Here is a 57,671-nt window from a genome sequence, read left to right on the forward strand (position 1 = left end):
GAAACCGTGGGCGGCAAAGATAACTTCGCTAATACTTGGCTTTCTCCAAGATAGACAGTATCAATTCCCCTATGGCCCGGACCGTATTCCATTCCCATTTCTTTAAAGGTTTCATAACATTGGCTAGACGAAAATAGACTCCGATTACACCGGGTTTTCCATGCTTCAATATCTACGTCTGGAGTTTCCGTACCAGAAATCAGCACAGCATTCCCTTTACTATACACTTCAGCTTCGTTATAAATTTCATAGGTAATTTCCCCATTGGGTTCGGGATAAAGTCCAATATGTATCTTGGCTGCTTGTGCTTCTACGAAGATAGGGCGCATCCACACCATATTGGTAAGCCGTACCCTTGTCTTTTCTTCTTTTCCTCCTCCGGCAGCCTGTTCCACGGCTACCCGGGCCATTTCAATATAGGCGGCTCCAGGTAAAACTTTTTTCCCTTTCACTACATGATCTTTCAAAAAAAATTCTTGTCCTGTAAAGGTTGAACTAAACCGTTGTTCGGATAAATCGGAAGTATTTCTCTGCACCAGCGGATGAATGGGCATAAAAGCTCCTGCACTTTCTACCCTACTATGGTCGGTAGAGGTAACGTCAGGTATCCAATAATGTTCCCGGGCAAAGGGATATGTCGGTAATGGAACACATTGCCTCCTATCAAACAAATTAGCCCAATTTAGAGTATATCCGCTAATGTACAATTCTGACAGAACCGATAATTTTTCTTTATATGTCTCTGCATTTATGCTCCCATTTTCCCGCAGTTCTACAATCAGCTGCTCTCCATAATCTTTTAACCCTTTTACTTCCTCTCGAAAACTAAATTCTGCTAAGCCGCTTTTAGCAACTGCTATGAGTTGTTGTTGCAATTCATAGAGATCTTCTGCAATAAATATACATCTAGCTGAGAAATGACTGCGCCCAGCCAATAGCGTATAAGAAATTTCCTCAGTCCGCTCATTTTGTACTTTTTCTTCAAACCAATGAATCATATCTGCAATTTTACGCTCTAACGAATCTTTTGTTTTTGCTGAGAATGGAAATAAATAACAAGGTTTCGCATTACCGGATGTACGTTTTCTTATTGGCGCTTCCTCAATAATCGCATGACAATTCGTTCCACTAAAACCAAATGCACTGACTCCCGCCCGCAAAGGACCTCCGTCCCTGCTTTTCCATTCTCTAAGCTCCCGGTTTATAAAAAACGGACTTTTATTTAGATCGATATGCTCATTTACTTCTGTTATATTAATTTGTGGAGGAAGTTTCCTATATTTCATTGCCATCAGAACTTTGAGGACACCAGCGATTCCAGCTGACATGATTGCATGTCCGAAATTTGGCTTATGAGACCCAATGGCACAAAATTGACTTTTATTTGTAAACATTTGAAAGGCTTCCGTCAATGCTTTCACTTCAATTGGATCGCCCAATTTAGTGCCTGTTCCATGTGTTTCTATAAAACTTACTGTTTCAGGATGTATTGCTGCATTTTTATATGCATCATATAGTAAAGCTTTTTGGGAAAGCATACTTGGCGCAGTAATCCCCTTTGTCTTTCCATCCTGGTTGATTGAGGAACCTTTTATCACTCCGTAAATATAATCTCCATCCGCAACAGCTTGTTCCAGTTTTTTCATTAGCAAAACCCCAACACCTTCGCCTAATGCAATGCCGTTTGCACGATTGTCAAAGGTTTTACATTGTCCATCAGGTGACAACATTTCTGTTTTTGATGCCATTACATAAAATTCCGGAGAACTTAAAACAAACACTCCACCCGCTAAAGCCATTTCCGACCGCCCGCTATGAATACTTTCACAAGCTAGATGGATGGCCACCAACGAAGAAGAACATGCAGTATCTATTGCTATATTAGGTCCTTTTAAATTTAAGAAATAGGAAATCCGCGCAGCTAAAATTGACATATCATTTCCTAAAAAAGTTTGCGAATTACGCTCCTGTGTTAATAATGTTTTTTCTTTGTAATCCGAGGTTCGCCCTCCAACAAAGACCCCCACTTTTCTCCCCGACAATTCTTCAGCAGAATATCCTGCATCTTCAAACACCCTATATGCTTCTTGTAACAACAACCGTTGCTGGGGATCCATCCGTTCTGCCTCAAGCGGTGAAATATTAAAAAATAAAGCATCAAATTCTTCTATATTGTTTATTAATCCCCCCCATTTACTAACGGCTCGATCCACTTGTCCGGGGTCAGGGCTATAATATTTGCTTTCATCCCAGCCTTTGCGATTAATCTCCTCTATGCAATTATCTCCAGCTTGCAAATGATTCCAAAATTCTTCAACATTTTCCGCTCCAGCAAACCTGCCGGAAATTCCAATTATCGCTATATCAGAACCACGCTCACCTACAGAAATACTACTTTCTTTTTTTTCAGGAACCGCTTTTGGGTCATGAGAAACTTGATATTGTTCCGGTTCAATAACCCTCAACTTGTCCATCGTCGGAAAGTCTTCCAGCAGGCATTCAGCATTCTCCATACAGTTTAAGTTATTTTCCCTAAAGCCTTCTTCCGTATCTCCAACCATGCTGATTCGCTTGTAGCAGTGACCTATCCGAAATTGGTCAAAAATGTATCCTGCTAACTCGTTTATATTCGTATAATCAAACACTGCGTCAATCCCTAATTTTAGACCTAATTTTTGATTAATTGACTCTACTAACTCTACAGACTGAATTGAATTAATGCCTATTTCCAAAAAGCTTTTCTCTGCATCAAGAAAATCATTTGAACATTTCAGTAAATCCATAAGGATCTCTTTTATCCCCATTTTTATATTATCTACATTAATATCCATTCCTCCGCCTCCTATGATAATTTCTCACCAACAGCCATATATAGCTGCCGCAGAATAGCGTGTTTTTTACTCTTAAACATGTTTCTCCAACCAACAGAAATATTAGCTAAAACCTTACTAGACAAAAAGCCATCACATACCAGTTTTGCCGGAATGCTCATTCCTTCCGATTTTAAAAATATTTCCTCCCCCACTATTTCGCTATGGGCGCTGATGACTTCAAAATCCACTTTTGAAAATCCGCCTTCCTTTAATATGCCAGGCAGTTCCCTGCCTATGCGGGGATTGCCCCCTTCAGCAAAACGGGATTGGCAATAAGCATCATAAAGTTCGCTCAACTCTGGCACATGCGGATGCGTCATGATATGCATATTAAAATCATTGTCAACAAATACAGCTCTGCCTCCAGGTTTCAATATTCTGTATACTTCACGAACAGCATTAACTGGATCAGGTAAATGTTCTAAAACCAAACGGATAATTGCAAAATCAAACATATTTTCAGCTAAACCCGTCTCCATTATGGATTTTTCAAGTACTTCATACCGATTCTTGTTCTTTTTGGATAAATAATTTTGGGCATATTCAACCAAAAATGGGTCAATTTCTACAGCGGTAATATATGCTTCAGGCAATTTATCCAAAACCTTTTCAGTAATAAATCCGGGACCTGAACCAAGCTCTACAATGCGTATTCCATCCCTTAGGCCGTATTCAATATAATGCTTCAATTCTTTGTCCCAGAATAAGTCCACCTGCGCTTTCAAACGCTTTATTTCTGTTTCTACATGACTTGTAATGGTCTTGATTTGATAAGATCCCTGTTGATCCATTCTTTTTCCCTCTCTCTACATTCGGGTATTTCTTTACCCAAAAAACTGACTATCTGATCCGCGACTATCTTCCAATTAGGATCTAACATCATGTCATGGCTCATATTGGAAAAAACAACAGGCGTTGTGCTATATGCACAGCCAATAGAAATAGCTCTTTTTTCCGAAAAAACACCATCTGTTTTTGAACCAATCACTAAAGTAGGAATCGAAGCAGTTATTGACTTAGGAACAATTCTGCCGCGTAACTCCTTACGGGCTTTAATTGATTCTTCTTGCAAACATTTCATAAACTCCTCTTTTTCTTCATCTAGTAATTGATTAGAAAAAAACAATTTTGCCAAAAAGTTTGTATTGCTGTTGCGATCAAGCATCCTCTTTAGTGTCATCTGCAATGACTCTTTTAGCATACCCTTAGGCGGAACAGATGCCATTAAAACCGCTGCTCTTATTTTTTCCGGATGCAAATGCAAGATTTTTTGAACTAACGCCCCTCCCATCGAATGCCCTATCAAAACCGGCTTTCTTTTAAAAAGCAACATGGTTTTCAGTATATCTTCAACATAATCGCTTAATGAACTGGTATGAAGCTGTTCATAGCCTTGGCTTTTACCATGTCCCCGGAGACTAAGAGCATAAGAAGAAAATCCTCTTGAAGAAAAATAAGGAAGGAAATATTTCTCCCAGCACCAAGCCCCATGATAGGCTCCATGTATGAACAGCAGTGGTGGTATTTTATCGTTTATCTCTTTCGCTAAGCATTCTAAAACTTCTAATTTCACGCCATACTCACATCCTTTGAATATGAAATAAAAAATTCTTCTTAAATTCATTCTAATTCTAAGTAATTTCCTTTAACTAACCAATTTCGCATTTCGTTAACAGCAATTTTGCCGCTGCTAGTTTTCAAAAACGAATGTACAATAAATATTTTTTTAGGAAGCTTAAATTTTGAAATTTTCTTAGATAACCTTGTCAGCAATTCCTTGCGGGAAAGATTTTTCCCATCATTCCAGCTAACCGCCGCACAAACTATATGCCCCCAATATGAATCAGGCAATCCAAAAACACAACATTCACTGATTTCCGGCAAACTGTAGAAAGCGGATTCAACTTCGACAGGATAAATATTTAACCCCCCTGAAATAATAACTTGATTGCGACGGGAAATAATATAAATATAACCTCGGCTGTCCCGGTAACCTTGATCTTCTACTGTTGCCCATCCATTTTTCAAATGAAAACCAACACCATCTCCACCAGAATAATAACCATGAATAACAAACTTACTTCTAACCCATAAAGTCCCTATTTCTCCAACACCAACAGGACGGTCATTATCATCTCTAAATTCCACTTCAACACCATAAAAAGGTCTTCCGACCGAATCAGCAGGCTGCGGGGAAAAAACATCGTGCACAGTCACAAAGCTTAATTCTGAGGCACCATAATACTCATATAGTTTTGCATTAGGAAATATAACACGAATTTCATGTAACATAGATGATTCCAGTTTTGACCCAGATGTAATAATTTTTTTGACCTCTGGAAAATTCTCTTTATTCAGAAGAGCTTTTGTTATTTTTTTTAACATCGTCGGTACAAGAATAAGGGTTGAAATATTCTCGTTTCTCAAATAATAAACCACAGCCGACATTTCAAAATTCTCTAATAAAAAAATACTAGCTCCCAGTCTTAGCCCTTCCAATACGCTATATAATGTTAAACCATGACATAAAGCCCCCGGTGCCAAAATATGTTCTGCAGCACTGATTTTAAACTCATGACCGCTGGCGATCAAACTTTCCAACCAAGTTTGATGCTTCCTCATAAACGCCTTTGGAAAAGAAGTAGTCCCAGAAGTAAAGCCAATAAATAAATCAGGGTTATCAATTACAGAGTGTCCTAAATCTAAGTCTACTTCCTCACAATACAATTGCTTGCAATTATTGGCTAGATCAATTTTGATACTATTTGTCAAACTAATATCTTCTAAGTCTTTTGGATCATCCACAACTAAAACATCTATTTGATGCCACTCAACAACATCTTCTATTTGTTTACAAGTCCACTTTTTATCCAATATTACTGCTGTACAGCCGGCAATAGAAGCAGCAAGAAAAAGTTCTACAAACTCACACCTATTCTTTAATAACAACCCTAGTAATAATGGTCTATTATCGCTTCTTCTTTTTTTTCTTGATAGGCTGACCAGTTTTGTTGCAATCAGTAAGGCGTTTTTTACTAATTGACCAAACGTTCTTTTATTTGCCTTACTAGTTAGCGCGATCTTATCGGGATGACAGTCAGCATACATGATAATAGCATCTGTAATTCGCATACCGAAATCTCCTCGCTTATCTTTTGTTATAACAGCTTGCTTCACTACATATCTGCACATATGTTTCGCAAATGACACAGATATTTTTATCATTACCCACCGCTACAATGTGATTTTATAAAAAACAACGCAACATGCGCTTTAACATGGTGCGTATTATATCATTAAATTTACTTCTTCATATGGCCTATACAATCACACTGATAACTCCCAAACGAGTTCCAAAAATAACTCCGGACAACAGCACAAACACCATCTGTAAAGGAATAGGCATAACCCCAACAGGGATAAAAATGTATGAGCCAATCGCAAGGAGTCGGCAATAATTCCAGTTAACATCATGCCGCGTATTGCCATTATGACCAGTCTCTTCCCTATCACTAAAAATATGCAGCACCACTTATGTTACTCATAACATTATCATCACTGGTAACTTCTTCTACTGATTTTTTAAGAATTTCCAGCATGCAAACTATATCTTCTATACTACTGGATAAAGGCGGCATAAATACTACTACATCACCTACCGGTCGGATAAAAAGACCATATTGCCGCGCTTTCATGCAAACCGCCCCGCCCATCGTCTGCTCCCAAGAATATGGTATTTTATTGTCCTTATCTTTTACAAGTTCGATCCCGGCGATCATACCGCACTGCCTTGTATCACCAACATGCTTCATTTGCTGTATATCCAGCAGTTTATCTTCAATCGACTTTACTTTAATAGCAAGTCCATCAATTACATTTTCATCACGAAATATTTTTAAATTAGCCAAGGCCGCCGCACAAGCTAACTGATTTCCTGTATAGGAATGCCCATGATAGAAAGTCTTTTTTTCATGAAGTTCACCCAGAAATTGATCATAGATTTCATTGGTAGTAAGTGTTACTGCTAACGGTAAATATCCGCCAGTAATGCCTTTGGACAAGATCATAATATCCGGATTAACATTCTCATGTTCGCATGCAAACATTTTCCCGGTGCGCCCCCAGCCTGTCGCAACTTCATCAACAATGAGAAGCACATTATATTTTTTCGTCAGTTCACGCACTTTAGACAGATAACCTGGCGGTGATACGAGTATACCCGCCGTAGCCTGAACCATTGGTTCTAAAATAACAGCAGCAATTTCTTCATTGTTTTCCTGCAAGACTTTTTCTAGAGCTTCTACACAAGCCATACCGCACGTATCCGACCCGACAGACAACGTACAATGATAACATGAGGGCGAAGGTATTTGAATTGGTTCAAAAAGTAAAGGTTTAAAAACACGATGAAACAAATCAATTCCACCAACACTTACTGTACCAATTGTATCACCATGATAAGCCTGGTTAAGTGAAACAAACCGGTTTTTTTTCGATAAGCCGCAATGCTGCCAATACTGAAATGCAATTTTAATGGCTACCTCTACAGCAGTCGAACCATCATCGGAATAAAACACCTTATTTAAACCAGAAGGGGTAATTTCCACTAATTTTTCTGCCAACTGTGTTGCGGGAATATTGGCCAAACCGATCATTGTGCTATGGGCAACTTTGCCAAGCTGCTCAATAATTGCTTGGTCAATTTCGGCCTTACGATGGCCATGGATATTCACCCACAAAGAAGATACACCATCAAAATACTCCTTACCTTCCGTATCAATGATTTTGTTACCCTTAGCCTCCGCTATCACCGTTTGCTCATTATTTACCCAGCTCTTCATTTGAGTAAAAGGATGCCAAACATATTTTTTATTTTGCAGTTCGATTTCATTCATTCCCATTGCTCCCTTCTATACTATGAATGATACGTTCCATATTCAAATTCAACTTTGCCAACTCAGCCAGGCTTTCCGTTTGTCCCATGGAGACACTCACGGAATCTACAATCGGAAACTTGCCTAAGATTGGAACTCCCGTCAGACGCTCAATATACTCCATATTGCTCTCTTCTAAAACACCCTTTGCATTCTCATTCCATTTGTTCATAATGATTCCGGCCACATTAATGTTACGCGCCTTGGCATAAGCTACAGTCAGCACAGTATGATTAATAGTACCTAATTGTGGTCCGGTTACAACAACTACCGGCAAATTCAATTCGGACACCATATCAGCAACAAGATACTCTTTCCACAAAGGAGCCGCAATGCCACCGACCCCTTCAATTAGTACGGACTCATAAAACTGGCTTGTATTACGGCAGGCAGCAATCAGGTTGGGAATATCAATATCAATACCCATTTGATCTGCTGCAGCTGCCGGTGTTAGCGCAGGTGTTAAACAGAATGAATTTACCTGCGCCCACTTCTCAACTGGAATGCCCGCTGCTTTCGCCAAAAAAACAGCATCTTCTGATTGTATGTGACCATCAGCATTTACTACCCCGCCAGATGCCAGGGGTTTAATAACACCGACGTGAATTCCACAGTCCCTAAGAGCGGCTGCAATTGCCCCGGTGATTACTGTTTTTCCTATATCAGTATCCGTTGCCGTAATAAATAAACCTTTCATTTATTATCCACCCCGTTATCTTTAAATTCATTTCAGCTTTTAACTAAACTACTATTCGCAATCGTTTAGCAGCTGCAGCAATCTTTTCTGCAGCTACAGCTAATTCTGCTTCTTCATGGGCAGCCGATACCGTAATTCGCAATCGACTCGTTCCTGCTGGTACGGTTGGAGGACGAATTGCACTGACAATTACCTCTTCACGCCTTAATTCTTGCACTAAAGCGATCGTCGCTCCCGCCGAACCCACGATAACCGGAATAATGGGAGTTACTCCCTCGCCCACTGGCAGACCAGCATCACGAAGCGAGCGGCGCATAAAACAGGCATTCCTTGACAACTTTTGAACGAGCTCCGGTCTAGATGTAAGTTGCTGAATCGCAGCACGTGCGGCAGCAATTGTTGCTGGAGACAAGGCTGTCGAATAAATAAAACTTCGTGCTTTATTTATTAAAAATTCTATTATTGTTTTACGACCAGCTACAAATCCGCCTTCGGATCCTAATGCCTTACTAAAAGTACCCATCTGAATATGGATACGTTCCTTTAATCCAAAATGGGCTGCTGTGCCGTGCCCACCAGGACCAATGACCCCGGTTGCATGCGCATCGTCAACCATGACAAGCGCATTATACTTTTCCGCTATATCCACTATATCGTCTACTGGGGCAATATCACCATCCATACTAAAAACCCCATCTACGACAATCAGCTTTTGTCCATTAGATGGACTTTGCGCTAATAGCGAAGATAAATGATTCACATCCGAATGCTGGAATATGGTAACCCGTGCCCGTGATAGCCGGCATCCGTCAACAATGCTGGCGTGATTTAACTCATCGCTGTAGATAGTATCACCAGTACCCACAAGTGAACTAATAACTCCCACATTAGCCATATAACCAGTATTAAATGCTACTGCCGCTTCAGCACCTTTAAATTCCGCTAATTCTTGTTCCAATAACGCATAGTGAGGATGACTTCCTATTGTTAGCCGTGCACCTCCGGATCCCGTACCGTACTCATTTATTGCTGCCATCGCAGCCTGTTTTATAGCCGGATCATGAGTTAACCCCAAATAATTATTTGATGCAAGTATTAGATACTCTTTTCCATCCATTTGCGCGTGCACCGCATCCCGAAAACTGTATGTATAAAGTTCCCGGTGCAATTCTAATTGTTTGATCTCAGTCAAATATTTTGACAAAAAATCCATTATAAATCTTCTCCTTCAGTTGGAACCGTAACCAGCACTGGTTGTTTCTCAAGATACTTGCAGAGCTCTGCAACATTGCTATTTTCGCGTATAAAAAACACCCGTCCTCCCAGTGAGCTGCCGTACGGTTTTAGTTTTGTAAACCGGATATACCCCTTTACTGAGGCTACATACCCTGTAACATATTCTGGATCATCAGACCAACAGAGTTCTGCAATCACACCTGGAGCGGAAACAACCTTAGTGGCAAGAATCATACCTTCCCGCGCATGAATCCCTTGCAATCCCTGGCACTCCATCCATTGATTGAGAACATCTTCATCATTGCTATCCATACGTGATACCCTGATACCACGCATGCCGGTATTATCTAACCGCTCTCCAGTCTTGGCACATACTAACATAGCTCCACGCATACTATCCGTTAATTTCACCAATTGCTCCATACCGCGTTCCACCGCTTGATTGCTCACTCCAATAGATAGTAACTCGGATTTTGCTGCAGCACGACCGGCCGTAAAATCCAAAACATCAACAGTCCGCGTAGGTAACAAGCGTACTGGCTTAACGATTTCCCTGGGGACAGCTTCTATTGTAATATTCACGAAATCCGCACTCCCCCGCGTATGCGAAAAAGCTCTTTCCAACATATCCTGCGTAATTTTTCCGAGCCGCTGCAAAACCACCAATCGTTCCGCACCCGATATATGCCGCCCACCCATTTCATGAGCGCCCCCTTGCGCCGATCTCATTCTAACGCTATAAAGCACTTAATGACCCCTTTTCTCTTGGTTTCGTTGATGAATAATAGTAGTATCATTACAATACAGCATGAACAGCTTGTTTAGCAGAAAGAGGACTCAGTTCTAAATCATAAATCATCCTTAAATCGGTAGAATAATCCCGTCCATGGGTTGTTAAATATCCGCCAATCATCATACCATTGATACCGCTTCTTAGGCTCAATGCCTGCAAATCACGTAGATTCTCTTCCCGCCCTCCCGCGGTACGCAAGCCGCGGTCCGGCAGAATAAATCGGAATAAAGCAAAGCTTTTTAAGACTTCCAAAGGTGTTATCGGTTGCAGATTCTCCAGTGGTGTCCCTTTCATTCTATGCAGTATATTAAGTGGCACGGAATCCACGTTCATTGCTTTCAAAGCAAACGCCATCTCCAGACGCTGTGACATACTTTCCCCCATGCCAAGAATGCCCCCCGAACAAACTTCAAGTCCTGCTTCTTTAACAACCTTGATCGTTTGCACACGATCCTTGTATGTATGTGTATTGCAAATAGAAGAATAATGACTCTCGCTCGTTTCAATATTATGATGATAGCGTGAAACACCTGCCGCTTTTAAAGCTTTGGCATTTTCAAAGGATAATAACCCCAGAGAACAGCATACATGCAGCTTTGTTTCCTGTTTGATGCGTTTTAATGCTCTTAGAATTTTAGTAAACTCTCCCTCATCCCCCATGCCTCGCCCGCTAGTCACTATTGCAAAACGTAATGCCCCTCCATCTTCAGCCTGCTTGGCAGCAGACAGCAATTCTTCTTCAGTCATAAGCGGATACACGTTTACCTGGGTATGATGATGAGCCGATTGAGCACAAAAAGCACAGTCCTCAGAACACATCCCTGAACGCCCATTAACGATAGAGCATAAATCTACATCTTTGCCAACGTACTTTTGCCGTATAGCATCAGCCATCGCAAGTAAAAATGGCAAATCTTCATCATTTATATCCGCTAATGATCGTGCCTCCTCCATTGTTATTTGTCCGCCGGCTACTATCCGATTTCCTAATTCCATTATCAATTGCACATTTTTCATTTAGCATTTCCTCCTTATTTATTTAACAAAAAATTCAACTTTGTCATAGAATAAATTTAATTCATTTACTTTATATTAACATATTTTCCAATTAATTTCCATGTAATTTCCAAATAAAACCAAAAGCATCTTTTTGTTAAATGTTTTCTTGTCTTAATAATGAGTAAACATAATATAAAAAGGATTGTCTCAAAAATTGAGACAATCCTAAAGATCGAGAAACCAAAATAATAAATCTATCATTCCTATATTAAGATGATAAAAAATCTGAAAATTTTGGAGAAACCCTGGCAAGAAGTTCCCACTGCCTTACCATATACTGTCTTTCCTGCAAAACATAATTTTCATATGTCTTTATTAGTTGTTGTGCGTTGACAATCTGTCCTTTTGTATAGACAGATTGAATTGCTTCTGCAACCTTGCATCCGCTTACTAAAGCACTAGATATTCCTTCCCCCATAGGATTAAGAAAATTAGCGGCTTCACCTGCAAACAATACTCTGCCTTTTCCTAATGTAACCGAATGTCCAGGGGTGATATATGGTATAATCCAGCGTTCTTCTTTAACCTGTGGTTGTATTCTTGCATTATAATAAGACTGAAGGAAAGAAAGAAATCGAGAATGATAGTGCTTTATTTTATTGGGATCTTTCACTCCTACTCCAATAATAAGAAAATCATCTTTGACATTAAACCATGCATCATATTCGGATAATTCAGGGCTCAAATATGCATGAAAAAACTGACTATCCAAATCAATACTTCCCTTGGAAAACGTTTGGTAAGTAGCAATATAACTGTTTCGTTCCTGTAATAAATTCTTTTTAATAAGACTGCCAGCACCGTCACATACGATAACAACAGCCGCCTGTTCATAATATGTTTTGCGCCCTTGTAGTTCAACCGATACATGATCGGATCCTTCTTCACAAGAAATAGCGACTGTTGACGTTCTAATCTCAACACCACTATCTTTTGCCGCTAGAGCTAGCCAATGGTCAAATAAACTTCGCCATATATTTAACCCACTACTTTCAAATGTAAACGCTTGATTTTCTTCATTGGTAATAATAATACCCCGGCTTACATTCGGTCTGCATAGAACCGAATCCGGTATTTTACCAAATTCATTTTTCACTATTTCCACAGATTTTGGTATCAAAATACCCGAACATGACTTTTCGCGCGGCATTTCCAGCTTTTCAATCAATAACACTTTATATCCAGCAGCCGCTGTCCGTTTAGCAGCCATACACCCCGCAGGTCCAGCTCCTATTACTATAACATCATACATATTAAACGCTCCTCTTCGGCAAGTAATAAAATCAAGCTATCATAAATGCTGCATTAAAAAACTTTTAACCAAAGCATTTTTATTCAATCTTACTTAATGTTTCATTGTACTATATATGCTGGAACATAACCCTACCAAGAAGTATGATGGGCTTGCTCCCACCTAGCCTTTGAACCGTAACAGAGAACGATTTACAAGTGCCCCTATCCATGTTGCAATAAAAGCCTTAACCAAGTCTCCTAGTAAAAAAGGCAACACTCCAGCTATCAAAGCATTTCCCAAGCTTATATCGGTAATAAAACTTAGCCATACGACTCCAAACAAGTCAACTACCATAACCCCACCAGTCACATTAGCTAGCGCCAGTCGCCAAATACGGTTCTGCCTCCCTCTCAGCCAGGCAATCAGCATCACTCCGATGAGAAAACCAAAATAATAGCCGCCGCGCGGTCCCAATAGAATGCCAATGCCACCACTCATACCTGCGAAAACTGGCAATCCTGCCGCTCCCATCAGAATGAGTGTAATCACGCTAAAAGCTGCTTGTCTGACAGTTAAAATACTGCCTGTTAACATGATGCCTAAGCTCATTGCAGAAATAGGACTCGGGCTCATGGGAATCGGAATCGAAATTAAGCCCAGCACAGCGGTCAGGGCGGCAAAAAATGCCGAATGAACCAAGTCTGTTGGTCGGTTTTTCGTGTCCATTTTCCCCCTCCTACTTTTTGTTCTAAATGGTAATTTTTTCATAATTATCACTTTAAACAGTATAAAAGAAAATTTACTAATGGTCAACTACAATATTTCCACAACCCCTTTATAAAACACAAGGCGACCACAGCAGGAAATAGTTGAAACAGGGATTATCTGTTGAAGAAACAGCTAAACAAACTATGTGTCCTATTAAATTAGTCAAAAAATACTTGCAAACTAAAGATAAATGAAACCCCGCAAAATTCCATTAAGAATTTTACAGGGTTTCTTCAAAAAGGGACAATTTTCAATTGCTTTTTTCTACTACACCTAACCTATTTACTGGTGTCCAATTTCTTCAGCCAATTCATTCAAATAGGTCCAGCGCTCTAGCAGCTCTTCCAGCTTTTTTTCAAGTTGCTGTTGAATCTCTGTCAACTCTTGCAGCAAGGTGAAATTACTACCTGAAGTATTGATGCGATTGCTGACAATCTGAATCTCCTTTTCCACACTAGCAATTACATCATCTATTTCTTCATACTCTTTTTGCTCTTTAAACGTAAACTTCCGAGAACGCTCTTTTGGTCTCTCACTTTGCGTTTGCTCACTGCTCGTCTCTTTTCCCTGATTCTGCTTTTCCTCGTTATATGCCAAGGCACTTTGGTAATCCGAATAACCGCCTACATATTGCCGAATGCTCCCATCCTTTTCAAAAGCAAAGACTTTTTCTACAACTCGATCTAAGAAATATCGATCATGAGAAACGGCAATGACTGCACCAGGAAAATCATCCAAATAATCTTCTAATATGGTCAGCGTCTGAATATCCAAATCATTGGTAGGCTCATCTAATAACAATACATTCGGTGATCCCATTAAAATACGGAGCAAGTATAAGCGGCGCTTCTCCCCGCCCGACAATTTACGAATGGGTGTCCATTGCATCTCCGGGGAAAAGAGAAACCGTTCCAACATCTGAGAAGCTGTAATAATACCACCATCGGCAGAAGATATGAAATTAGCCTCTTCTTTGATATATTCAATCACCCGCAAATCTTCATCCATGTCCGTATTTTCCTGGGAGAAATAACCGATTTTTACGGTCTGTCCGATTTCAATCACACCACTATCAGGATTTAATTTTTGCGTTACCAGGTTCAGTAAGGTTGATTTTCCGCTGCCATTGGGTCCTACAATTCCCATCCGATCATTGCGCAGCACAATATAACTAAAGTTCTGGATGACGGCACGTTCTCCAAAAGATTTACACACATTTGCTATTTCAATAATCTTCCGTCCTAGACGACTGGCACCTGCTGTAATTTCCACTCGATCCTGACTTAAATCAACCTTCTCATCTGATAGCTTCTCAAAGCGTTCAATCCGAGCCTTTTGCTTGGTAGTGCGAGCTTTGGCACCTCTTCTCATCCATGCCAGTTCATTACGCAGTAAATTCTGGCGTTTATTTTCACTTGCCTCTTGGTCGGCTTCCCGCTGCATTTTTAGTTCCAAGAACAGACTATAATTTCCCGTGTAACTATATAAATTGCCCTTATCTAGCTCAATGATACGATTCACTACACGATCTAAAAAATAACGATCATGAGTAATCATCAGCAATGCGCCTTTGCGTTTATGTAGATACTCCTCCAACCAAGCTACCGTATCATTATCGATATGATTGGTAGGCTCATCTAAAATTAAGAGATCCGCCGGATGAATCAGAGCACTTGCCAAAGCGATGCGTTTACGCTGCCCACCAGATAAAGTGCCTACCTTTGCTGTAAAATCTGTTATACCTAACTGCGTTAAAATTATTTTGGCTTCACTCTCAAGCTGCCAGCCATTCATACCATCCATTTGCTGACTGAGTGCAATAAGTTGTTTTTGTAAACCTTGATCTTTCGGGTTATCCTCAGCGGCCAGCAGCACCTGTTCGTATTCCCTCAGCAATTTCATGATCGGTGAATACCCCTGAAACACCTGATCCAGAACCGTATCTGAAGGATTAAAAGAAGGATTCTGGGCTAGATATTGTACTTCTATGGTGTTGCCAATCATCACCTTCCCATCATCCGCTTCTTCCAATCCAGCGATGACTTTCAAAAAAGTAGATTTCCCTGTGCCATTCACACCAATCAAGCCAATTTTATCATTTTCATCAATACCAAAAGAAACATTACTAAATAAATTCTTCGTACCATAACTTTTGGATAACTTTTCAATCGAAACTATATTCATAACGATACCTCTCACCAACAAAATCTTACTATACCTATTATACCTAATGATGGCAAGTATGCAAAATCAAATGGTGAGTTTAACTTCTAAATACAGCACCTACATAACAATGCGCTTACATCCTTGTATGTCATAGACTTTTTATCAGATTTTCAAATCTTGATACTCATGATCTCATCGCGGAAGATACGCTCATCCATCATTTTAATATTTGGCGAAATAATTGGTTTGAAATCCATAAGTGCCAGAATATCTTTATCAATATCTACACCTGGTGCTATTTCTGTCAGCATTATGCCTTTTGCTGTCAGCTCAAATACTGCACGTTCGGTAATATACATGACCGATTGTTGTGTTTTTTGTGCATATGTACCACTAAAGGTAATTTGCTCAACATGGTCAAGAAATTTCTTAACTTTCCCCTCATTAACAATTTTCAATTTTCCATCGGCAATGTTAGCCTTCAGTCCACCTGCAGTAAAGGAACCACAATATATAACCCGCTTTGTATTTTGTGTAATATTGATGAAACCGCCGCACCCCGCTACGCGGCCCTTAAATTTACTAACATTAATATTTCCATATTGATCGGTTTGTGCTAACCCGAGGAAGGCCAAATCCAGACCACCGCCGTCATAAAAGTCAAATTGATATGGCTGGTCAAGAATGGCTTCAGCATTCATTGCAGCTCCAAATCCCAAGCCGCCTGCCGGAAGACCACCGACAGGACCAGACTCTACCGTAAGCGTCATTGTATCACCAATGCCTTCTTCATTTGCCACCATGGCAATGCCTTCTGGAACACCAATTCCCAGATTTACCGCTGCGTTAGGGATAAGTTCCATAGCTCCACGGCGTGCAATTACTTTGCGCTCATCAAGAACCATAGGGGCAATTGTAAAGAGCGGCGCACGAGCCTCCCCGCAATATGCAGGATTATAGCTGCATGGTTCAGCATAGATCTGTAGATGATTATCTGGATTTTCATTCACTACAACATAGTCCACGTTAATTCCGGGAACTTTTACATTCATAGGATGCATGCTGCCATTTTCCACAATGCGTTCTACTTGTACGATAACAATACCGCCTGAGTTTTTGGCAGCTTGCGCTAGAGAGAGAAGCTCTAAGGATACTGCTTCATGTTCAATCGTAATATTACCTTTCTTATCCGCACTAGTGCCGCGAAGTAATGCCACATCAATGGGAAAGGGTTTATACCAAAGCCACTCTTCACCTCCTAACTCAATCACCTCGACCAAGTCTTCCTTAGTAACGTCATTGATCTTACCGCCTTCCACCCGGGGATCTACAAAAGTATTCAGACCTACCTTCGCAATAACCCCTGGTTTTCGTCCGGCAACATTACGAAACCAATGGGTAAGAGTGCCTTGGGGGAAATTATAGGCTTCAATTTTATTTTCCACGGCAAGTTTACCGAGTTTTGGTGCCAGATTCCAGTGTCCGCCGATTACCCGTTTCACCAGCCCTTCATGTCCAAAGTGGTTTGCGCCACGATCCTTACCGTCCCCCTGCCCGGCACAGTATATCAACGTAAGGTCAATTGGAAGTCTTTCCTTTAGAAAGCTTTCTTCAATTGCTCCAGTCAATGCATCTGGATTACCACAGCCTACAAATCCGCTTGTTGCAACAGTGGCACCGCTTTTAACCAATTTGGCAGCTTCTTGTGCACTAATGATTTTAACCATATCCTTCACCTCAGTAAGTGTCTTTCGACACAAATTTTTAATTAATATAATCCAGTAAGTAAGTGGAAAAAAACCACTATAAATGCGACACTCGTTTTCATTAGGGTTAATGCGAAAATATCTTTGTATGCCTGTTTATGAGTCAATCCACAGACCACCAATAACGTAATGATGGCACCATTATGTGGAAGGGTATCCATGCCGCCTGATGCCATGGATGCAACTCTATGTAGAATTTCAGGAGACATACCGATGGATTGAGCCCATGCCAGCCAATCTTTTGACATTAAATCTAATGCAATGGACATGCCTCCTGATGCTGATCCGGTAACACCCGCGAGAGTAGTAACCGTCACCGCTTCAGAGACTAAAGGTGTACCTCCTATTTTTATACTCATTAACGCACTTGAAATGGCTTTAAAACCCGGTAATGCTGCAATAACGTTACCGTAACCTACCTCAGAGGCAGTATTCATGATGGCAAGTAATGAGCCGATAGCCCCAGCATTCATGGCTTTTGCCAAGCTGCCGCCTTTTGGTATCGATTTGTACCCTAAGCCCATGGCAAGTAAAATACCGATGACCAAAGCAATAATGAGTGACCAAATACTAATGACATTTTTAATATTGGCTGCTACCATTGGTAATTTCATTGCTTGAAATGGTTCAAGCATCATCGGATTCCAGGCAAAGAAGTTGATCATCACAAAATTAATAATCAATACTGCCAAGAGAGGAATAACCCCAATATACCAGGAAGGTAGTTTAACCTCTGTATCTAAGCGTATGTCAGGCTCATTGATCGTATGCTCGCCATACCCTTCACCACTAGTAATAGCCGTTTTATATCGGTGATTTAAATAGAAAAGGCCCGAACCGATTAAAATCGTGCCACCAAAAATACCGCATATGGGAGCTGCATAGATCGTCGTGCCGAAAAAGCTAGTGGGTATAATATTTTGTATTTGAGGAGTACCAGGGAAAGAATCCATCGTCGCAGTAAATGCACCAAGAACGATAGCCGCAGGGATAAGCCGTTTTGGTATATTCGCTTCTCTAAATAGTGCGGCGGCAAAGGGGTAAACCGCAAATACCACCACAAACATACTTACACCACCATACGTTAAAACCGCTCCGGCTAACGTAACAGCAAGAATAGCACGTTCCCTGCCTAATCCTTTTATAATTGCGTGAGCAATACCTTGAGCCAGTCCAGTGTCCTCCATAATTTTGCCAAAGATGGCTCCCAACAAGAATACAGGAAAAAAAGACTTTATATAGGTCACACCTTTTGCCATAAAAAGTTCGGTATAAGCCGGCATGATTGGCAGACTAGACATACTGGCAGCAAGCAAGGCAAATATCGGAGCAAATATAATAACTGAATACCCACGGTAAGCAAAGCAAATTAACAAAATCAGACTTGCTATAATACTGATCACTTCCATAACCTTAAACCCCCAATACTTTTTTACTTGGTACTACAACGTCCAAACCTCCCTTCTTTGCATGACGCCACTTTCACATTTATAGTAAGTTGCAAGATGTATGCCAAAGTGAAAATAATAACAAACATAGACAAGTAACCGCCTTTAAGCAAAATAGATAGTATTGATATTGTCTGAAAATACAGACAATTATGTATGGTTTTCAGACACAACAAAACAACTCATGACAAATCCGCTTTGTAATGTTACATAATAACATCAACGGAAGTTAGCCATGAGTCAGAAATATTCCACAGCAACCAGTAAACACATTGCCTTTTAACGATTTTTTCCAGGGGAGTTATACCCAATACCATATTTTTTTAATTTTTCATAAAAAACAGACCGATTTACGTGCAACAATAGAGCAGCTTTACTTTTATTACCACCAGTATCCTCTAGCGCTTTTAGAATTGCATTTTTTTCTGCCTCATATCGTATTTCAACTAATTCAGCTCTAGTTGATTCCTTTTCTACGTGCTGGGGTTTCAGTATTTTTCTCATGATAGGGGCTAAATGTTCTGGTAAAATACAGATTCCTTCCTCCATGATGTTGACAGATCGCTCCAAGATATTCTCCAATTCACGGATATTGCCTGGCCAAGAATAGGCTTTAAGCACCTTCATAGCTTCTGGCGATATACAGTCAACAAAGCGTTCCAATTTCAAACTGATCTTTCTGAGCAAGACCTCACACAATAAAGGAATATCCTCCTTATGATCCCTCAGCGGCGGAATCTGGATGGAAACGATGTTCAAACGATAATACAAGTCTTGCCGGAAATGCCCACTAGCCGTCAACGCTTCCAAATCTTTGTTCGTAGCAGTAATCACCCGTATATCCAGCTTAATGGTCTTAGTTCCGCCAATTCTTTCAATTTCCCATTCTTGCAGCACCCGCAATAATTTCACTTGCATACCAAGGGGCATATCACCAACTTCATCCAAAAAGAGCGTGCCTCCGTTGGCCAGTTCCATCTTGCCAGGCTTACCACCTTTTCTCGCTCCAGAAAACGCACCTTCTTCGTAACCAAACAACTCTGATTCCAACAAATTTTCTGGTATTGCCGCACAATTCACTTTAATAAATGGCCCTTGGCAGCGAGAACTCCCATTATGAATGGCATGTGCAAAGAGCTCCTTCCCCGTGCCGCTTTCTCCCAAAATCAGCACAGTTGAACTGCCTTTAGCCGTTCTTTGGGCAATATGCTTAACCTCTTCAATTTTTTTAGTTTCTCCAATAATATCTCCAAATGTATACTTGCCACCTAACGTCTTTCGCAGTCTTTCCTTATAATATTCAAGCTCATGCTGGAGATGGCTGATTTCATTAGCCAGCCGCTTCAAATCCTTGATATCTTTAAATACGACATGACCAACAGCACAAATAATTTCATCATTTTTTACAATGGGAATGCGGGAAACAATACAGTTATTACCATTCATTTTCTGTATTACATTCATTTCCCCTTTTCCATTTTCGATAACCTCATGCAATTGGGTATTGGGAATCACTTCTGTTACCTTTTTGCCTTCAATCATGAACTGCATATTCACACTCCTCTCACCTTCTTCAATCGTCATCATGCTATTTTTGCAATATTATGATAATAATTGAAATTCGTAGGGTTTATTTAACATGCAATGCATGTATACGTAATTTTTTTCACAATGAAAGGCAATCTTTATCGTCTAGTTACAAGGATAGGTTTGAAACCATTATAGCAAATTAAACTCAATTTTTCTACGCAGTTCATTGTTCTACCTATAATGAAATAAAATTGTATACGCAATACATAACCCCCTCTGATCCGATATTTATCTAGGATCAGAGGGGGTTATCCAGCATTAAACTCTACATTTTTAGTATCCCAATGGCATTCAAGAAGACTACAATCAGTAATACGGGAGTTACATAACGAATCAGCAAGAAGTATACATTGACCAATCCTGCAATTTTTAACTTTCCATGATTGGATAATTCAGCGACTACGTCTTCACACTTTATCGAATATCCCATTAATAAGGCAATCAATAATCCGCCCAATGGCATAAAAACATTAGAAGAAATATAGTCAAATAAATCAAAAAATCCGAGTCCAAAGAAGGTAATATGCCCCAGCATACTGGTCTTGTCAACCGACAAGGTTGCTAAAATACCTACTATAAACATAATTACTGCTGTCAGAATCGCTGCGCCTTTTCGCGACATGCCCTTCTCCTCAGATAAATACGCCACAGGCACTTCTACCAATGATAACATGGCAGTAGTCGCGGCAATAGCCGTTAAAAAGAAAAAGGCAATTAATAATAGATTGCCAAAAGGCATTTGAGAAAATACCAAAGGTATGGTCATAAAGAGCAATCCAGGCCCAGCCGTAGGCTCCATACCAAAAGAAAATACAGTTGGGAATATCGCTAAACCTGCTAACATGGATACTAATGTATCAGATAAAGCCACTTTAACTGCCATACTAAACATATTGTTCTCTTCTGTAAAATAACTGCTATAGGTCATCATCGTGCCCATACCAAGGGATAATTTAAAGAAAGCCAGTCCTAAGGCTGCTAATATAGCCGCAGCTGATAATTGTCCAAAATCAACATGAAATAAAAATTGAATCCCCTCTGCAGCTCCCGGTAAGGTCAAAGCACGAATATCACAAATAATAATCAGAATAAATAATAATGGCATTAATGTCTTGGTAATCTTTTCAATCCCTTTTTTTACACCCATTGTTAAAATACCGGCTACTACAGCAATTACAATGAACTGCCATAAAATAGGTGACAATGGCCCCATAATCACATCACCAAATTGGGCCTTAGCTGTCTCCATGGTAACGTTAACAAAATCTCCCGAAATTGCTTTAAATAAATAATAATATACCCACCCAGCTACACAGCTGTAAAAAAACATAATCAGATAAGAGGACGCAACGCCCATAATCCCAATGTTCTTCCAAGGGGTACCGGGTTTTAACTCTTCCAATGCACCTACAGCATTCTTCCTAGTTTTCCTTCCAATGTAAAACTCACTGAGCATAATCGGTAAACCAACAAATAAAATACAGCAAAAATAGACTAATAAGAAAGCGCCGCCGCCATTTTGTCCTGTTAAGTAAGGAAACTTCCAAATATTACCTAACCCTACTGCTGATCCTAGTGTTGCAAAAAACACTGCTAACCCTGAAGAAAATGTTTCTCTTTTTTTAACTACACCCATGACTTCACTCCTATTTTTTATTTGCTCTAATCATTAGTCCTTTCGTTATGACTGTAAGTTTACAAAACAAGAAAATTTCACACTCTTTTAAGTTATTTTTGTAATATTCACACATTACAAACGACTCTATTGCTAAGTCTCTTTGTGTAGTTATTTACGAGCATAACAGTATATATAATAACATACATTTTTCATTTTGAAACTTACTTTTGATTTCCAGACTAAATAAAAATAGGTTAACATATTCCTCCTCTTCACAAAGAATATGTTAACCCCTATGAACATTACGCTGATCTTCCCTTTCATGCTAACTTATTTGTTTAGCTCCTCTAATCCTTCGAACTGCATATTATAATACTTGGCATAAAGTCCATCTTGCAGCAGCAGCGTTTCATGATTTCCCCGTTCCTGAATGCCCCGATCATTAATCACAATAATTTCATCCGCATTTCGTATTGTGCTTAACCTGTGGGCAATGACAATGGTCGTTCGATCCTTGGAAAGCTGCTCTAATGATGCTTGAATATGACGCTCGCTCTCATTATCTAAAGCGGAAGTAGCCTCATCCAAAATTAAAATTTTAGGATTCTTTAAAAAGACACGTGCAATCGCCAGGCGCTGCTTCTGTCCACCGGAAAGACGAACTCCTCGTTCTCCTACATAGGTGTCATAGCCATAATCAAGACTCATAATAAAATCGTGAATGTTGGCATTCTTGGCTGCTTTAATAATTTCCTCCTCAGCAGCCTTAGGCTTGCCATAAGAGATATTGTCCCGCACACTGCCAGCAAACATATACACGTCCTGTTGGACAATTCCGATGTTACTTCGCAGGGACTTTAGTGTAACGTCACAAACATCCTTGCCGTCAATTGTCACAGAACCTTCTGTCACATCGTAAAAACGGGGCAGCAAAGAACAAAGGGTCGTCTTACCTCCTCCGGATGGACCGACCAAAGCTACGGTTTTTCCAGCTTCTATCGATATTGTCACCTTTTCCAGCACTTCAGTAGTTTTGTCATAATAAAAAGAAACATCCTTGAAAGCGATCTCACCACGTACATTGGTAAGAGATATTGCATCCTCTTTATCCACAATTTCCGGCTCCGTTTGCAGTACATCAACAAAACGCTTAAAACCAGCGTAGCCTTTTTGAAACTGTTCGGTAAAATTAATAAGTACATCAAGAGGATTAATAAAGATGCCAATGTATAGAGCATAAACCGCCAGGTCCGTGAGCTGCATCGTACCATTGGCAATAAAGACGCCTCCAAAGACCAGTACTGTCACATAAAGCAATCCTTCAAAGAAATTGTTTCCTGCATGAAAACTGCCCATTATTTTGTAACCAGTTTCTTTAGAATCTAAAAACTCAACGTTGCTGCTTTTAAACTTTTCGCTTTCGATCTCCTCATTGGCAAAGGATTTGACTACACGAATACCGGAGAGACTATCTTGTACCCGAGAGTTCACATTGGCAATCTTCTTCCGATTATCCATGAAGATAGCCTTCAACTTTCGGTTTTGATAAACACTGAAAACTACCATGATCATCGTAACACATAGGAGAATTAGTGTCATTTTTACATGAATCAGCATCAGCAGTGCAAAAGAACCAATTATCTTTAATATGGAAATAAATAAGTTTTCCGGTCCATGGTGTGCCAGTTCTGAGATATCAAACAAATCTGAAACCAGTTTGGACATCATTTCCCCTGTATTGTTTTTATCGTAATAGGAAAATGGAAGACGTTGCAAATGGTCGAATAAATCCTGTCTCATATCGCTCTCCATTCGAGCACCCATTACATGTCCCCAAGAGGTAATATAGTATTGGCAGCCATAGCGAATGAGGTACATCACAATTAAACCCCCACCAACAAAACCAATCCCATGCAAAATCTCGGCTGAACTTTGGGTAAATAAACCTTTGGTAAGGAGGTTTAAAATTTGCGGAAATGCAAGATCAATCATGGACATGGTTAATGCACAAACCATATCCGTATAGAATAAGAACTGATAGGGCTTATAATATTGAATAAACTTCTTTAAAATGAACATCTGAAAAATCTCCTTTAATCGACGAGGCTACAATCAAATTGTTGTTGGCCTGTTATAATTCTCCATATAGTATAACATCTTTTAAATCAATCTTTCCAATGAATACGTGGATGAATCATGCTATATTATATTGTTAGTGCTAATATTTCAAAATAAACGTCTCAACCCTAGATAGAAGTATTTTATGATTTACATAAAGTACTTTTTATCTAGGGTTGAGACTTGTTTACCTTAGGGATTCTTATCTTTTACATATTCGGAATTAGACTCGGAATTTTGCAACCCCCTCTTGCAGCGTACTGGCCAAAGAGGCTAAACTGTGACTGGCAGAAGCAATTTCCTGCATGGATGCAGATTGCTCTTGTGTTGCAGCGGAAATAGTCTGGGTTTCTGCCGCATTCTCTTTGCTTACAATCTCGATTTCGTGAATCGATCCTACCAAGGTCTGACTGCCATCAACAATCTGTTGAATGGCCTCGGATATTTCTTTTATCTGCTCGGAAAATTGAATAATGGACTCCACGATGATAGTAAACATTTCTCCCGCGGAGTTAATAACGACAATTCCATCTTTTACCCGTTCCAAACCAGATTGAGAAGCAGCAACAGCCTGCTCCATATTGATCTGATTCTTCTGAATTACGGCCCCAATCTGCTGCGTGGCTTGATTAGACTGCTCTGCCAGCTTTCGAACCTCTTCTGCTACCACAGCAAAGCCTCGTCCATGCTCCCCAGCCCTTGCAGCTTCAATGGCAGCATTTAATGCTAATAGATTCGTTTGGCTGGCGATTGTTGAGATCAGATTTACCATTTCACTAATTTCTTGCGATCCTGCAGCAAGCTCCGTAATTGCACTTTGTACCGCTGCCGAACCGTGGCTAATATCTTGCATTTGAACAATTGCTTGCTCTACAGACTGTTTTCCTTTTTCAGCCTCTTGGGATGCATGTGTGGCAATTTCAGATACGCCTTGGGTTGTTGTTAATATCTGTTCCGTGTTAGTCGACATTTGTCGTGCTACAGCAGCAATACGATCCGCCGAATTTGCCTGTTTTTCCGTACCGTGTGCAATATCAGTAATGGAGCCCGCTATTTGATTAGCAGCATCTGCTGAATGATTTGCACTGGCCGTTAGCTCTTCACTAGAAGCCGCTACATGCTCCGCCTGAGATTTTACATTGGTAACCAAAACACGTAAATTGCCTCGCATATCTCGAAAGCCTTTTGCTAATTGACCAATTTCATCATGGGAAAAGACTTGAATCTCTTGTTCACTAAGATCCCCATCTGTTAGTATCAAACATTCATCTCGAATGATCTGAATGGGTTTTGCAAAACGCTTACTCAAGAATATGATAAATAAGATGGCAATAATAATACTTACAATTGAAATGACAATCATCATATACGCCAAAGTAGTAATTTCTTTGTTTACTTCCGCTTTTGGCGCTGCCACTGTCATAATCCATTTAGATCCATCGGGCAATGGAACAGGCGTAAAAACTCCCATCTTTGTAATACTATCAACAAAACTATAAGATCCCTCCATCTGCGTACCTGTTTCATTTACGGTTTTAAACAAGGAAATTAAGCGATCGTCTAATTCTTTTGTCGGCAAATTCAGTTGAGGATTAATTTGTTTTTCGTTTAATTTTAGTTTGCCTATCATTTCTGGGTTCCTAGGGTATGCAATGACGGTTCCTAAATGATCCGTCAAAAATCCATAACCAGTTTCCTTAAACGTTATACCTTTTACTAACTCTGTAAGTCTGTCTAGTGAATATGTCCCTCCCAGAACCCCTGCCAACTGACCATTATTAAAAACAGGTGTAGCTAAAACTACGGATAGTTTGCCTGTTGTATTAGAGACTAAGGGGTCTGAAATAACGGATTTTTGAGTAGTAAGTACCTTTTGAAAATATTCCCGGTTATTATATTGACCTGTAGAGTTGTCTGAACGAATCCCCGAACCGTTTAGTGAAATAAAAAAAATCGCATCAAAATCGCCTATACGCTTTTGTGTTTCTGCCATAGCTTGAACAATTTCTGCTTTATTCGTACCATTCTTAATACGCTGGGTATTGGCAAGATCATCTAAGCGAATCAGCTTTTCTTGTAAGTCAAATTGTATTTTATTAGCATAATCCGTCCCAATTGAAGCCGCCGTTTCATTTACACTATGAATCAAAAATTTATTTGATAAATAATAACTAACACTAGATAATATTCCAAATGATAAAATAAATAAGGGAAGCAACATAATTAAAAATCTAGTTTGAATACTGGTTACTTTCATAAGATGAGCCTCACTTTACAAATAATAATATTTCGTCACTCAAATTTTGCAGCATAGCCTGGTGATAGTAACTCTTTAGGAATCACCAGTAATATGCATTTGGATAGTACCTTGACCAATCACCCCCATTTCTTTGCAGATGATGAATGTAATATAAAAATGGCATTTAGGACTTCACTTTCATACTATGTACACAGGAAATGACCTAAAAAAGCATATAGACAAAGCCGATAATGTAACATAATAGAATTGTGTTACATTACCAGCTTTTATGTAAATCTAATAAATACTAACAGTATAAGGGGATTGTTTTATCATAAAGAATAGAAAACCTTGATAATTCCCCTTAGTGAATTGCAATCCTACACATTAAATTATTGAGTTAATTTGAATAATTACAATATTCGTCATATTTTTTAAAAATATTTGTAAATTATTATAGAATTTGTAAGAAAAAAAGGATTTATCTAGAAAAAAGCGTATTTATATTAATGTTGTAACACAATTCTATTGTGTTACATCTTTAACATGTAATACGCTTTGTCCTTCTTAGAGTAAGGACCTGCGAACAGAGCGAAGCAATCCCCTACTTGTTAGGAGATTGCTTTGCTCTGTTTTATTGCTATTTATCCAGCATTAAGGCCGATGGCCATTTCTATGGGGCAATTGTCTACAATCATTTCAACCGCAATATACGTACTATTACAAACTGCAACTTTCCCATTCCCTTGAAGAAATGAGGGAGGATTGATTTTTACGGTAAATCCAATCTGATTTAAAGACGTAGATGCATGAGAAACAATCATGTTGACCAGCTCACAAATTGCACTTTCAGCCATCTCATCAATCGTATCCATCGTTACTCGCCTTAACATCACTGAAGAAATGGTTTTAGCCGTCTGCTCGGTCATATTAAAAATGATATTTCCATCACTTTGACTGCTCATACCAACTTGTATACTAACACCTAGACTATCAACAAATTGTTCTTTCGTAAAGATTTTCCCTCTGACAATGTTTGTAAATCCGACTTTAGGCACCACGCCTATAAAAGCACTTAGAAAAGGGTTAATAAATTTAGCATCCAAACTACTGTCCTCCCATTATGTAGTACATTTATTTTAAATTTTTCAACTTTATAAATAGCTCTATACTATTTATCAGCAAACATATTAATCTAAAGACTAAGAATAGACGGACAAATAATCATCCTTACTGTTAGAATAACTCATTTGAAAAATTATTACCTCTTCTAAAAGGTATAGATCTTTAAAATAGGTTGAATAAATAACAAAAAATAACCGTCTGTACCCATTATTTGCATTAGTACCGATTGTCAAGATAAAAAAGGTAACATGAATAATGGGTTCTTTATGTGAATTATGTTTGCTCTAAATTTTTCAAATTTTGAACTCCCTCGAGTAAAAAGAGTTATATTCTTGGCACTACTCTCGTACAATACATTATGCGAATAGAACCATCTTAATTATTTTTATTATTAAAATCCGATATTGATAAGGAGGATTCTAAATGCTTAGCACTGTCTGTGGTTGTTTGACAAATTCACCAAATACTACGAATGCATGCATAGGCCACATCCCTAAGAGTTCTATTTATCTTAGTCGTACATTAAAAGGCCTAACTCCTGATGGCAGATATGTACATCTAATAAAAAACGGTAGAGTAACGTACCATCCAGGTTACTACACTATAGACGGAAGATTATTGCAACCCCACACATAAAAGGGCTACCACACTAAAAAAATAGTGCAGCAGCCCCTCTACTCTTCTATGTAAGTGGTCTTAAAAAATGCGTAAAAAACGTTTTATTTTATTTCATTTAAAATTCTTACAAGTTCATCTGCGCCTGTATCAGCAGGGCAAGGCTGTACGATCGCTTGCTCGCCAAGTCTTATTACACCATCGTCATTATGAGCTTGCGCGAGAGATTCATTATTATGATAAGCGGCAGCCAGATTGCCAGCGATCAAATAGCTGCGTTCAATCCCACTCATATTGGCGAAAGCAGCTGGTTTCATAAAGGATTTGTTGTTTATTTTGATTTCACCAGTAGCAGCATTGACAGTGACTTTCTTATTGCTGTACTCGGTCAACTTTTTAGAATAATTATCACGTCTTTCTTTTTCCCCTGGATGGGTGGAAGGATTTAGAACATCATCAAAAAGACCTTTTGATCCGCCACTGCTCATTTTGTCGATTACACGCTGCCATACTGCTGCCGGAGCGCCGGGATTGTAACCAGCATCAGTGATATAGGAAAAAGCGATATTGTCAGATTCCCATTCATTCGGCTTGGTTATGCCAACCGCCTTGGTATTGGTAGCCACTACATCAACAGCTAATTTGCTGCCGCCACTCATTTGTGAACCAGCAACCTTTTGGACAAAATCGACTGTCAATTTCTTTTTAGCACCATTTATTGGATGATTCTTTTGTCCGTGGACCAGTTCGTGGGCAACAACAGCTGCTATCTTATCTTCGTTATTATCGAAAAAAGAAAATACGCCAACATTGACAGAAACATTATGTCCCAGGCTGCAAAACGCATTGAATGCCGTTTGGGGGTTGATAAAATAATTGTATGGCTTGTCTTGTATTGACGGCTCAGTTTTAGCAATCGTGCTTGTCAGTTTTGTCATAATGCTGGCAAGTGTTGCATTAAAATCAGGGTCTTCGTTAACACCTTCCGATGCTTTAAGTTGTTCAAAAAGTTCATTTCGTCCATCATTTTCATAGTAGTCAAGAGATTTTTTTATCTCGTCTTGTTGCTTAGCAGTACTAATCACTGTGCCTCCGAGTTTACCAATATTAATGGCTTCAGTTTTTGTTGGATGAAACAAACCTGTAGCCAGTGAAAAACAAAGAGTCAAAGTCCCTGTTCCCAGCACTGCCTTACGAAAAAAAGTTCTTAAATCCAATTGAATAACACCTCTTTTTATTTTTTTTGCTAAATTAAACAAGCCTCAGCTGCTTCCTTTATCTAGGATAAAACATTTTGCGAATCATTGCCTCTGCTAAAAGGTATAGATTCCCAGCATTTTTAAAGGAAATCAACAGAAATCTATCGATTTAGTCATCAAAAAACAACTGGCTATACCAAAAGTTAATATAAGGCGATATCAAGGAATTATTTTTTGAACGTTGATGATGTATTTTGGATTGATCTCGGTAGCGGTTTTACACCATGTAATAGTTTCCGTAGATGTAAATTTACAATCTTGAGCCTCTAACTCACTAGTCTTTCTTTTCTTTCACTTCGATTTGAATTATAGAATACTTAAAGCCTTCATAAATTGCTAGCCCATAAAAAAGTAAGTCCATAGGGCTAAATGTTTTTTCTATTATATTTATCAAGACTTGAACATTCATTTGGGAAATTACAGATAGTATGGGAGTACCATGATTGCTAGAAATATCAAAAGCCACGGTAAGAATATTTCCTCCGAGACATCCTATTAATGCCAAAATTGCACCAACCACGCCAAAAACCATATCAACGCCTTTGCCCATTATTCTTACACTATAGCCAACGAGAAGGCCCACACCCACAGCCATCCAGCCTATCTGATAGCCGGTCATCTCCGTAATCACTGCCCATGTAATAGCCCCAACAAGAGCTGCGATACCTCCCCCTATAATACCTTTGTAAATATTTTGCTTTTCTCTCATTTCCTGTTTATATGACTGAATTGTAGCCTCGTTTAATGATCGACGCTCTATTTCCAGTACCCCATTTTGATTAGTTGTTTCAGAATCCATTTTTATCTCCTCCGTACAATATGATGATTTCATTGCATATAACTTAAGTTATTTGATTCTCTTATTCAGATATACTATTATTATATTCATCAACAAGCTGCCCCAAGCGGCGTCTGAATTCGCCTACAGGGTAGCTGCGTCCGCCAGTGGTAAATTTTCCGGTATTTTCATTTTTAACCTCAGTAGTCCCTGCTTTAATCATGTTCAGGGTGTCTGTCGCCGCTGTTTGCATTCCTTCGGTAGTGTTTACAAATTGGATTAAAAATGGGACTTGGTCTGCCGAATACCCCTCTTTTTTCAGTTGATCTTTGTCTTTATAGATCTTTTTCAATTCTGATACATTTGAGTTGAATTTATTGTACACTTCTTCATATTGTGCCAAATCAGCCTCTAAGAAGTCTTTTCCTCCGCTTTCTAACGTATCAAACATATGGCTTATTTCTCTCCCGCTTAATAATACACTTAGTGCATAATAGTGTATGTTAAATCCTTTTTTCTTAAGACCAGGTAATTCTGCGCCTTCATGTTCAACTATTTTTGGATAAAATGCAGTTGAGAAATCATCAGCTGCCTCTAACAACTCTCTATAACTTAAAACCATCTTTTTATGAAGTTCACGTCCTTTGGCAAAATTGTCCTTTTCATACTCTTTATCGGCATAATATAAAGTAACATCTTTAAAATATAGCTCAATAAATGCATCTGTCTTATCGCATAACGTTAACATTTTAGCATCAATTTCTCCATAGCTAGGTCTATCCGCCTGATATTTGCGTGGCAGCTTGGTGTGGCGCTCCTTATGAAACCCATAAAGACTTTTTTCCCCTTCTCTTTCCGCCGTCGGAAACAATATAAAACCGCTAAATTCTTTTTTTATATTTATTTCTTCGCCTGTACCAAATTCATTAAAATAGAACTTAGCAACACCGCTTAACCAGCCCTGTTTAAAATTTAAAAGTTCGATATAGGAATTAAACTTCTTTATATCATCTCCCTTTGTGCTGCTATTGCTCAAGTTATTTGATATATTTGAACAAGCCGTTAACAATAGGCTCATACAAATACAAATTAGAACTACTCTTATTTTCATTTCAATCCGCATTCCCCTTTATTGGTAAATTTCTATCTTCGGTATCTGCTAGTTTCCCATTTCATTACCCCATTTTTCTCTCTTTTTCTTATGCTTACTGTTAGGATAAACCATTTTGGGAATCATTACCTCCCCTAAAAGGTGTAGATATCGACATTTTTCACTAAATATGCTAATTTTTAGTATACTTCTAAAAAGTAAAAGACTACGTTTTTGTCGGTCAGACAAAAAACGTAGTCTTTTACTCGGGAAGCAATGGAACTCGATGGACTGAAACACTCGCTTCTGCACGGCAAGATTGACCGGTTACTATTTTAAGAGGAGTGCATGCTTCGGGGCTATCAGGCCATTTTTAGGGTTTGGTTTCCCAAAAGGCAACAAAGAAAAGTACCGACGTATGGAAAACACATTTTAGGTGCTATTAATCATTTTTTAAACGATCGTAAATACTCGTTATCTCTTCAACGTAATTGTGATACTCCACTTTGGTAACTACCCATTCTTCTTCTGTTTGCTGCCTAATTTTCAGGATTTTCTCGTCCATATATTCCCTGGTCATGAACTCTACCTCCTCGCTTATACCTTATTTATGAATAGCATTGTTAGCCTACAGATCAAGCGTAATTTCTGTTTTTCTAGGTTCAACACTCACGTAATCCAGATTGAGGAACAGAATGGTCGTAGCAACGGTATAAAATGCAGCAATGATGTCGATCAGGGTATCGGTAATGATGCTGATACTACCAGGCAAGGAGGTGGATAGATAACCGATTCCAAGACCAATTCCTCCATTAATTGAAGCAAGGACAAACACGATGCCAAAGGTTTTCCACCAGCGTCCTTTGACTAGTGATTTACTATAATTAAGAGCTGTTTTTCCGCCCAGTTCGCGTAAGGCAACAATTTGTACAATAAAAATATAGTATATAGACCAGATTACACCAGGTATGATCAGTAAAAAAGTCAGCCCTAAAATGATAATCCCGCCTAGGATACTGGTTGTTAAACAACTGCCCCATCGGGAGAAAGCTTTGCCTAGCGCTGCCCCCCAACTAATCGGCAGGTTATCATTGTTTTGAATTGCATGATCAACAACCACGGCGATCCCCATCATTGCAATCACACCGAATAATCCTTCCAGGATTTTGATTACGTTCATAAAATCCTGAAAACTGTTCATGTATCCAACCACCATATACAGAATGATATTGATAGGGATATACACAATCAGTGTAATCATGACAATGGCTTTAAATTGCTGAGAATAGATTAGCCACCCTTTGGCTACCACATCACTAAAACTAAATTCTCTTTCCTGTATTGCTTTTAACATGCAGACACCTCTTTTGGCTTATTTGAATCCACCAATATTCTTCCATCTTGCATTTCTTGCCAAGTGGGAAGACATATCTATATTGGTGGATTTCACCACAGAATTACTCTTCCATCGTTCCTGACGTCTCATTATCCTTTTCATTTTTCTTTTTTCTAAAATATTTCACGACCAATACGCCTAGTGCTCCCACACCGATTACAATGAGCTTTATGAACTTAGCACCAAAAGCAGCAATCATAGCCAGCACTCCCAGCTTCTTAGCTGCCACGCCCGTAATTAAGGCTGCCAAACCATATTCAGCAATATGATCTGTTACAGAATTAAATTCTTCATACCGCTTTCCAGGCACAAATTCTGTAGCTGCCAGCAAGTTTTGTGCTACTGATTTCTCTGCTCCAATATTTTTTAAATCCGTAACTAAGGTAAGTGTCAAATATCCTTCCCGACCAAGAGCATAGGTATTGTAATTGATTGTTCTCTCCCTTTCCCCTCTTGTCTTAAGTTCTATGGACCAGACAAGATAATGACGAGCGGCATCATATTGAGGTTTTTCTACCCACCCGGTCACGGTCATTTCGGAAAGCCCTTTTTCTTTTCGCTCTTTATTGTTTTCTTTCGTCCCTTCTTTGAGACTGGTTAATAGTTCTTCTGCATCCCATGCTTTAGCATCATCATCTTTGATATAACCGGATTTTGTATAGTCAATGGTTACGATCCAGTCCTCATTTTCTTTATCCGATATGATGAAACCAACCATTTCAGGGCAGTCTCCGTTTCCCATACTCTTCATGACTCGGCTGGCCTCAGGTTGGGGAATAAATGCATAGTGCTCAGGGATCTGAATCTGGGCTTGATCGAGCAAGCTGATCTTCGCAGGCCCTGCAATCTGAACGTTCAGAGCCGCCTCCCAGGCAGCTTCCTGCTCTTTCTGGGCATTGCTGTTTTGCGCTGCTCCGGCTACACTAGTAAAGCTTAGTAAACAAATGATTATAAAAATACTACCGATATATTTCCTCACGTTATTGCTCCTCTTCAGCCTTTTTGGTAGAATCACTTTTCCTCCCTCTTTGAAAATTCCCCTTTATTTCCAACATATTCCTTACCAGATTCAACCATTACCGTTAGGATAATACATTTCAATAATCATTTCCTCTGCTAAAAGGTATATATTTTAACAAATTTTATTAAATATATATACTTTTTTACATAATTGTAATTAAAATAGCAAAAAACTACAATTTGCGACAAACCCATTACTGGTATTCTTCAAAAATTGTAGTTTCATTTTTTGTAAATTTAGGTTTATCCGATAACTACAATTGGCGATGGAGCGAAAGCTTCATCGCCAATCAAATTCTCTTTAGGAAACGCCGTATCAGCGATGTTTTTTTCGTTATACTTCGTCAGCCGCTCCTAGCAGACTCCTTCCAGTATCGTCGTCGCGGGCTTCCCTGCCCAACAAAAAAATCACTCGTCACTCCGGGATTTCCACCTAAACTTTCCTAAATCATATTCGGAGACATCCCATATCTTAATATATTTTTCTCCCCCTGCTGCTATATAGCGCCCATCAGGACTATAGGCTATGCCTCTTCTCAAATACTTTTCGGGATGCGGCAAGGTTCCGGCTAATAGATGATTCCTTGTATTCCAGACTTTTACAGAACTCTCGTCAATAACAGCTAGATAACTGCCATCCGGACTGTAAGCCATGGCATTTTCGTAAACGCCATATCGCAAGGGCAGGATGCCCACTAATTTCCAAGTAGTAACATCCCATATTTTAATAAACCTGGCTTCATCAAGACGAACAGCGGCAGCAAGATGTCTGCCATCCGGGCTAAAGATAACATTTGGCAAAGCATAAGGAGTTACTTCCTCGCTATGAAGGTTTAACTCTTTTTCTTGCGCCAAAACTTTATGCAAATTGCCTGTAGACACGTCCCAAATGCAAATGCAACTATTGTCTTTCTCTCTTCCAACCATTGCCAGATATCGCCCGTCCGGGCTGTACGTTAGGTTACCTCCCCCTGTCCCAAGAGGTCCTTTGATAATTTTTGTCATCTCCCACGTTTCCGTATCCCATATTTCAATTATAGAGTTAACAGTTTCTTTTTGAGAAGCCTCAACATGCAAGGAAGCGACGGGACGGTTCGTCTGCTTCTAAGATATGTTATGCCTTAAAAATAATACTTTGATGTATGCCAGTAATTCTTGCTATTTGCCGTTGTGTTGCCCCTCCTATATTTTTCATTTGCCTTAAGACCTCATCTCGCCTAGGCTTTGCCATAGCCTGTAATTCTGCTAAAGATTGTCCCTTAAGTATCATTTGTATCTCTTTATATATACTTTCATCGCTTTTCTTTTTCAATTTTATCTCTATTTCAAGAAACTTATTATCACTATTTTCTTGCTTCATGTACTCCTTAAATTTATTTCTCGCAGACTTTTCATTCTCTGCGAATATTCCTAGTATAAATGCAGTATTAGTCAATTCTCCTGGATATTCCGATTGATTATAATAGGTCTCACAACTGCTCCATTTATATTCCTCTGGCTTTACTACCATTTCTGCTTTTACTGGATTCTTATGTATATATCGTAATACACTTAACAAGTATTCATCAGTTTCTACAGCTTCGCTTTTATATCGATCCTGAAACACGTGCCCTGCTCGGTCATATTTCTTGTTATACCACCACGCATAGCTTACCCCTATTCGCTTCATAACGGATGACATCGTTTCTTCTTTTTCATGCAACAACAAATGAACATGATTACTCATTAGGCAGTAACTGTATATTTCAAATTTACCTATACTTTTAGCACGATTTATTGCTTGTAAATACGTGAATAGTCTTCTTCATCATGAAATATATCCTGACGATTTATTCCTCGAACCATAACATGATAGATACCACTTTCACTTTTCTCTCGTGCGCATCTCGGCATCACATTTCACTCCACTATCTTTTTTAAATTAATTTTAGCATAAAAAAACAACAGGAGCAATAGAACCGTCCCCTTGCTTCGAATTCGAATTCAGTATCCATGATATTACCCCCACACTACCAGTATTTATTCTTCAATTTATCATAAATTCCCATCAACTTCACTTCGCCACTATATTTTAACACCACATTGGTAACTACCCATTTCTCATCCTGATAAGCCAGGATAAATATGTAGCGCTCGGTGTCCTCATGCTTAGGGGAGGTGCATTTTTCGGCTTCTTCCTGAGTGGCAAATTCTTCATAATAGCTGATTTTGGCAATTTCCAGTTTCCCAATATACGGGTTAATCAAGGAATCATTTTTCCGAAGATCAATGGTGTAATCAGGACTGAGCGTATAGTGGATTCTCTTCCAGACAGGCGGCTTTCTTTTATTAAACTCAAAAATCTGCTGATTCTTTGCTTCATAGGTAGCAAGAGCCTTATCAACCTCCGTCCTAACATACTCCTTAAATGAATCTACGGCTTCAGCCTCACTTGGCGCAGCAAAGGCTAGGTTGGAGAATGCCAATACTAGAACTAAGGTTAACAGTAACACTTTTTTCATAGACATCTTCCCTTCCATTTCCTCGCTAAGAATACCTAATGCAGATAACCCACTTTAGGCTCAATCTTCAATACATCATAAATGCTGTTTGTTTTCAGTTCGCCGTTATATTGCAACTCTACTTTAGTGACTACCCATTTATCCTCCTGATAGGCAATGCTAAATGTATAGTGTTTGGTATCCCGATATTTGGGTGAAACACATTGTTCAGCTGCTTCTTTGCTGGAAAAATCCTCATAATAGTTGACTTTATCAATTTTTAGTATTCCAATATATGGTCTAATCAAAGAATCGTTCTTGCGAAGATCAATATCGTACTCGCCATTAAGTGTAAAGTGTACTATGCGCCAAAATGGCGGTTTTAGCCAATCAGGTGGTTGTGGCCTATCTATTATAAAAATCATCTGATTATTCGTTTCATAGCTAACCAATGCCTTTTTGACTTCCTTGTCCACATAGCTCTTAAATGAAGCTATAACTTCCGACTCACTGGGCGCAGCAAAAACTAGATTGGAGAATGCCAACAACAGGACTAATGTTAGCATTAACACTTTTTTCATCGGTACATCATCCTTCCGTTTTTTCTTTTACCTTTACTAATCTGTCGCCAAATCTTGACCACTCTCTAAGCCGTTCCGCTGCCTCAGGCGACAGCACTCCCGGCTTTATGCAAGGCAAACGCCTGACATTCTTAAGCTTTGTTGCCTTTTTGCCGGCGTTGAGTACCTTAAGTATCTTTCTGGCAATCTTGCCTTTTTTCACTATCTTGGCAACCCTTACAAAGCCGCCAACAAAAGGTATGCCTCCCAATAACGATATTCCTGCGCCTAAGTAATCGCCCTGCTTTACCGCCAGTCCGGCCTCGCCGATCGCCGCTGCCGTGCTTATGGTTAGCGACGGTATAAACCCGGCCACGGCAAGTCCCAGTTCCGCCCAGTCTTCGGCTGTCATTTTATTTTCTTCGTCTGCTTCCGCTTCCTCGGCTGGCACTTCTTCCGGCTGCGGGCACGGCGCTTTGTTCGTCCCTTCCAGTTTTACCGGTTTGCCATAATGATCAGCCGTTCTATCTTCAGGCCGGCCAGCTCGCCGGCCCGCTTGGTGGCTCGCCGCTGGGCGTCATTGAAATAGGCGGGCACACTGATGACTGCTTCGGTGACCTCTTTCCCTAAAAAAGCCTCCGCGTCCTGCTTTAAAGACCGGATAACAAAGGACGAGAGCTCTTCCGGCAAAAAGGGGCGAATTCCCAGGTGCAGCTCCCTGCGGCTGCCCATATAGCGCTTGAAGGTAGCGGCTGACAGCTGCGGATGCGTCACCAATCGCTCCTTGGCAATCTGCCCGACAAGAATTTGCCCGTCCTCGCCCAGACTGACCACCGAAGGGGTCAGCACACTGCCCAGCGCATTTGAAATCAGCACTGGCTTGTCGCCGTCCCAGTAGCAGGCGAGGCTGTTGGTTGTTCCTAAATCAATTCCCAGTATCGTCATGTATGTTGCCTCCTATATCCTAATAGCCTCACCAAAGCGATCTCCACCCTTCCTTCACCATTCGCCAGGCTTCCTTCACATAATGAGCAGTCGCCCGCCTATGCCCTTTCGACGCTTTATTATAGGCGGCATCAGCATCCTTATACCAGCCCACTTCATAATAGCAGTCCCCCTGGCGTAACCAAATATCAGCAAGGAACGCACGAATTTCTTCGTTATCGCTATCGCCAAACCAGCTCTCCGCCTGTTTACAGACGGCTATTGCCTCCTGCCATTGGGAGAGCACTATGTAGTGGCCTGCCAGTCTCTCCATTGTCAGGATGACCAACTTGCGGATTTGCTCATTATCACTCTCAATAAACCACTCTATCGCCAGATTGCCGACGGCAATGCCAGCTTCCGGCTGCTTCGCTTTATCGCAATACAGCGACTTATTGCACATGGCCCGGGCGACCTCCAGCAAGATGTCCTCTTCCTCATCGTCAGGCGAGGGAGGGGCGGTCGGCAATCTGTCAGTGCCAGCAAACTTGTTGATCAGACGGTCGCAGGCGGCGATTGCCTCCCCCCACCGCTCCAGCTTTTCATAATGGGTAGCCATCGTGCCAAGCGCCAAGGAGACCACCCACAGGATTTGCCCATCCTTACTGTTCTCAAACTGCTCCGCCGCCTGACTGCCGGCGGCTATCGCCTCCTCCAGCCGGTCAAGATCGGCACAGCAAAGGGCCTTGTTCCTCAGCGCCCAGGCAACATTAAGCCGGATGGTTTCATGCTTGCTTTTAAGAAATTTATCAATTACCTGATTGTAGGCGGCCAGCGCTTGCTCTGTTTTCTCCAGTTCGGTATAATTCCTGCCCTGATTGACTATGATGGAGGAAACCGTGGCGCGAATCTCGGTGTGTTCGCTCTTGCCGAACCACTCGATCGCCTGTTCATTCAGAGCTATCGCCTCTTCCATCCGCCCCAAGCTGGCATACAAAACCGACAGATTACCCATCGCATCTACGACCATTTCGGCAATGCCCTGCTCTTTGCTCCCTAAGCCTTGCTTGATGCTCTCCAAAAACCGGTCAATGACTCGAGTGTAGAATTCAATGGCCTCTTGCTCATCCCCCTTCCTTTCATCAATGCAGCCTCGATTATACAACGCTCTGGCTACATACAACTGCACATCAGGATATTTGGTGTTTTCAAACCGGCGGAGCAGCTCATCGTAAGCAACCGCCTCCCGCTCGTCGTCTCCCCGCAGATGATAGCAGACACCCTTATTAAAGAGTACCCGCGCTAAAATAACCGGATTCTCCGCCGCATCAAACAAAGCGAGGAGCTCGTCACACAGACTGATGATCTCCGCCGGATCGGCCTCCGCATCACGCATACCCAGGATATAGGCGAGCCAGTCTTCAGCCACCGACATACGTGCCCGCCAGTCACTTCCCGGCCGCAGCTCCGCCCTGCACATAATCTGCCACAGTTCCTCCCTGGCCTCACCTTCTCTGTCTGGGTCGCCCAGCTTTTTCACGCATAGCAGCCGGTCTGCCGCCGCTTGGACGACCTTGTACCGAAACGCATCTACCTCGCCAAACAAAGCGACAATCCGGTCATAGCACGCAATCGCTTTCTTGGTATTTCTCATAGCCGTATACTGCCTGCCCCGGCTCAGCAGTGCATCGCATACCCGGACGCCCAGCGGCACATCGCCGCGAACCCGGGAGCTTAGCCAGTTGCCGCCATACTCAAGCATCGCTATCAGCTCATCATTATCAAACAGCTCGTCCAGCTTATCTGGCTCGATCCAGGCAAACAACTCATTACAGCCTGTCCATGCCTCATAGGGCAAGGGTAGCTGTTCCTTTAGCAAGCGCAGCACCTCGTCATGCAGCTCAGGAGCCAGGCTTAGCGACCATTCTTCTCCCTTGAGCAGCCGCTGCCATTCGCCAGGATCGCTGCGCCGCGCCGCATCGGCGCACAGCGATGTCAATAGCTCCATGAACCGGCCTGCCGCCGGCTCCCGGGGCAAAGACGGCGCGTCCGCCCATCGCGCCTGCCGCAACTGTTGCCAGAAGAGCTGCCGAACCGGCTCCCCGTATACCTCCCGCACTGCTGCCGTTTCCGCCTGGCTCAACGCCTGCCGATAAGCCTCCTGCAGCTTGCTAAACTCGTCCGGATCCTCCTCCGGATGAAATACTTTGAGTTTACTGGCATACGCTTGTTTGATTAGCCGAATATTACCGGTTGGCTCAATGCCTAACACTTCCCAACACTTCATCTTGTGCATCCTTTCGCTTCCTTTCTACTAGTGCTTCATTATTGCAGGGTATTGAGCATCCCTTTTACAATAGGCCGCCAGGCGTCTAGCGTCGAGTGGTGGCAGGTGAAGGTGCCAATGCAGAGCTTGCGCTTTTTCCCTACCGGCAGAACAAACACCAGGTTGTAAGTTCTTGTGTTATTAGAGTCAACAGCAGTAAATTCAAACAGACGGAGCTGGTCACTACACGGTTCCTGGCTGTCGCTGTTTAACCAGGTAAGCTCAGTTCTGTCCATGGTTACAACCCACTTTATGCCTTCTGTGAATTCATCGATATCCTGCCCTCTTCGCAGCGGCGGGTACAAGGTAAACCCACAATTCGCTGAGCGGTGTTGATCACCATAAATACAAGTTGGCTGGTCAAAATCCTGCTCTTGCTCAGTCCACGGCACAAACCAAGCCGGGATATGCATTTGCAGTTGTCCATCCCACAAGGTGAGCGGTCTAAATTGCCAAATTTCCTCTTTGACATAGGTTAGCCGGCCTGCCAGAATGCCTTGGGTAATTTCATCTTTGCTAAAGTCTCGTTGCTTGGCAGCATCAGTATGGTTAACTGCTCCGCTTACCGGCAGCACCTCGTCCTGCTCACTGTCATCATCGCTATCGTCATCACATTTGGCAAGCAAACGGGGGAAAGCTTCTTGCCTCATGGCTTGATAGTGCGCCTGGTCGCGATCATTGCTTGCCCAGCCAAAGATGGCATTGTCGATATCCGGGTCAAGCACAATGCCATCTTGGCATTCGGCGATTTGCTGTTCATCAAGCCCATAAGTTTCCATTTGTTCCCAGATATCATCATAGGCCTCATAGGCCTCATCATCGTCTTTGCCCTTCCCTTGTTTTCGCAGCAAAGCCCACATGGGGACTGCCATCAGGCATTCAAAGTCAGCGAATTCATCCGGATTTGCCACCTCAGCCAGATTATCCGGGTTTGCTAGGGCGCTTTTGTATGTCCTTTCGCCTTCGCCGATCAGCCAGGGCCGAAAGTATTCAAAACCGTCGTCAGTCAAAAAGCCGTCGATAATTGCGGCAGCCGTAATGAGCTTGGAGCGGTCTGCCAATTGATGATAGAAGCGATAGATGGCGTAAAAGATACCGATATCCTGGTCAGAAAGCTGGCTGAGCGCTTTAATCAGCAGTTCCTCATGTATATCCTGATCGCCGCCGGCTTCTTCTTTGGTCTGCTCGATCAGCCACCAAAATAGAGCGGCATTCATACCGACAGGCTGCATGTCAACTCTTTCGTTACCGCTTTTACTGTGGGTCTTAGAATCAACTAACAAATGAATCCCTCCTCATAAAAATAACTTATACTATGTTGTGCTAACTTATAGCCTACCGTATGGGCAGCTATACGGTCCGCTGCCTTGACTGCGGGTCCTGCTCTCCTAGTAACCCACATGGCTGTCCCACTCAAGACCACTCCCGCTATGCCGCGCGGATATTCGCTGGGGAGATAAAGCACGCGGCTTCCCACATGCGTTCCTACCGTTGAAACAATATCACCGTCTCGCATACGGTTGATAAGCATGACGCGGGGACGGTGGATGCGTCTTATCAGCCTTTTTCAACAAGCCCTTACTTACTCCGCCTAGATATTGCTAATAGATAAACTTCGTCCTTTTAGATTTATCTTGCTCTACTCCAATGCCCTTTTTTATAGGATAAATCGTTTTAAAAGTTATTACGTCTAGCAAAAGGTATAGATTACCAAATATATTAAAATACATTCAACAAAAAGAACCGTCTCACCTTAGAAAGGAAAGACGGCAAAGAAATTCTTACAGGAACTTACCATCTCCTGTAAAGACGTGGGAGAGGTGATTCTGTCTTATTAACCTTGATACATATACTCTACTATACTAAAACTTAAAATGCAGTGATACATTTTTAAGACACTATATAGTACAGAAGGGTTATCCATAAGGGATTAGAAAAACTCCGAACAATCGGCTTTTGTGTATAATGGGATGGAAGGATATGAATGTCCCTGTCCCAGGGAGGATTCTTTCTATACCCATACGCGAGACAATTCATCCATTCCAAAGCATTTACGTTTTAGCTGGTTGGGATCTTCTATTCCCGCTTCACGCGCAAGGATGTAATCTTTGAAATTGAAATGGATAATCCTTCAATTCTATTTTTTCTGGAGGTTGAAAATGCTATGATCACAAACTGCCCAGTTATTGGTATTGATGTTGCCAAGGATTTTTGTTTTTACGCTGCCGCCTCTCCTAACGGTACACCCTTTTTGAAGCCCTTCAAAACCCTAAACACCAAGCAAGGCCTTCTCTGTGCTCTGGAGCAAATAAAAAAAGTGGGAGAAACGTTTCGTAGTAAACCGGTCATCTCCCTAGAATCCACGGGTCACTACTCAGCACGTATCGTCCACTTTTTCTTAAAACAGGGGTTCGAAGTCTTCCTCATCAATCCCCTCATTTCTCATTCTATCAAAAATTCCCTCGTAAGAAAAGTCAAAACCGACTCCGTTGACGCATTTGAATTAGCTAAATTACTCTTTCTTCAGGATTTCCATCCGACCTATATCCCCAGTGATACATTCGCAAATTTGAAGATCTTGACTAGAACCAGATATCACCTTGCATCTCAACGAACCACGCTTTTAAATCAATTGGTTGCTGCTATCGAACAAATCGCACCCTTGTTTCCTAAAGTCCTAAATCCTGCATCATTAACCGCTCTTACACTACTCACCACATTTACCTCTCCAGCAGAATGGTTAAAGGAGGCAAATCAACAAGCAATCCTATTGCTATTAGAAACCTTACCAAGACAAGGTAAAATTTACGGGAAGAAGAAGTATGAAGCCTTGTTGGAATGTGCTAGGGATGCTCAAGTTACGGGGATTGACTTAACAGCCCATGTTACTACCGTCCTATTTTATGCGAATGGAATGCTATTTATCGATAAGCAGCTCAAAACTCTTGATGATCAGATTAACGAAGTAGCAAAGCAAATACCTGAATTCACCTTGTTGAAAAGCATACCTGGAATAGGATTTACTTTGGCGTCAATGATCTTGGGAGAAATTGGCGACATCAATCGGTTTACTAATGCCAAACAGCTGGTGGCTTATTGTGGGATGGATCCATCTGTGCGGCAGTCAGGTAATTATGGAAACAAAGGGACAGGGACTTTGTTTCATACCTTTATCATTCTTTCTTATTCTGAAACAAAGTCCCTGTCCCTTGTAAGATATATATACAACGTCTCCAATGTCCAGTTTTATTCGAGAAAATCAGGTAAATCTCTAATCCATTCTTCAAATGTGTCAGCATACTTTTCCACGCGAGAATCCTCATGATAGTAATAGTACACAGGTGAAGATGGGTTTTCATCTGAATTCAGACAAAAATAGTCACCATTTCCTATACCATAGAATGGCATCATCTTTGGATTCCAGTTACCACCTTTCATTTCAAAATCATATACTAGTTCAATGCTATCGTTCCCGTTTGTTCTCCCAGTTGATACATTGAATATATCACCCGGAAAAATATAGGTTGACATTAACTCAATAAAAGATTTAAATTCATCACCAAACTCACAATTGAACTTTATTCTCAACACATCCCAGTCCCCTGAAGTTGGAGAATCTAGTTGCATTCCTTCTTCCTCTAAAATTTTATCTAGAATTGACTCAATTTCATTCTTTGTCATTATATCATCCCTCCTTAATTATCAAATTCCTTCTCCTGGCAGAATATATTCACTACCTCGTTGTTTCCAGTGTTCTCTTATTTCCTTTGTCCTCTGCTAACAGTTCCTACTGCCAAGCCTGTAGTGGACTTTCACCACCAAGTTATTGCCCATTCTGGGCAAACTGAAAAGAAGGTCAACGGATTTTTGTCCGTTGACCTTTTGACATTATAGGAAGGTTAGCGGTATTCCCCTTTAACACTTTTAACAGATTTTCATCCCATTCCGTGACAAGGAACTGTCATCTAACTCATTCTAACTTTACATTCCATATTAATTCTATTTGCTTATTCATTTCTTTACTAAAGCGATATGCTTCAATCGGTTCTCTAGTATCATGAAAGAATAATCCAACTAAGATGTTATTTACGGGTTTACACACGATACAAGACACTTCCCCTTGTCCCCATATGCTAGGCATTAATTGTCCTTCTAATGAATCATTCAATGCCTTTATAGAGTTTTTATCACCAAATAAAGTATTAAATAAATCTATATGATTTAATTTTTCTTTATGTCCAAGCATCTTCACTTGATCGTTATCTAAGTTTGCTATAACGGAGAAAAGAATATTGTTATTATCCATAAGTTCTTTTATTTTTGAAGTTATCATCTTCTCTCTTCCCTTCTAAACTATCTTTGGGGACCTAGGTCAAGCCATACTCCTGGTTCGACCTCAGTTAATCTTTCAGGTGACTCAGAATCACTGAAAACGACGATTTAATAGATAATATTGTCCAATTGTTAATTATTCACGAGACAAACACCTGAGAGAAAAAGAGGCCAATGGATTTTTGTTGTCCGCTGACCTTTGAAATTACTGGAAATTGTTGATATCCCGTCCCCTTGACAGAACGGAACAAGAAATTTGTCCCGCTGCCCCATTCTGCTATCTCATTAAATTATACTATTTTATATCCCTGCTCTAAAAGCTGAGTAACTGATTTAGATATATATTCTTTATACTCTCTACCATTGTTAGATATCTCCAATTTAGGTACATTTTTTCTTATCCATTTGCATAAATATTTATACCATTCATCTAAACCACTATCTTTTAAGATTTCTTCTCCATTGTCATTATAGAACTTAGTCTCAACCCACAATCTTCCTCTTGAAACTTCTTTAGTACCTTCTCTAACAATGGTCCTGTTAAATTCTATTACAGGTGACTTAATAGAATCTATATACTTTATTCCTTTTTTTGTTTCAGAAATAATATACTGCCCAAATTTTTCATTATAGATATATACTGAGAACCATCCCTTTCCTGAAAATGGTTCAGGTAGTGCATCTATTATTTGCGGCAACTCATTATCTCCTTCAAATAGCACAACTCCATCTTTTCTAACAAATTCAAAGAACTTCTCTTCCGTTTCCTTATCCATAAGGAAATTAATTTGCTTACCCATTTTTCCTCCTTCTACTTATCATATGGATGATATTTTATTCTAGCTCCATTATAATCTTTTGACCCTCTAATATCTCTAATAGCCTTTCTTTCTCTAGATACTGGAGAACCGTATTTTTTAGTACTCCTTCCTACTTGATTAATTTCCACAACCCTACCTTGACTATCTAATGCTACAACATCTGCATATCTATTGTTTTTAAAACCACCGCTAGTGTCATACTTGCAGAAACAAAGGGACAGGGACTTTGTTTCATACCTTTATCATTCTTTCTTATTCTGAAACAAAGTCCCTGTCCCCATGTTTTTCTATTGACGAGGTTGCCACCGGCGTCGTATAAGACACTACCACCGTCAGACCGTGTGAAAAGTAATCCCTATGTTACTGAAAACAGCCCAAATTCTAGACTGCACCAACAAAATAGATTCTAACTAGCTCAAGAGTTTTATAAAAAAGAAAATCAGTACTTTTATGCAAGTACTGGTTGCCGTTTTTCCTGTAATCGTCTTATTAACTCCTTGATTCCAAGTATATTCATTACTCGTTTTAGGTTATACGCCAAAAAAGACAACGAGATTTCAGCGCTGACGGAAGCCTTTCTTTTCGTAAGAAAGTAATAGGCTCCCCAGCTTCTCTTTATCGTTCCAAATGGATGTTCTACAATCATCTGACGTTGTTTGTATTTTTCCATATTGAGTTCTACCGCTAAATCAATGGTGTCTAGAAAATCTTGATCAACATGGCGGCATATAGTCCGGCCTTTTTTGCTTTTGGTACAACGTGTCTTACATTCGCAATTTTTACAAGCCTCATAATTCCTGTATTCGGGACCAATGATTCCTTTATCTTTTCTCGTTCTGTTCCTATAATAATAAAGTTCTTTGCCAGCAGGGCAAATATATATCTTTTTATCTTTATCATATTGAAATTTATCAGTGTAAAAGTCCTTATCTCCTGTTCCATTCGAATAGATTTGTTTGGTAACATAAGGAGTGATTCCATTCTCTACGCATTTTTTAAGATCACTTGCTTTGTAGTATCCCTTGTCAGCCAATGCCTCAAAATCTTTACCACCAAATAACTTTTTGGCGCGAAGTGCCATATTATCTAATTCTCCTAAATCGTTTGGCTTCTGCGTTACTTTAAAATCTGCAATTAGTTTATGCTTGGCATCTACTGTCGTTTGCACATTATAACTTACATCTACATTGTTATTATTGTTGCACATGAGTCGTGCATCTGGATCAGTAGTTGATATTTCATTCTTTTCGCTTTGAATAAGCTGTTTTTGATAGGTTTCATATTTTTGCTTGCGGCTCTTAAGTTCTTGGATTCTTTTCTCTATTTCTTGGGCAGTTGGCTTCCTATCAGAGGCTTCGACCAGATCGCCATCCTCTAGTTCCTGCATGTATTTTTCTATTTTTTCATCAATATGTTTTATATTTCGTTCTAGTTTTTTTGTACTATAGTTGTTACGTTTTGAATTACATGCCCGAAACTTTGAACCATCAATGGCAACTAATTCTTTACCAAATAAGTCCCATTGGTCGCAAAGCTTAGAAAACTCTCTAAACACTAATTTCAATGCTTTTTTATTATCTTTTCTGAAGTCGGCGATTGTTTTAAAATCGGGCTTTAATTTCTTCAAAAGCCAAATTACTTCAATATTTCTTGCGGCTTCCTGTTCCAACCTTCGAGAGGATCGTACTCTGTTAAGATATCCATAGAGATATAGTTTCAGCAGATCTCTGGGATTATATGGCGGTCTTCCCGTGGATGAGCAAAGAACTTTTTTAAATTCAAGTTGTTTCATATCAAGCTGCTCTACATATTCTTCTATGACACGAACCGAATTCTCTTCACTAATATAGTCATCTATGCTTTCAGGAAATAATATGGATTGGGTTCTTTCTTCGCCTTTTATATAGCCCATAAATCCACCTCTTCATTATCTGAATTTATATCTATATTTTATCATATTTGTAGATTTATGTAATTATTTTTGCTGCTTTTCACACGGTCTGCCGTCCCCATGTCTTCCCATAAACTGTACTAGGCGCCCGTTCTCTTCCATCTCATAGCGCAGTCCTTCGGCGTCATAGCGGTTCACTTGTGTTTGACCGTCGACAGTTTCCACTTTGGTTGTCCGGTTGAAGCCGTCGTAACTGTATCGCTTATCGCCGTCATGGAGTAAGTTTCCGGCTTTGTCGTACTGATACGGTATGCCCGCACCTTCCCGTTCCAGGGAAGTCAGGCGGTTTCTGGCGTCGTAGCTATATTGTTCTTCTATGCCATTTATTATGCGCCGGCTGCGGTTGCCGGCTTTGTCATAGAACAGTTCCTCAGAGCACGCGGGGTATTCCACCTTGACCACCTGGTTGAGGTTGTCGTATTGATAGCTGGTCAGGCCGTTATGCTGCTCTTTATGAGTCCGGTTGCCGTTGCCGTCGTACGCATACCGATTCTGCACTATCGGCTTGCCGTTCAGTAGAACCTCTAAGCCGACAATATTTTTATCAGCGTCATAGGCATAGCTTGTCCGCAGGGCTGCGCCATTCTGCAGGGCTTGTATTGTTCCATCCGGGTTATAGTCATAGCCTGCAATTCTATTTCCATTTTCGTATAGGTCTGTCAGCAAGTCAAGGGAATTATAGGTATATTCCGTCGTTTTGCCGGTAACATCAGTCTGCCTGATCTTGTTGCCATTCAGGTCATATTCGTACGAGAGCAATCTTCGGCCGCTGGCCGCTTTCTCCTGTAGCCTTCCATCGGCGTAGTAGCGATAGCCGTAGCGCATGCCCTGGGAGATGGCGGCTTTGAGCTTGCCGTCGGGGTGGTATTCATACATTTCTCTTAGGCCGCTGGAGCGTTCTAATTTTTCGGTCAGGGCGTCATAGAAACAAAGGGACAGGGACTTTGTTTCATACCTTTATCATTCTTTCTTATTCTGAAACAAATTCCCTGTCCCCATGTTTTTTACTACTGTGCTAAATTCAATAAAGTCGATGAAGCCCGACGATAGAAACGCTGAAATAAGAGTAGCAGGTGCTCATCCAATAAGCACCACCATCATGCTGTTAAAAATAATTACCGCTTATGATTCCCAGACAAAGAAAGATAAGGAATTACTACAATTTGCCCATGATATGGCTGTTGCTATCGAAAGTAAAGACCCGGTTACTATAATAAATAAATTTCAGGTAATCAAACGCCAGCGCCCCTTAACTAATGATGAAATTGCTGCCTTAGTTGCTTTAAAAAATAAGAGAAAGCAAAATGAAGTAATCAAGTGCGCCATTTCGATTTTGTTGGGCGAAGATGATGCTGCCAAAAAGATGCTGACCGAACTGCCAGAAGAGGATCGAAAAGGGATAACGAATTATCCAATATATAGGCTGTTAGCCAATGATACGGTTCTCCCCTGACTAATCTTAAGCGAGCATGTTACTTTATTGAACATGGCACCAATATCATGCTATGGAGTATTCTTTTATAGTCCAATCAATGCTATGCAAGTATTTAAAAAGGAATCTAGAGAACTACCGACGGGTGAGTAGTTACTGCAATACTGCCAAGACTGCGGTAATGGATATGGGGGTAGCTGTCCGCTTTGTGGTGGGAATGAGTCGAAGTCATTCTGATTCACGAGATTTGATTTTCATGGATTATCAATAGGTGATATTATCTAGTTCAATTTTAATCATGAGGCGACACCTGAGAGAAAAAGAGGTCAACGGATTTTTGTCCGTTGACCTCTTGACATTACTGGGAATCTTGGCGATAGCCCCTTACCATTTCTTTAATTCTATTTATAATTTAGGAATTTTCACCTCATTTCCATTTAATACTTCTAAAAGTATACTTGGAATATCGCTTCTCTTCTTTTTGAGTTTCAATATTTGTATCTTAGTTAACGGTGGATTAAAAGCAATATTTTGCAGGTTAAATTTATTATTTGTTATTTTATCGTATAAATCTATTAAAAATTCTTTCCATTTAGTCGAATTAGATGATATAAACCCCTGTTCATCTTCTAACATGCGATAACCATCAGCACTATAAAATAATAAAAGTGCCGTTCCTAAATCACAATTATCATTATTAATAATGATATTAGGAATATCAAAACCATTATTCCAGTTATAATTACCAGCAAAAATATGAAGTAATATAGAATTATCCATTCTTTCAATCTCTTTTCTTACTACATCTATATCCTCCTCATATAAAATATCTTGTAACCATCTATATTCAGCATCATCCATTAAATAAACTCACCATCCTTTTTCTAAAATACAATATCTTCCTTGAAAATATGCCACCGTTATTTTACTACTATAATTTACCTAATTGCCTTTCCCACAGTTCTACTGTTGCTCCTTGACTTGGATATAACGGCAATCCTTGTTTCTGAAGATGTTTTAAATTTTGCTGTAAATCATAAACCTGTTTTTGTAATACTCCAACGCTTTGACTTGCATCCATCGTACTTAATTGTCTTTCCACTACCTCATTATAAACGGAATGATATCCTTGGTGCCTTGACATTGTACTTATACCCTTATCTGGTATTCTAAGAAAAATACCATTTGAAGCATCATCAAGATTCATCCCTATCTTTTTAATTACAGGATTATTTGCCATTTCAGCTGGTATAACGTGCTGCGCTTGATAACCACTCCATTTAGTTGAGCGACTCACTCCCATTGACTCCAGCATATTTTTACCCAGCTTAGTAGAGTTTCCTCCAGTAACTATTCCTTCCTCTCCAGGTATAATCCTAGCTTTACTCGACCCCTCAGATACATCAGCCTCCGGTTTCCTCAGCTGATTGGGGTTCGACGTATTCTCAGGCGTTTCGTGTCGGTCTTGTCTATTTACATCTTTTTGTTCGCACGCATACCCGCTCGGGTCATAATACACCACCGGGTTATTGGCGCAGTATGCATACAGGTTCAGCCCATCGCCTCGGTATTCATCCTCCTGAGTAAATCTTGCAATAACAGGATTGTAATACCTTGCCCGCAGGTAATACTGCTGGGTCACCGGATCGTACTGCTGGCCTGTGTACCGGTAGCGGTTATCTACCTGTTCTTCGCAGACGACCGCATTGCCCCAGGCGTCGTATTCGTAGCGATTCTTTGCCTCAGCTTCATCCGTTACAAATATAATACTCCCCTGTTCGTCGCTTGCATAGTGATACCACGTTTTTTCCTGCGTGCATTCGCTGGCCCACAGCTCGAAGCTGCGGATCAAGCGTTTTTGGTCTTGGTCCGTCTCTTCCAAGACCACTTCCCGGTTCTCGTTGAAGATGAACTGCACCAGCTTAGCGTTTTCTTCCAGCTCGTACCGCAGTCCTTCGGCGTCATAGCGGTTGATTTGGTTTTGGCCGTCTTTCGTCTCCACTCTGGTTGTCCGGTTGAAGCTGTCGTAGGTATACTGTTTGTCCTCGTCGCTGAGCAGGTTGCCAGCCTTGTCATAGGTGTACTGCGCTGTTTGGCCCTGCTTGGTATGGCTAGTCAGGCGATTTCTAGCATCATAAGTATATTGTTCTTCTATGCCGTTTACTATGCGCCGGCTGCGGTTGCCAGCCTTGTCGTAGAACAATTCTTCGCCGTAGTCCGGGTACTGGACTTGCGCCAGCCGGTTCAGGCCGTCATAGGTGTAGTGGGTTGTACCCCGGAGTTGTTCTTTGACTGTCCGATTGCCATTGCCGTCGTAGTGGTAGTGGTTTTGCGCCAGTGTTTGGCCGTTCATGTCGATATGCAGCCCGCTGATGTTCTTATCTATGTCGTAGCCGTAGCTTGTCCGCATTCCGTTGGCACGAAGGGCTTCTTTCAGCGTCCCGTCGGCGTTATGGGTGAATTGGACGATACTTTGTCTTTCGTCACGGATTTCCTGTAGAAGGTCTGTTGCCGTATAGATATACTCCGTCGTTTTGCCGATAACATCAGTCTGCCTGATCTTGTTGCCATTCAGGTCATATTCGTACGAGAGCAATCTTCGGCCACTGGCCGCTTTCTCCTGTAGCCTTCCATCGGCGTAGTAGCGATAGCCGTAGCGCATGCCCTGGGCGATGGCGGCTTTGAGCTTGCCGTCGGGGTGGTATTCGTACATTTCTCTTAGGCCGCTGGAGCGTTCTAATTTTTCGGTCAGGGCGTCATAGATGTTGTAGCGGTACTCAACCTGGTTGCCGTTGCGGTCGGTATGGCGTTTGAGCCGGCCTTGGGCGTCGTAGTGGAAGGTGTCGGTTTGGCCGGTGGGGTCGGTGATTTCCTTCAGCTTGTTGATGAGGTTGTATTCGTAGCGAATGGTATTCCCTTCGCCGTCGGTGGTTTCGGTGATGTTTCCAGCGTAGTCGTAGCCGTAATATTCCCGGCTGCCGTCGGCTTTGACGATTTCGGTAATTCTGCCCCATTTGTCCAGCTTGTATTCCGTTTTATTCTGGTTGCCGTCGCTGACGCCGATAATGTTGCCCTGGGCGTCGTATTGGTAGGACTGGCTGGCTCCTCCCGGCGTGCGGATGGTTTGTATCCGGCCCGCCAGGTCGTATGCGTAGTCGACGCCGCTTTGGGTCGCGTCGCGTTTTTGCACAAGCCGGCCCGCTTTGTCATAGCTGTTGGTCTCCAGTACGCTGCCGTCGGGCGCGAGGACGGTGATGACCCGGCCCTGGGGGTCATAGGTGTAGCGATAGCCGTGGCCGTCCTTGCCTTTGGTTTGGTATTCGTTGGGCAGTATCCTTCTTGTGATGCGCCCGTTTTTGTCATAGACGGTCCTTGTTACGCCGCCATTTTTGCCGGTGTGTTGGGTCTCCCGGTTCAGGAGGTCGTATTCGTAGCTTTCTTCGGCACCGTTGCCGTCTTGGATTTTTATGATGTTGCCGGCCTTGTCGTAGGTGATTTCCGTCTTGTTTTCGATGCCGTTTTCTTTGTCTTTGTGGATTTCGGCGATCAAGCGGTCGGCAGCGTCGTATTGGCGCTCGACGCAATAGCCGGCCGGAGTTGTGGTTTTGATGACGTTGCCGGTGCTGTCCAGTTGGTATTTGGTCCGGGCGGTGAAGTCGCCGCTGCCTTCCCGGTCGGCGCGCTGCTCGATTTCGATGAGTCTGCCCGCCGCATCGTAGTGGTAGCGCAGCATCTGGTAGGCGGTTTCGTTGATTTTCCGCTTTTCGTAGGTTCGTTGACTGAGACAGTTGTAGCCGTATTCGATGGTTGCGCCGGTGTTGTCTTTGACTTCTTTGAGCCGGTTTTGTTTATCGTAGGCAAAGTGGAGGCTGAGCACCCGGCCACTGGCGCTGGTTTCGTCCTGTTCGTCGAGGAGTCTTCGCTCTTCGATCACATTGCCGGCGTTGTCGTATTTATACTGGGTAGTCTGGTAGCGAAGCGTTCCGGCGGTTTTCCCGACCGGGATTCTTTTTTCGGTCAGCCAGGCCAGGCAGTTGTAGTGGTAGAGAATGCCCGGCCGGGTTTCGTCGGTGGCCCCTTCCAGGTAGCTTTGTGCGTCGATTTCTTTTACGATATTGCCGGCCAGGTCATAGACGTAGGCTTTTTCTACTACGCCTCCGGGGCCCGTGATTTTTGTGAGACGGCTCCTCTCATCGTAGGCATAGGTGTAGCCCGGTCCGTCGTCGGTGGTTTCGTTGTAGTTTTCAGGCAGAATTTTTTTGACGATATTGCCGTTGGCGTCGTACTGTAGCCGCTCAATACCGCCATCGGGGTAGCGGATCTTGATTTTACGGTTGTCGCTGTCATATTCGTTTTCAATGCCCGTTACGTCTTGGCTAGGTTCGTCGTAGGTGTTGGGATGGATTTCTTTGACGATGTTTTCTTCGGCGTCCCGGATGGTCGCTACGGTGTTGCCGAGGGGGTCGATGGTAGCCACGAGTTTGTCAAGGGCGTCGTGGATGTAGCGCCAGCCTGGGCCGCTGTGGCTTTTCTCGTGGTACTGGTTGGGCCGGATTTCTTTGATCCGGTTTCCCAGCTTGTCATAGTCGTTTTTCCAGGTGTTGCCGAGTGCGTCGATGACGAGCGTCCGGTAGTCGAGATGATTGTAGCCGTATTCTTTTCTTCCCAGAACGCTTTCTACCGCCATCAGCCGGCCTGCAGCGTCATATTGGTAGGTGAATCTATCACCTTCGGCGGTGGTGACGCTTTGGGGTTTGTTTTGGCCTTCGGCATAGTCATAGGTTGTCAGGTTGCCGCTTCCGTCAGTGTAGCTGACCATTCTTCCTTTGGCATCATAGGCGTAGCGGACGGTTTGCCAGCGTTCGCCTTCGATCCGGTTTTTGACTTCCACCAGATTGCCTCTTTCGTCGTAACGGTAGCGGATGTCGACTCCGCTGGTGTCGCTTTCGGCGATTTTCCGGCCGGCCGCGTCGTATTCAAGGGTATGGATGAGTCCGTTGGGCCATATTTCAGCCGTAATTTGGCTTTCTTCGTTGTAGGTGTAGCGGGTTTCATTACCGCACCGGTCTTTTTGCCAGAGGATGTTTTCTTTGTCGTCGTACTTGGTTTCTTCTGTCGTTCCGTCAGCGTAGCGGATGGTTTCTACAAGATGGCGCCGGTTGTAATAGTAGCAGGTGCGCTCCCCGTTGTGCGGCTGGGTGACGGTGGTCATCCGGTCCTGTTCCTGGTAAAAGAAGAGCGTTTCGGCTCCGTTTGCGAGCGTTTGCCGGATGACACGCCCCTGGCCGTCGTATTGGTTGGCAACGTAGCGCTGACCGTTCTGGTCGGTGATGGCCGCGATAAAGCCCTGGTCGGTGTATTCGTATGTAACAGTCCCATCGTTAGGGTAAGTGACTTCGGTGAGGAGTTCGCCCTGGTAACGGTAGCGGATGTTCCGTCCAAGCATGTCGCGGATTTGTGTCAGTTTGTCATTTTCATAGGTAAACTGCAATGTGTGTCCGTTAGCCAAAGTGACTTGGCTGATAAAGGAGCCGGTGTATTCGATTTTCACCCGGTTGCCGTTCTTGTCCGTGATGGCAGTCAGCCGTCCGAATTCGTTGTAGTCCCAGGTTTTCTTTTCCCGGATGAATTGAAGGCGGTAGCCGTGTTTTTCTTCGGTGAGTACGAGCGACCGGTCGCCGCCGCGCCGGTTCTGGTAGATGCCGTCTTGTTGTTCGAAAGTTTCGATATGAAGGTCGGGCAGGAGGATGCGGACCTGGTTTTGGCGCCGCTCAATCCGACTGCCCAGGCTTAACAGCCAGCGGCTGCCCAGATGCTGGTGTTTGTTTTGGTACAAGGATTCGTAGCTTCGGGTGAGGACGAAGTCTTCGCCGAGGTCGCTGAGGATGAGGTCGGTCATCCGGAGGCTGAAGGAACCGGTAACGACGTTGACCGGGTCTTTGAGACAGGTTTCTTTTGTAGGTATACGTCCCTGGGTATCCGGTCCGTTGTGACCGCCGTTTTTGTTTTCTCCGCCTGCCTTTTCGTGGCCGCCTTTTTCTTCCCTGCCTTTTTTTCTGCGTCCTGCCGCCGAGCCTACGATCGCCACGTTTTGCAGGGTATCAAAGAACAGGTTGAGCGATTCCGGGTCGTTAAAGCTGAAGGTGCCGTCTATGATTTTCCGGCCCAGGTCGCTGATGCCGTCTTTAGCCCGCATCAGCGCGTTGAAGCCCATGGCTCCCATGATGAGTCGCTCGACGGTCCGGACGGCTTTGGCTGCTTTGGCCGTTTTGGCGATCGTGTTGGCCACTTTGGCACCCGCCACCGCCAGTTTGAGTCCTTTGCCCGCCACGTTCGCGCCCGGGACGATGCACCCTATGAGGGAGCACGCCGCGCCGCAGTAGTCGCCCCGCGCCAGCGAGATGGCCGCGTTCAGGCCGTTGGCTACTACGCTGAGTCCCGGGATGCAGCCGGCGATATCGAGCAGGACCTGGACTCCGTTGAGCGCGGCGTCGAAGAGTGACGGCGCAGACACGATGTCATGCTTGTTTTTGTTGTAGCCCAGTTGCCGGAACGCCGGTGTGCTGATCGTGATGGCTCCGCCGCTGAGTTTGAGTTCACTCGCCCCAATCCCCAGGCTGCAATTTTCCATTCCGTACAGCATGAGCGATTCGGCCGGCGGTCGTTCTGCTTTTTCTTCCGGTGAGGCCGGCGCAGGTTCTCCTCCCCCGCCGCTTCCGCCGCCGAAGATGCTTTCGACGTTTTTTACGAAGGCCGGAATTTCTGCCGCCATGGCTTTGACGCCGCCACTAAAGCTGGCCGCGATGTCGCTGCCAATTTGCTTGAGGATTTCCTGTCCCGAGTTGTAGGGCTTGCTGCCGCCGCCAGCCATGTACATGGCCGCTCCCTGCGTATGCCCGGCATCGTATTTCGCTTGCGCCGCTGTGATTTCGCCTTCGGGGATGGCGCTTTTGGCCGCTACGAGTTTGAGCCGTTTGTCGGCCTGGACGTGGATGTCCTGGGTGCTTTTGATGACAATGCCGCCCGCGTCTGTCATCTGGATGAGCGCCTGGTTGCCGCCCCCTTGGTCGTACGCGCCCCGCGCCGCTACCAGTTCGCAGCTGCCCGGGGTCATTTTGAGCATTTTATTGGTCGAGTTCATCATTTTACTCGCGGGATCGACGTAGTCCCCGTGTGTCGCGCTGTTGGCTCGCCGGCTCCCCAAGGCTACGGCTTTGCCGTTGTTTTCGTAGTAGACGAAGACTTCGTCGCCTTCATCGGGCATGGAGTAGAAGTAGTTGTTCATGGTGTTTTCAAACGGCAGCCACATGGCGGTGGCTTCGTCCTGTTCGGCATCACAGTAAAAATGTACTTTTATTTGCGTACCCTGCACCCGGATGATTTTCCCTTTGATGGCGTCTCTTTGGTTGAGCGCACCTGCGCTTTTTTCCCTGTCCGGCCGGCAGCCTTCCGGGTGCGCCAGGGTTAGACGGTTTTCCGCAGTTTCGCCTACGCTGACGATTTCGCTCCGCTGGCTCCAGCGCACTCGTTCCCCTTGGCTTTCGAGCTGGTAGCCTGCTCCGATGGTCAGGTCATAGCTTGTCTTACCTTCGGTTTCAAATTGGTAGGCTTCGGCCTGGTCGTCGACGTTTTGTTGGATTTGGATGTATTTCAGGATGTCTTTACCGCTGTCGGCCGGTTTTTTCCGGGTTTCCGCCCCCAGTTCTTTGCGGGCAAAGGGATAGGTGCCCACGGCGAGGCGCAGCAAATCCGATTTGCTGTCGGTAAAGAGGTAGGCTCCGCACTGGTTGGCGATCCGCCGCAGAAACTGCCAGTCGGTTTCGGCGTTCTGGTAGAGCATTTGCTCGATTTGGATATCTTCGGCCACTTCCACCTGGATGCCGTAGGCCGCCATGACGGTGTTGGCCACCTCACTTAGCGTTTTGACGGTGCTTTGAAAGGTACGGCTGATTTTCTTCCGGTCGGCCAGTATGCTCAGGCTTTTGGCTTCGAGGACCAGTTCGCTGTAGTCGGCTTCATTGTTAAGGCCCACGCTTTGGCAGATGCCCACGAATACGTTGGTTCCGTCCGCGTCGGTGACTTTGACCGGCGCGTCTTCGAGATCGAGGACTTCGGCCACTGTCAGCAGGCGTTTACTGATGAGTGTGAGTTGCATGTGCCCATGCTCATTGGCTTCATCCAGGATGTGGATGTGTTTGACCCGGAGATATTCTTTGGCGAATTCGACTTTCAAACGCCCGAGTTCCTGCAGTTCTTTTCCCATGGGGTGCCTCCTTTCTTTTGGCACGATTTGCTGTTTCCAGAGACTCAAATTGCCAGCTTCCCTGCTAGTTGAGTCTCTTATATTGTCTAAAGCTCATGCTATATTTTCATTATTCTTTACTTTTTGTCCAAGCCGGCCTGCGCAACAATGGCGGCTGTGCCGGACGGGTCGACTTTGTTCAGCGCCGCTGTGACGGCGGCTCGTCCGATATTGTTCATGACTCCCCCCGCGCCTCCCGCCTGCGACCCTGTACTTACAAAATCGCCTGACGTGCCGGCCGCCGCGGCAGCTACAGCGGCAGACGCGCCATCGCCAATCGGCAGGCCACCGTCTACCTCCACTTCGTCGATCTTATCGATTTTCTGGCGAATGGTCATTGCGAATTCGCCAATCCCTTTGGTGTCTGTATACCTCTCACTATAATCGACAACGAACGCTTGATTAAATGTGATTTTTCGAAAACACTTTCCCGAAGCAATTACCTCCGCCGTTACGCTGCGATAGGCTTCTTCATTTTCCGCTGGAATTTGGGCCCATTGGAACAGCTTGATCGTCTCGCTATTCGACCCATTTCCATCATCCGCATGCAGCTTCCCCACAACATTCATCGTAATGTAATTATTCGTAGATTTTGCACGGGAATTACTAGGCGCGTTTAATACTATATGTATAAAAGAAATAATATCCTCGCCAAAAAACAGCGTATCATTTTTTTCTACCGACAACGTGAATCCCATAAATAATCCCTCCAATTTTGATT

General features: G+C 42.2%; 45 protein-coding genes. 2 read left to right on the forward strand and 43 right to left on the reverse strand.

What is annotated here, in order from left to right:
- From LMF89_RS00005 to LMF89_RS00170, 35 genes are all read right to left on the reverse strand, one after another.
- The coding region (locus tag LMF89_RS00005; protein ID WP_229533291.1) for a beta-ketoacyl synthase N-terminal-like domain-containing protein at nucleotides 1-2,831 on the reverse strand (2,831 nt) is incomplete at its 3' end.
- An 11-nt stretch (nucleotides 2,832-2,842) separates the two neighbouring features.
- Nucleotides 2,843-3,664 (reverse strand): class I SAM-dependent methyltransferase, encoded by an 822-nt coding sequence (locus tag LMF89_RS00010; protein ID WP_229533292.1) that lies wholly within the window; start codon nucleotides 3,662-3,664, stop codon nucleotides 2,843-2,845.
- Complete coding sequence (locus LMF89_RS00015; protein WP_229533293.1) at nucleotides 3,616-4,497, reverse strand: alpha/beta hydrolase; 882 nt, start codon at nucleotides 4,495-4,497, stop codon at nucleotides 3,616-3,618. Before LMF89_RS00015 ends, LMF89_RS00010 begins: the two co-directional genes overlap by 49 nt.
- Nucleotides 4,494-6,005: an AMP-binding protein gene (locus LMF89_RS00020; protein ID WP_229533294.1), complete on the reverse strand. Its 1,512-nt coding sequence runs from the start codon at nucleotides 6,003-6,005 to the stop codon at nucleotides 4,494-4,496. Before LMF89_RS00020 ends, LMF89_RS00015 begins: the two co-directional genes overlap by 4 nt.
- A gap of 187 nt (nucleotides 6,006-6,192) precedes the next feature.
- On the reverse strand, nucleotides 6,193-6,405 hold the full coding sequence (locus LMF89_RS00025; RefSeq protein ID WP_229533295.1) for a biotin transporter BioY: 213 nt from the start codon (nucleotides 6,403-6,405) through the stop codon (nucleotides 6,193-6,195).
- The gene (bioA, locus tag LMF89_RS00030) at nucleotides 6,386-7,774 is read right to left on the reverse strand and encodes an adenosylmethionine--8-amino-7-oxononanoate transaminase (protein ID WP_229533296.1); all 1,389 of its coding nucleotides are present in this window, start codon (nucleotides 7,772-7,774) and stop codon (nucleotides 6,386-6,388) included. Before bioA ends, LMF89_RS00025 begins: the two co-directional genes overlap by 20 nt.
- Nucleotides 7,761-8,504 (reverse strand): dethiobiotin synthase, encoded by a 744-nt coding sequence (gene bioD / locus LMF89_RS00035; RefSeq protein WP_229533297.1) that lies wholly within the window; start codon nucleotides 8,502-8,504, stop codon nucleotides 7,761-7,763. The genes bioA and bioD overlap by 14 nt, the downstream gene beginning before the upstream one ends.
- Before the next feature lie 43 nt (nucleotides 8,505-8,547).
- Nucleotides 8,548-9,717, reverse strand: coding sequence for an 8-amino-7-oxononanoate synthase (gene bioF, locus LMF89_RS00040; RefSeq protein ID WP_229533298.1), 1,170 nt, complete (start codon nucleotides 9,715-9,717; stop codon nucleotides 8,548-8,550).
- Nucleotides 9,717-10,487 (reverse strand): 6-carboxyhexanoate--CoA ligase, encoded by a 771-nt coding sequence (locus tag LMF89_RS00045; protein ID WP_369412546.1) that lies wholly within the window; start codon nucleotides 10,485-10,487, stop codon nucleotides 9,717-9,719. The genes bioF and LMF89_RS00045 overlap by 1 nt, the downstream gene beginning before the upstream one ends.
- A gap of 49 nt (nucleotides 10,488-10,536) precedes the next feature.
- Nucleotides 10,537-11,550 carry a biotin synthase BioB gene (gene bioB / locus LMF89_RS00050; protein ID WP_229533300.1) on the reverse strand — a complete coding sequence of 338 codons (1,014 nt, stop codon included), beginning with the start codon at nucleotides 11,548-11,550 and terminating at the stop codon, nucleotides 10,537-10,539.
- A 250-nt stretch (nucleotides 11,551-11,800) separates the two neighbouring features.
- On the reverse strand, nucleotides 11,801-12,844 hold the full coding sequence (locus tag LMF89_RS00055) for an FAD-dependent monooxygenase (RefSeq protein ID WP_229533301.1): 1,044 nt from the start codon (nucleotides 12,842-12,844) through the stop codon (nucleotides 11,801-11,803).
- A gap of 162 nt (nucleotides 12,845-13,006) precedes the next feature.
- Nucleotides 13,007-13,552, reverse strand: a complete 546-nt coding sequence (locus tag LMF89_RS00060) for a biotin transporter BioY (protein ID WP_007932554.1) — start codon at nucleotides 13,550-13,552, stop codon at nucleotides 13,007-13,009.
- A 324-nt stretch (nucleotides 13,553-13,876) separates the two neighbouring features.
- Complete coding sequence (locus LMF89_RS00065) at nucleotides 13,877-15,778, reverse strand: ABC-F family ATP-binding cassette domain-containing protein (protein WP_229533302.1); 1,902 nt, start codon at nucleotides 15,776-15,778, stop codon at nucleotides 13,877-13,879.
- Between the two features lie 152 nt (nucleotides 15,779-15,930).
- Nucleotides 15,931-17,487, reverse strand: a complete 1,557-nt coding sequence (locus LMF89_RS00070) for an acyl CoA:acetate/3-ketoacid CoA transferase (protein WP_229533303.1) — start codon at nucleotides 17,485-17,487, stop codon at nucleotides 15,931-15,933.
- Between the two features lie 41 nt (nucleotides 17,488-17,528).
- The gene (locus LMF89_RS00075) at nucleotides 17,529-18,935 is read right to left on the reverse strand and encodes a GntP family permease (RefSeq protein WP_229533304.1); all 1,407 of its coding nucleotides are present in this window, start codon (nucleotides 18,933-18,935) and stop codon (nucleotides 17,529-17,531) included.
- A 318-nt stretch (nucleotides 18,936-19,253) separates the two neighbouring features.
- Nucleotides 19,254-20,525 carry a sigma-54 interaction domain-containing protein gene (locus LMF89_RS00080; protein WP_229533305.1) on the reverse strand — a complete coding sequence of 424 codons (1,272 nt, stop codon included), beginning with the start codon at nucleotides 20,523-20,525 and terminating at the stop codon, nucleotides 19,254-19,256.
- Between the two features lie 304 nt (nucleotides 20,526-20,829).
- Complete coding sequence (locus tag LMF89_RS00085; RefSeq protein ID WP_229533306.1) at nucleotides 20,830-22,200, reverse strand: sodium-dependent transporter; 1,371 nt, start codon at nucleotides 22,198-22,200, stop codon at nucleotides 20,830-20,832.
- Nucleotides 22,201-22,512: 312 nt separating this feature from the next.
- Nucleotides 22,513-24,261, reverse strand: coding sequence for an ABC transporter ATP-binding protein (locus tag LMF89_RS00090; protein WP_229533307.1), 1,749 nt, complete (start codon nucleotides 24,259-24,261; stop codon nucleotides 22,513-22,515).
- Between the two features lie 262 nt (nucleotides 24,262-24,523).
- Entirely contained in the window at nucleotides 24,524-26,557 is a 2,034-nt protein-coding gene (locus LMF89_RS00095; protein WP_229533308.1) for a methyl-accepting chemotaxis protein, read from the reverse strand.
- A gap of 626 nt (nucleotides 26,558-27,183) precedes the next feature.
- Complete coding sequence (locus LMF89_RS00100; protein WP_229533309.1) at nucleotides 27,184-27,645, reverse strand: chemotaxis protein CheX; 462 nt, start codon at nucleotides 27,643-27,645, stop codon at nucleotides 27,184-27,186.
- A gap of 738 nt (nucleotides 27,646-28,383) precedes the next feature.
- The gene (locus LMF89_RS00105) at nucleotides 28,384-29,496 is read right to left on the reverse strand and encodes a M48 family metallopeptidase (RefSeq protein WP_229533310.1); all 1,113 of its coding nucleotides are present in this window, start codon (nucleotides 29,494-29,496) and stop codon (nucleotides 28,384-28,386) included.
- Nucleotides 29,497-29,812: 316 nt separating this feature from the next.
- A complete protein-coding gene (locus tag LMF89_RS00110; protein WP_229533311.1) occupies nucleotides 29,813-30,337 on the reverse strand; it encodes a hypothetical protein in 525 nt (174 codons plus the stop codon).
- A gap of 61 nt (nucleotides 30,338-30,398) precedes the next feature.
- Nucleotides 30,399-31,427, reverse strand: coding sequence for a DUF3829 domain-containing protein (locus LMF89_RS00115; RefSeq protein WP_229533312.1), 1,029 nt, complete (start codon nucleotides 31,425-31,427; stop codon nucleotides 30,399-30,401).
- 421 nt (nucleotides 31,428-31,848) lie between these two features.
- Complete coding sequence (locus tag LMF89_RS00120; protein WP_229533313.1) at nucleotides 31,849-31,986, reverse strand: hypothetical protein; 138 nt, start codon at nucleotides 31,984-31,986, stop codon at nucleotides 31,849-31,851.
- Nucleotides 31,987-32,034: 48 nt separating this feature from the next.
- Nucleotides 32,035-32,760 (reverse strand): hypothetical protein, encoded by a 726-nt coding sequence (locus LMF89_RS00125; RefSeq protein ID WP_229533314.1) that lies wholly within the window; start codon nucleotides 32,758-32,760, stop codon nucleotides 32,035-32,037.
- A gap of 103 nt (nucleotides 32,761-32,863) precedes the next feature.
- Nucleotides 32,864-33,781: a DUF2167 domain-containing protein gene (locus tag LMF89_RS00130; protein ID WP_229533315.1), complete on the reverse strand. Its 918-nt coding sequence runs from the start codon at nucleotides 33,779-33,781 to the stop codon at nucleotides 32,864-32,866.
- A 449-nt stretch (nucleotides 33,782-34,230) separates the two neighbouring features.
- Nucleotides 34,231-34,827 carry a WD40 repeat domain-containing protein gene (locus LMF89_RS00135; protein WP_229533316.1) on the reverse strand — a complete coding sequence of 199 codons (597 nt, stop codon included), beginning with the start codon at nucleotides 34,825-34,827 and terminating at the stop codon, nucleotides 34,231-34,233.
- Nucleotides 34,828-34,936: 109 nt separating this feature from the next.
- Nucleotides 34,937-35,548, reverse strand: a complete 612-nt coding sequence (locus LMF89_RS00140) for a transposase (RefSeq protein WP_229533317.1) — start codon at nucleotides 35,546-35,548, stop codon at nucleotides 34,937-34,939.
- Between the two features lie 47 nt (nucleotides 35,549-35,595).
- Nucleotides 35,596-35,718, reverse strand: a complete 123-nt coding sequence (locus tag LMF89_RS25595) for a hypothetical protein (protein WP_255710832.1) — start codon at nucleotides 35,716-35,718, stop codon at nucleotides 35,596-35,598.
- A gap of 113 nt (nucleotides 35,719-35,831) precedes the next feature.
- The gene (locus LMF89_RS00145) at nucleotides 35,832-36,323 is read right to left on the reverse strand and encodes a hypothetical protein (RefSeq protein ID WP_229533318.1); all 492 of its coding nucleotides are present in this window, start codon (nucleotides 36,321-36,323) and stop codon (nucleotides 35,832-35,834) included.
- A gap of 35 nt (nucleotides 36,324-36,358) precedes the next feature.
- Nucleotides 36,359-36,883, reverse strand: a complete 525-nt coding sequence (locus tag LMF89_RS00150; RefSeq protein ID WP_229533319.1) for a hypothetical protein — start codon at nucleotides 36,881-36,883, stop codon at nucleotides 36,359-36,361.
- Nucleotides 36,884-36,890: 7 nt separating this feature from the next.
- Nucleotides 36,891-37,313, reverse strand: a complete 423-nt coding sequence (locus tag LMF89_RS00155) for a hypothetical protein (protein ID WP_229533320.1) — start codon at nucleotides 37,311-37,313, stop codon at nucleotides 36,891-36,893.
- A 44-nt stretch (nucleotides 37,314-37,357) separates the two neighbouring features.
- Entirely contained in the window at nucleotides 37,358-37,807 is a 450-nt protein-coding gene (locus LMF89_RS00160; protein ID WP_304622588.1) for an Hsp70 family protein, read from the reverse strand.
- Between the two features lie 28 nt (nucleotides 37,808-37,835).
- Nucleotides 37,836-40,082 carry a J domain-containing protein gene (locus LMF89_RS00165; protein ID WP_229533321.1) on the reverse strand — a complete coding sequence of 749 codons (2,247 nt, stop codon included), beginning with the start codon at nucleotides 40,080-40,082 and terminating at the stop codon, nucleotides 37,836-37,838.
- A gap of 29 nt (nucleotides 40,083-40,111) precedes the next feature.
- Entirely contained in the window at nucleotides 40,112-41,395 is a 1,284-nt protein-coding gene (locus tag LMF89_RS00170) for a DUF4240 domain-containing protein (RefSeq protein WP_229533322.1), read from the reverse strand.
- Nucleotides 41,396-42,276: 881 nt separating this feature from the next.
- Here LMF89_RS00170 and LMF89_RS00175 point away from each other — a divergent pair.
- Complete coding sequence (locus LMF89_RS00175; protein WP_229533323.1) at nucleotides 42,277-43,437, forward strand: IS110 family RNA-guided transposase; 1,161 nt, start codon at nucleotides 42,277-42,279, stop codon at nucleotides 43,435-43,437.
- Here LMF89_RS00175 and LMF89_RS00180 read toward each other — a convergent pair.
- The 5 genes from LMF89_RS00180 to LMF89_RS00200 form a co-directional block, all read right to left on the reverse strand.
- Nucleotides 43,359-43,793 carry an SMI1/KNR4 family protein gene (locus LMF89_RS00180; protein WP_229533324.1) on the reverse strand — a complete coding sequence of 145 codons (435 nt, stop codon included), beginning with the start codon at nucleotides 43,791-43,793 and terminating at the stop codon, nucleotides 43,359-43,361. The two genes, LMF89_RS00175 and LMF89_RS00180, sit on opposite strands and share 79 nt — an antisense overlap.
- Before the next feature lie 289 nt (nucleotides 43,794-44,082).
- Nucleotides 44,083-44,445 (reverse strand): hypothetical protein, encoded by a 363-nt coding sequence (locus tag LMF89_RS00185; protein ID WP_229533325.1) that lies wholly within the window; start codon nucleotides 44,443-44,445, stop codon nucleotides 44,083-44,085.
- Nucleotides 44,446-44,734: 289 nt separating this feature from the next.
- On the reverse strand, nucleotides 44,735-45,244 hold the full coding sequence (locus LMF89_RS00190; protein ID WP_229533326.1) for a hypothetical protein: 510 nt from the start codon (nucleotides 45,242-45,244) through the stop codon (nucleotides 44,735-44,737).
- Between the two features lie 469 nt (nucleotides 45,245-45,713).
- On the reverse strand, nucleotides 45,714-47,177 hold the full coding sequence (locus tag LMF89_RS00195) for an IS1182 family transposase (RefSeq protein WP_229533327.1): 1,464 nt from the start codon (nucleotides 47,175-47,177) through the stop codon (nucleotides 45,714-45,716).
- Nucleotides 47,178-47,240: 63 nt separating this feature from the next.
- Nucleotides 47,241-48,092 carry an RHS repeat domain-containing protein gene (locus LMF89_RS00200; RefSeq protein ID WP_229533328.1) on the reverse strand — a complete coding sequence of 284 codons (852 nt, stop codon included), beginning with the start codon at nucleotides 48,090-48,092 and terminating at the stop codon, nucleotides 47,241-47,243.
- 136 nt (nucleotides 48,093-48,228) lie between these two features.
- On the opposite strand from LMF89_RS00200, the gene LMF89_RS00205 reads away from it, so the two are divergent.
- Nucleotides 48,229-48,669, forward strand: a complete 441-nt coding sequence (locus LMF89_RS00205) for a hypothetical protein (RefSeq protein WP_229533329.1) — start codon at nucleotides 48,229-48,231, stop codon at nucleotides 48,667-48,669.
- 384 nt (nucleotides 48,670-49,053) lie between these two features.
- Here the strand turns inward: LMF89_RS00205 and LMF89_RS00210 are convergent, their stop codons facing one another.
- The 3 genes from LMF89_RS00210 to LMF89_RS00220 all read right to left on the reverse strand — a co-directional run bounded on the left by LMF89_RS00210 (nucleotide 49,054) and on the right by LMF89_RS00220 (nucleotide 57,648).
- Complete coding sequence (locus LMF89_RS00210) at nucleotides 49,054-49,509, reverse strand: DUF4274 domain-containing protein (RefSeq protein WP_229533330.1); 456 nt, start codon at nucleotides 49,507-49,509, stop codon at nucleotides 49,054-49,056.
- 70 nt (nucleotides 49,510-49,579) lie between these two features.
- Nucleotides 49,580-56,911 carry an RHS repeat-associated core domain-containing protein gene (locus LMF89_RS00215; RefSeq protein ID WP_229533331.1) on the reverse strand — a complete coding sequence of 2,444 codons (7,332 nt, stop codon included), beginning with the start codon at nucleotides 56,909-56,911 and terminating at the stop codon, nucleotides 49,580-49,582.
- Between the two features lie 116 nt (nucleotides 56,912-57,027).
- The gene (locus LMF89_RS00220) at nucleotides 57,028-57,648 is read right to left on the reverse strand and encodes a hypothetical protein (RefSeq protein ID WP_229533332.1); all 621 of its coding nucleotides are present in this window, start codon (nucleotides 57,646-57,648) and stop codon (nucleotides 57,028-57,030) included.
- Between the last annotated feature and the right edge of the window lie 23 nt (nucleotides 57,649-57,671).

The sequence above is a fragment of the Pelosinus baikalensis genome (assembly GCF_020819555.1).
GTDB classification, from domain to species: Bacteria; Bacillota; Negativicutes; order DSM-13327; family DSM-13327; genus Pelosinus; species Pelosinus baikalensis.

Bases quoted from the DNA above. Each gene is read 5' to 3' on its own strand.
- LMF89_RS00010 (WP_229533292.1), bottom strand. From the start codon at position 3,664: ATGGATCAACAGGGATCTTATCAAATCAAGACCATTACAAGTCATGTA.
- LMF89_RS00015 (WP_229533293.1), bottom strand. From the start codon at position 4,497: ATGAATTTAAGAAGAATTTTTTATTTCATATTCAAAGGATGTGAGTAT.
- LMF89_RS00020 (WP_229533294.1), bottom strand. From the start codon at position 6,005: ATGCGAATTACAGATGCTATTATCATGTATGCTGACTGTCATCCCGAT.
- bioA (WP_229533296.1), bottom strand. From the start codon at position 7,774: ATGGGAATGAATGAAATCGAACTGCAAAATAAAAAATATGTTTGGCAT.
- bioD (WP_229533297.1), bottom strand. From the start codon at position 8,504: ATGAAAGGTTTATTTATTACGGCAACGGATACTGATATAGGAAAAACA.
- bioF (WP_229533298.1), bottom strand. From the start codon at position 9,717: ATGGATTTTTTGTCAAAATATTTGACTGAGATCAAACAATTAGAATTG.
- bioB (WP_229533300.1), bottom strand. From the start codon at position 11,550: ATGAAAAATGTGCAATTGATAATGGAATTAGGAAATCGGATAGTAGCC.
- LMF89_RS00055 (WP_229533301.1), bottom strand. From the start codon at position 12,844: ATGTATGATGTTATAGTAATAGGAGCTGGACCTGCGGGGTGTATGGCT.
- LMF89_RS00060 (WP_007932554.1), bottom strand. From the start codon at position 13,552: ATGGACACGAAAAACCGACCAACAGACTTGGTTCATTCGGCATTTTTT.
- LMF89_RS00065 (WP_229533302.1), bottom strand. From the start codon at position 15,778: ATGAATATAGTTTCGATTGAAAAGTTATCCAAAAGTTATGGTACGAAG.
- LMF89_RS00070 (WP_229533303.1), bottom strand. From the start codon at position 17,487: ATGGTTAAAATCATTAGTGCACAAGAAGCTGCCAAATTGGTTAAAAGC.
- LMF89_RS00075 (WP_229533304.1), bottom strand. From the start codon at position 18,935: ATGGAAGTGATCAGTATTATAGCAAGTCTGATTTTGTTAATTTGCTTT.
- LMF89_RS00080 (WP_229533305.1), bottom strand. From the start codon at position 20,525: ATGCAGTTCATGATTGAAGGCAAAAAGGTAACAGAAGTGATTCCCAAT.
- LMF89_RS00085 (WP_229533306.1), bottom strand. From the start codon at position 22,200: ATGGGTGTAGTTAAAAAAAGAGAAACATTTTCTTCAGGGTTAGCAGTG.
- LMF89_RS00090 (WP_229533307.1), bottom strand. From the start codon at position 24,261: ATGTTCATTTTAAAGAAGTTTATTCAATATTATAAGCCCTATCAGTTC.
- LMF89_RS00095 (WP_229533308.1), bottom strand. From the start codon at position 26,557: ATGAAAGTAACCAGTATTCAAACTAGATTTTTAATTATGTTGCTTCCC.
- LMF89_RS00110 (WP_229533311.1), bottom strand. From the start codon at position 30,337: ATGGATTCTGAAACAACTAATCAAAATGGGGTACTGGAAATAGAGCGT.
- LMF89_RS00115 (WP_229533312.1), bottom strand. From the start codon at position 31,427: ATGAAAATAAGAGTAGTTCTAATTTGTATTTGTATGAGCCTATTGTTA.
- LMF89_RS00120 (WP_229533313.1), bottom strand. From the start codon at position 31,986: ATGACCAGGGAATATATGGACGAGAAAATCCTGAAAATTAGGCAGCAA.
- LMF89_RS00125 (WP_229533314.1), bottom strand. From the start codon at position 32,760: ATGTTAAAAGCAATACAGGAAAGAGAATTTAGTTTTAGTGATGTGGTA.
- LMF89_RS00135 (WP_229533316.1), bottom strand. From the start codon at position 34,827: ATGACAAAAATTATCAAAGGACCTCTTGGGACAGGGGGAGGTAACCTA.
- LMF89_RS00140 (WP_229533317.1), bottom strand. From the start codon at position 35,548: ATGAGTAATCATGTTCATTTGTTGTTGCATGAAAAAGAAGAAACGATG.
- LMF89_RS00145 (WP_229533318.1), bottom strand. From the start codon at position 36,323: ATGAAAAAAGTGTTACTGTTAACCTTAGTTCTAGTATTGGCATTCTCC.
- LMF89_RS00150 (WP_229533319.1), bottom strand. From the start codon at position 36,883: ATGAAAAAAGTGTTAATGCTAACATTAGTCCTGTTGTTGGCATTCTCC.
- LMF89_RS00160 (WP_304622588.1), bottom strand. From the start codon at position 37,807: ATGACGATACTGGGAATTGATTTAGGAACAACCAACAGCCTCGCCTGC.
- LMF89_RS00165 (WP_229533321.1), bottom strand. From the start codon at position 40,082: ATGCACAAGATGAAGTGTTGGGAAGTGTTAGGCATTGAGCCAACCGGT.
- LMF89_RS00175 (WP_229533323.1), top strand. From the start codon at position 42,277: ATGATCACAAACTGCCCAGTTATTGGTATTGATGTTGCCAAGGATTTT.
- LMF89_RS00180 (WP_229533324.1), bottom strand. From the start codon at position 43,793: ATGACAAAGAATGAAATTGAGTCAATTCTAGATAAAATTTTAGAGGAA.
- LMF89_RS00185 (WP_229533325.1), bottom strand. From the start codon at position 44,445: ATGATAACTTCAAAAATAAAAGAACTTATGGATAATAACAATATTCTT.
- LMF89_RS00190 (WP_229533326.1), bottom strand. From the start codon at position 45,244: ATGGGTAAGCAAATTAATTTCCTTATGGATAAGGAAACGGAAGAGAAG.
- LMF89_RS00195 (WP_229533327.1), bottom strand. From the start codon at position 47,177: ATGGGCTATATAAAAGGCGAAGAAAGAACCCAATCCATATTATTTCCT.
- LMF89_RS00200 (WP_229533328.1), bottom strand. From the start codon at position 48,092: ATGTATGAATACCACCCCGACGGCAAGCTCAAAGCCGCCATCTCCCAG.
- LMF89_RS00210 (WP_229533330.1), bottom strand. From the start codon at position 49,509: ATGGATGATGCTGAATATAGATGGTTACAAGATATTTTATATGAGGAG.
- LMF89_RS00215 (WP_229533331.1), bottom strand. From the start codon at position 56,911: ATGGGAAAAGAACTGCAGGAACTCGGGCGTTTGAAAGTCGAATTCGCC.
- LMF89_RS00220 (WP_229533332.1), bottom strand. From the start codon at position 57,648: ATGGGATTCACGTTGTCGGTAGAAAAAAATGATACGCTGTTTTTTGGC.